The 57671-nt window shown below is 56.7% G+C and carries 47 protein-coding genes and 4 pseudogenes (2 of these 51 cut by a window edge); 21 read left to right on the forward strand and 30 right to left on the reverse strand.

From position 1 onward, the window contains the following. Positions 1–997, reverse strand: partial view of an insulinase family protein gene (locus G5195_RS04465; RefSeq protein ID WP_421235895.1) — the beginning only. It extends 1790 nt beyond the left edge of the window; the window shows 997 of its 2787 coding nt (coding positions 1–997); its start codon is at positions 995–997; its stop codon lies off the left edge, out of view. A gap of 162 nt (positions 998–1159) precedes the next feature. Between G5195_RS04465 and sixA the strand changes: the two genes are divergently transcribed. The 3 genes from sixA to G5195_RS04480 all read left to right on the forward strand — a co-directional run bounded on the left by sixA (position 1160) and on the right by G5195_RS04480 (position 3049). Then, on the forward strand, positions 1160–1627 hold the full coding sequence (sixA, locus tag G5195_RS04470; protein WP_021230584.1) for a phosphohistidine phosphatase SixA: 468 nt from the start codon (positions 1160–1162) through the stop codon (positions 1625–1627). 133 nt (positions 1628–1760) lie between these two features. Continuing rightward, positions 1761–1967, forward strand: a complete 207-nt coding sequence (locus G5195_RS04475; protein WP_005336998.1) for a DUF1107 domain-containing protein — start codon at positions 1761–1763, stop codon at positions 1965–1967. A gap of 164 nt (positions 1968–2131) precedes the next feature. Further along, entirely contained in the window at positions 2132–3049 is a 918-nt protein-coding gene (locus G5195_RS04480) for a DMT family transporter (protein ID WP_421235896.1), read from the forward strand. 104 nt (positions 3050–3153) lie between these two features. On the opposite strand, the gene G5195_RS04485 is transcribed toward G5195_RS04480, so the two are convergent. Further along, positions 3154–4770: a peptide ABC transporter substrate-binding protein gene (locus G5195_RS04485; protein WP_064336240.1), complete on the reverse strand. Its 1617-nt coding sequence runs from the start codon at positions 4768–4770 to the stop codon at positions 3154–3156. Between the two features lie 382 nt (positions 4771–5152). Between G5195_RS04485 and fbp the strand changes: the two genes are divergently transcribed. Continuing rightward, positions 5153–6187: a class 1 fructose-bisphosphatase gene (fbp, locus tag G5195_RS04490; protein ID WP_005336993.1), complete on the forward strand. Its 1035-nt coding sequence runs from the start codon at positions 5153–5155 to the stop codon at positions 6185–6187. Positions 6188–6426: 239 nt separating this feature from the next. On the opposite strand, the gene mfd is transcribed toward fbp, so the two are convergent. Together mfd and G5195_RS04500 are read right to left on the reverse strand one after the other, a co-directional pair. Then, on the reverse strand, positions 6427–9894 hold the full coding sequence (gene mfd, locus G5195_RS04495) for a transcription-repair coupling factor (RefSeq protein WP_421235901.1): 3468 nt from the start codon (positions 9892–9894) through the stop codon (positions 6427–6429). A 55-nt stretch (positions 9895–9949) separates the two neighbouring features. Then, entirely contained in the window at positions 9950–10525 is a 576-nt protein-coding gene (locus G5195_RS04500; protein WP_005351323.1) for a hypothetical protein, read from the reverse strand. A 76-nt stretch (positions 10526–10601) separates the two neighbouring features. Here G5195_RS04500 and G5195_RS04505 point away from each other — a divergent pair, with 76 nt between their 5' ends. The 3 genes from G5195_RS04505 (at position 10602) to lolE (ending at position 13874) form a co-directional block, all read left to right on the forward strand. After that, a complete protein-coding gene (locus G5195_RS04505) occupies positions 10602–11837 on the forward strand; it encodes a lipoprotein-releasing ABC transporter permease subunit (protein WP_421221558.1) in 1236 nt (411 codons plus the stop codon). 97 nt (positions 11838–11934) lie between these two features. Then, positions 11935–12633, forward strand: a complete 699-nt coding sequence (gene lolD, locus G5195_RS04510) for a lipoprotein-releasing ABC transporter ATP-binding protein LolD (protein ID WP_005336988.1) — start codon at positions 11935–11937, stop codon at positions 12631–12633. Continuing rightward, positions 12633–13874: a lipoprotein-releasing ABC transporter permease subunit LolE gene (lolE, locus tag G5195_RS04515; protein ID WP_279462530.1), complete on the forward strand. Its 1242-nt coding sequence runs from the start codon at positions 12633–12635 to the stop codon at positions 13872–13874. Before lolD ends, lolE begins: the two co-directional genes overlap by 1 nt. 87 nt (positions 13875–13961) lie before the next feature. Here the strand turns inward: lolE and yfbR are convergent, their stop codons facing one another. Further along, positions 13962–14552, reverse strand: coding sequence for a 5'-deoxynucleotidase (gene yfbR, locus G5195_RS04520; RefSeq protein WP_421221559.1), 591 nt, complete (start codon positions 14550–14552; stop codon positions 13962–13964). 92 nt (positions 14553–14644) lie between these two features. After that, positions 14645–15079 (reverse strand): YccF domain-containing protein, encoded by a 435-nt coding sequence (locus G5195_RS04525; RefSeq protein WP_005336982.1) that lies wholly within the window; start codon positions 15077–15079, stop codon positions 14645–14647. Positions 15080–15520: 441 nt separating this feature from the next. On the opposite strand from G5195_RS04525, the gene tig reads away from it, so the two are divergent. The 6 genes from tig to ppiD all read left to right on the forward strand — a co-directional run bounded on the left by tig (position 15521) and on the right by ppiD (position 23959). Next, the gene (tig, locus tag G5195_RS04530) at positions 15521–16831 is read left to right on the forward strand and encodes a trigger factor (RefSeq protein ID WP_005345092.1); all 1311 of its coding nucleotides are present in this window, start codon (positions 15521–15523) and stop codon (positions 16829–16831) included. Positions 16832–16917: 86 nt separating this feature from the next. Further along, positions 16918–17541 (forward strand): ATP-dependent Clp endopeptidase proteolytic subunit ClpP, encoded by a 624-nt coding sequence (clpP, locus tag G5195_RS04535; protein WP_005336979.1) that lies wholly within the window; start codon positions 16918–16920, stop codon positions 17539–17541. Between the two features lie 70 nt (positions 17542–17611). After that, positions 17612–18886 carry an ATP-dependent protease ATP-binding subunit ClpX gene (gene clpX / locus G5195_RS04540; protein ID WP_005336977.1) on the forward strand — a complete coding sequence of 425 codons (1275 nt, stop codon included), beginning with the start codon at positions 17612–17614 and terminating at the stop codon, positions 18884–18886. A 141-nt stretch (positions 18887–19027) separates the two neighbouring features. Next, entirely contained in the window at positions 19028–21382 is a 2355-nt protein-coding gene (lon, locus tag G5195_RS04545; protein WP_319920699.1) for an endopeptidase La, read from the forward strand. Between the two features lie 240 nt (positions 21383–21622). Further along, positions 21623–21895, forward strand: coding sequence for a nucleoid-associated protein HU-beta (gene hupB / locus G5195_RS04550; RefSeq protein WP_005315375.1), 273 nt, complete (start codon positions 21623–21625; stop codon positions 21893–21895). A 150-nt stretch (positions 21896–22045) separates the two neighbouring features. Beyond that, positions 22046–23959, forward strand: coding sequence for a peptidylprolyl isomerase (gene ppiD, locus G5195_RS04555; RefSeq protein ID WP_421221560.1), 1914 nt, complete (start codon positions 22046–22048; stop codon positions 23957–23959). Between the two features lie 271 nt (positions 23960–24230). Here the strand turns inward: ppiD and G5195_RS04560 are convergent, their stop codons facing one another. The 5 genes from G5195_RS04560 to G5195_RS04580 form a co-directional block, all read right to left on the reverse strand. Then, a complete protein-coding gene (locus tag G5195_RS04560) occupies positions 24231–25823 on the reverse strand; it encodes an ABC-F family ATPase (protein WP_040068106.1) in 1593 nt (530 codons plus the stop codon). A 167-nt stretch (positions 25824–25990) separates the two neighbouring features. Beyond that, complete coding sequence (locus tag G5195_RS04565) at positions 25991–27643, reverse strand: cation acetate symporter (protein WP_270906045.1); 1653 nt, start codon at positions 27641–27643, stop codon at positions 25991–25993. Then, positions 27640–27951, reverse strand: coding sequence for a DUF485 domain-containing protein (locus tag G5195_RS04570; protein ID WP_040068110.1), 312 nt, complete (start codon positions 27949–27951; stop codon positions 27640–27642). The genes G5195_RS04565 and G5195_RS04570 overlap by 4 nt, the downstream gene beginning before the upstream one ends. A gap of 105 nt (positions 27952–28056) precedes the next feature. Next, entirely contained in the window at positions 28057–28683 is a 627-nt protein-coding gene (locus tag G5195_RS04575) for a 3'-5' exonuclease (protein ID WP_268011762.1), read from the reverse strand. 2 nt (positions 28684–28685) lie between these two features. After that, positions 28686–30473 (reverse strand): putative nucleotidyltransferase substrate binding domain-containing protein, encoded by a 1788-nt coding sequence (locus tag G5195_RS04580; RefSeq protein WP_201974915.1) that lies wholly within the window; start codon positions 30471–30473, stop codon positions 28686–28688. Between the two features lie 168 nt (positions 30474–30641). Here G5195_RS04580 and G5195_RS04585 point away from each other — a divergent pair, with 168 nt between their 5' ends. The 3 genes and pseudogenes from G5195_RS04585 (at position 30642) to G5195_RS04595 (ending at position 32313) form a co-directional block, all read left to right on the forward strand. Then, positions 30642–31448: a crotonase/enoyl-CoA hydratase family protein gene (locus G5195_RS04585; RefSeq protein ID WP_421221561.1), complete on the forward strand. Its 807-nt coding sequence runs from the start codon at positions 30642–30644 to the stop codon at positions 31446–31448. Between the two features lie 18 nt (positions 31449–31466). After that, a pseudogene (locus tag G5195_RS04590) lies at positions 31467–31994 on the forward strand (phage portal protein); the annotation flags it as partial. Positions 31995–32052: 58 nt separating this feature from the next. Next, entirely contained in the window at positions 32053–32313 is a 261-nt protein-coding gene (locus tag G5195_RS04595) for an ogr/Delta-like zinc finger family protein (protein WP_421221562.1), read from the forward strand. Here G5195_RS04595 and G5195_RS04600 read toward each other — a convergent pair. From G5195_RS04600 to G5195_RS04625, 6 genes and pseudogenes are all read right to left on the reverse strand, one after another. Further along, on the reverse strand, positions 32290–32502 hold the full coding sequence (locus tag G5195_RS04600; RefSeq protein ID WP_323904823.1) for a hypothetical protein: 213 nt from the start codon (positions 32500–32502) through the stop codon (positions 32290–32292). The two genes, G5195_RS04595 and G5195_RS04600, sit on opposite strands and share 24 nt — an antisense overlap. Positions 32503–32506: 4 nt before the next feature. Then, positions 32507–34012, reverse strand: a pseudogene (locus tag G5195_RS04605) (HsdM family class I SAM-dependent methyltransferase); the annotation flags it as partial. A gap of 22 nt (positions 34013–34034) precedes the next feature. Beyond that, a complete protein-coding gene (locus G5195_RS04610; protein ID WP_421235897.1) occupies positions 34035–35108 on the reverse strand; it encodes an N-6 DNA methylase in 1074 nt (357 codons plus the stop codon). A gap of 401 nt (positions 35109–35509) precedes the next feature. After that, on the reverse strand, positions 35510–35680 hold the full coding sequence (locus tag G5195_RS04615) for a hypothetical protein (protein ID WP_323904799.1): 171 nt from the start codon (positions 35678–35680) through the stop codon (positions 35510–35512). Then, a pseudogene (locus G5195_RS04620) lies at positions 35677–36933 on the reverse strand (replication endonuclease); the annotation flags it as partial. The gene G5195_RS04615 and the pseudogene G5195_RS04620, both read right to left, overlap by 4 nt. A 288-nt stretch (positions 36934–37221) precedes the next feature. Then, positions 37222–38721 carry an alanine/glycine:cation symporter family protein gene (locus tag G5195_RS04625; RefSeq protein WP_100645999.1) on the reverse strand — a complete coding sequence of 500 codons (1500 nt, stop codon included), beginning with the start codon at positions 38719–38721 and terminating at the stop codon, positions 37222–37224. A 348-nt stretch (positions 38722–39069) separates the two neighbouring features. Here G5195_RS04625 and G5195_RS04630 point away from each other — a divergent pair, with 348 nt between their 5' ends. Together G5195_RS04630 and G5195_RS04635 are read left to right on the forward strand one after the other, a co-directional pair. Continuing rightward, positions 39070–39507: a GNAT family N-acetyltransferase gene (locus tag G5195_RS04630; protein ID WP_227340687.1), complete on the forward strand. Its 438-nt coding sequence runs from the start codon at positions 39070–39072 to the stop codon at positions 39505–39507. 76 nt (positions 39508–39583) lie between these two features. Then, a complete protein-coding gene (locus G5195_RS04635) occupies positions 39584–40348 on the forward strand; it encodes a zinc-dependent peptidase (RefSeq protein ID WP_227343061.1) in 765 nt (254 codons plus the stop codon). 510 nt (positions 40349–40858) lie between these two features. Here G5195_RS04635 and G5195_RS04640 read toward each other — a convergent pair. From G5195_RS04640 to G5195_RS04655, 4 genes and pseudogenes are all read right to left on the reverse strand, one after another. Then, positions 40859–41461, reverse strand: a complete 603-nt coding sequence (locus G5195_RS04640; RefSeq protein ID WP_421221564.1) for a type VI secretion system amidase effector protein Tae4 — start codon at positions 41459–41461, stop codon at positions 40859–40861. Then, positions 41454–41996: a type VI secretion system PAAR protein gene (locus G5195_RS04645; RefSeq protein ID WP_421221565.1), complete on the reverse strand. Its 543-nt coding sequence runs from the start codon at positions 41994–41996 to the stop codon at positions 41454–41456. The genes G5195_RS04640 and G5195_RS04645 overlap by 8 nt, the downstream gene beginning before the upstream one ends. A gap of 465 nt (positions 41997–42461) precedes the next feature. Then, positions 42462–43513, reverse strand: a pseudogene (locus G5195_RS04650) (IS3 family transposase). Positions 43514–43585: 72 nt separating this feature from the next. Continuing rightward, positions 43586–44305 carry a hypothetical protein gene (locus G5195_RS04655; RefSeq protein ID WP_421221654.1) on the reverse strand — a complete coding sequence of 240 codons (720 nt, stop codon included), beginning with the start codon at positions 44303–44305 and terminating at the stop codon, positions 43586–43588. Positions 44306–44600: 295 nt separating this feature from the next. On the opposite strand from G5195_RS04655, the gene G5195_RS04660 reads away from it, so the two are divergent. Further along, positions 44601–45152: a lipoprotein gene (locus G5195_RS04660; RefSeq protein ID WP_421221574.1), complete on the forward strand. Its 552-nt coding sequence runs from the start codon at positions 44601–44603 to the stop codon at positions 45150–45152. A 195-nt stretch (positions 45153–45347) separates the two neighbouring features. Further along, positions 45348–47345 carry a hypothetical protein gene (locus G5195_RS04665; protein ID WP_421235898.1) on the forward strand — a complete coding sequence of 666 codons (1998 nt, stop codon included), beginning with the start codon at positions 45348–45350 and terminating at the stop codon, positions 47343–47345. A gap of 84 nt (positions 47346–47429) precedes the next feature. On the opposite strand, the gene glgC is transcribed toward G5195_RS04665, so the two are convergent. Next, on the reverse strand, positions 47430–48704 hold the full coding sequence (glgC, locus tag G5195_RS04670) for a glucose-1-phosphate adenylyltransferase (protein ID WP_421221576.1): 1275 nt from the start codon (positions 48702–48704) through the stop codon (positions 47430–47432). A gap of 189 nt (positions 48705–48893) precedes the next feature. Between glgC and G5195_RS04675 the strand changes: the two genes are divergently transcribed. Beyond that, the gene (locus tag G5195_RS04675) at positions 48894–50534 is read left to right on the forward strand and encodes an EAL domain-containing protein (RefSeq protein WP_421209174.1); all 1641 of its coding nucleotides are present in this window, start codon (positions 48894–48896) and stop codon (positions 50532–50534) included. On the opposite strand, the gene G5195_RS04680 is transcribed toward G5195_RS04675, so the two are convergent. The 8 genes from G5195_RS04680 to purF form a co-directional block, all read right to left on the reverse strand. Continuing rightward, positions 50497–50991, reverse strand: coding sequence for a hypothetical protein (locus G5195_RS04680; protein WP_042055706.1), 495 nt, complete (start codon positions 50989–50991; stop codon positions 50497–50499). The genes G5195_RS04675 and G5195_RS04680 overlap by 38 nt on opposite strands. 175 nt (positions 50992–51166) lie before the next feature. After that, entirely contained in the window at positions 51167–51529 is a 363-nt protein-coding gene (locus tag G5195_RS04685; RefSeq protein ID WP_005337077.1) for a DUF2750 domain-containing protein, read from the reverse strand. A 180-nt stretch (positions 51530–51709) separates the two neighbouring features. After that, positions 51710–53014: an inosine/guanosine kinase gene (locus G5195_RS04690; protein ID WP_005337079.1), complete on the reverse strand. Its 1305-nt coding sequence runs from the start codon at positions 53012–53014 to the stop codon at positions 51710–51712. 186 nt (positions 53015–53200) lie between these two features. Beyond that, on the reverse strand, positions 53201–53593 hold the full coding sequence (locus G5195_RS04695; RefSeq protein ID WP_064336267.1) for an MAPEG family protein: 393 nt from the start codon (positions 53591–53593) through the stop codon (positions 53201–53203). A gap of 34 nt (positions 53594–53627) precedes the next feature. Continuing rightward, positions 53628–54602 carry a ferrochelatase gene (gene hemH, locus G5195_RS04700; protein ID WP_042080404.1) on the reverse strand — a complete coding sequence of 325 codons (975 nt, stop codon included), beginning with the start codon at positions 54600–54602 and terminating at the stop codon, positions 53628–53630. Between the two features lie 98 nt (positions 54603–54700). Continuing rightward, positions 54701–55345: an adenylate kinase gene (gene adk, locus G5195_RS04705; protein ID WP_005337083.1), complete on the reverse strand. Its 645-nt coding sequence runs from the start codon at positions 55343–55345 to the stop codon at positions 54701–54703. A 303-nt stretch (positions 55346–55648) separates the two neighbouring features. Next, a complete protein-coding gene (miaE, locus tag G5195_RS04710) occupies positions 55649–56407 on the reverse strand; it encodes a tRNA isopentenyl-2-thiomethyl-A-37 hydroxylase MiaE (protein WP_005346385.1) in 759 nt (252 codons plus the stop codon). A 205-nt stretch (positions 56408–56612) separates the two neighbouring features. Beyond that, positions 56613–57671, reverse strand: partial view of an amidophosphoribosyltransferase gene (gene purF / locus G5195_RS04715; RefSeq protein WP_158113146.1) — the 3' portion only. Its footprint extends 462 nt past the window's final position; the window shows 1059 of its 1521 coding nt (coding positions 463–1521); its start codon lies beyond the right edge, outside the window; it ends in the stop codon at positions 56613–56615.

The raw sequence follows: 57671 nt of genomic DNA on the forward strand, positions 1-57671 counted from the left end.
CATGCTCAAGGCCCAGAGGTGTGAGGCCGAAGTTGACGCCAAAATCCTTGAAGTTGGCGCCGCTTATGCCACCGCCCGCCGAGAGCTGATTGACCCAGCCTTTCGCCTTGAGCAGGGAGAGCAGGCTGCCATCCCCCTCGTAGCCAATCAGATGGCTCAGGAAGGTGAGGGGCTTTTTGTCGTAAAACTCGTCCACATTGGGCAGGGGGAAGCAGAGCGACAGCTTGCGGGTCTCCTTGACCGGATTGATGTGGATGCGCACGCCGAGATCGTCGAGCCGGTAGAGCGGCATGGTGAGAGTCGGGGTTCCCAAATTGCGATTCAAAATGGGAGCAAAGTAGCGACAGCACCACTGCAACTGGGTATCGATGGATTCCGGCGAGATCATCACCAGCGCCATGCGATCCGCGCTGTAGTGGCTTTCGTAAAAACGGATAAGGTCGGAGCGCAGATCCCGTCCCGGCAGATCGGCCAGGGTATCAAGGTTGCCCACCGAGAACTTGGCGAAGGGGTGCGCCGGGTTGACCGTCTCTTTATGCACCTGATAGCTGCGGCGCATGTCGTCCTGCAGCTTGAGGCGATACTCGGAGTCGACCGCATTGCGCTCCTTGTCCACCCACTCCGGATCAAAGGTGGGGCAGATAAAGAACTGGGAGAAGCGATCCAGCCCTGCTTCGAAGAAGCCGTTGTCGATCTCGAAGAAGAAGTTGGTGAATTCGGTGCCGGTCCAGGCGTTGTTGCTGCCGCCATGACGGCTCATAAATTGCTGGTACTCACCAGGCTTGGGGTAAGTGGCGGTGCCGAGAAACAGCATGTGTTCCAGAAAATGGGCCATCCCCTGCCGGTCGACAGGATCGTCAAAATGGCCGGTATTGACCGCCAGCGAGGCGGCCGATTTGTCGGTGTCGGGATCACAAATCAACAAGACCCTGAGCCGGTTGGCCAGCTCCAGAAAATGGTATTGCCGATGGTCATTGGGACTGGCATATGGGCTCATTGGCGTGTGACTCACGTTGGATTTATTTGAATTTAAACATGATTATCGACCCCGCTATCCCGTCAGGCAAACCCTTTTCTGAGAGGTAGCGCAATTGTTTCCACACCCGTAGCGGGGTAAGATCCCCCGGCTATCAAAACAGGCCCTTTGGGCGAGGTTGTAATGAAGATCTATATCATGCGTCATGGCCAGGCTGGCATGAATGCGAAAACAGATGAACAGCGTCCATTGACCGAGCAGGGTATTGAAGAGTCTATCCAGATGGCTCGCTGGCTGGCGCCTCAGCTGATTGGCCCGCTGGATCGGGTGATCCACAGCAACTATCTGCGGGCACGCCAGACCTGGCAAGCCATATGCAGTGAATTGCCTGACGCAGCAGCCGTTGAAGAGAGTGGCGACATTACCCCTTACGGTGATCCCGCTTTCGTGGCCAGCTACCTTACCACTTTGGCTGAACAACATGACCAGATCCTGATGGTCAGCCATCTGCCGCTAGTGGGTTATCTGGTGCAAAGCCTCTGTCCGGCCGCAGGAGCACCCATGTTTGCCACCTCGGGGATCGCCTGTATCGAGTGGCACGATGGCAAAGGAGCCTTGCTCTGGCTCGAAGGGCCGCATACAATAGGCTAAAAGTTAATAAAAAGTTATAGATTGAATTTTTTGGGAAGAGATGGGCGAGTTTTCCGGATTTTTATAAATATTTTACGGAATTAATTCGCAGAAGCTGCTGTCATACGGATACAACTGCAAGAGGTTGCAAACGATGAGAGTGTTCAAGAAGTACCTGCCACTGATGGTGGCAAAGCATGTCAAAACCTTCTTTAAAGGTCGGATTTACATTCATGGTCGGGGGCGGTTTGATTTCCAATCCGGTTTGTTGCTGATGCCGAATCCGGCGGATATTCCCCATCGCCAGACAGTCACCGAGGTCAACGAGCTGATCTCCAGACTGCACATGGATGCCGCGTGATGCGCTTCTGAACCTGTTTCTGCACTGATATGCCCGCACTTTTGCGGGCATATTTGTTTCTGGCTACTGGCGTTCACCATGTGGCTGTTCAGGCCCACACCTTTGTTTATCTTCCATCGCCCCCTATACTGGCCCGCTGTTGTCTCTTCGGTCTGGATCCTCTCATGCCCTTTGCCTTTCTGTTTCCTTTCTCCTGCATTGCCATCTGGGCTGGCAATGGCATCGTCAGCAAACTGGCGGTTGGTGTGTTGTCCCCGACAGCCTTGGCCTGGTCGCGCTGGGTGGTGGCTGCGCTGGTATTAAGCCCGTTTCTGGCCCGTCGAGTATGGCGTGCGCGTGCCCGCATTCGTGCCGGCCTTTGGCAGATCGCCATGCTGGCCTCGCTGGGCATGGTGCTCAACCAGACTTTTGGGTACTACGCGGCGCAAACGCTGGGGGCTACCGAGATGGGGTTGATGATGGGACTGACGCCGCTGCTGACCGTGCTGTTCAGTATCTGGCTGCTGCGCGAGCGGCCCACCTGGGGCGCCGTGCTGGGGGCGCTGCTCTCCATCTTTGGCTTGTCTATCTTGCTGGGGCAGGGGGATCCGACCCGACTGTTTACCCAGGGTATTCATATCGGCTCTGTCTACATGCAGCTCTCGGCGGGCACTTATGCCCTTTATAGCGTGCTGCTCAAGAAGTGGGATTTGGGGCTCGACAACTGGTCGCTGCTCTACGGTCAGGTGCTCTGCAGTGTGCTGATCCTGACCCCCTTCTTTCTGCTGGTGGATGGTCAGCTGCCAGAGGGGCGTGCGATCTGGCTGATCTTCTATGCGGTGATCCCCGCGTCGGCCCTCTGTCCCTGGCTCTGGATGCAGGGGATCACCCTGCTTGGTGCCAATCGTACCGCCATCTTTATGAATCTGCTGCCAGTGATGACGGCTGGCCTTGCCATCACCCTGCTGGGAGAGCGGCTGACCAGCTATCACCTGATCGGGGGCGGTCTGACTCTGCTGGGGGTTTTGCTGGCTCAGTTGCTGGTGCGTCCGGTGGTGATGGGTCGTCGCCGGGAGGTGTTGGCTCCTTGTCCCGAAGAGTAATCTTGCGTGAAAGCGTAGATGGGCCCAATGGCCCGCTTGGCCGCCAATGAAAAGCGCCTGCAGCAATGCAGGCGCTTTTTTATGGTCACATCTTGCCGAGCCGGTTACTGGGCAACCAGATAGAGCTCCTTGCTGTAGACCACATCCTGCGGGTTAAGGTGGGGATAGCCTTTCACGAAAGGTTTGAGCAACCTTGATTTGACCGAGAAATAGATGGGGGCGATGGGGGCATCCGCATCAATGAGAGCCTCTGCCTGCTGATACAGGGCATTGCGTTCAGCGGGATCCAGCGAGTCGTGGGCCTTGGCCAGCAGGGCGTCGTACTCCTTGTTGAACCACTTGCCGCTGTTGGCGCTGCTGCTGGAGGTCATGATGTCGAGAAAGGTGGAGGCGTCGTTATAATCCCCGTTCCAGCCATAGCGGCTAACCCCGAAATCCCCCTCGTTCAGCGCCGAGACCATGGTCTTCCACTCCATGTTGTTGAGGGTGGCAGTGACCCCTAGGTTGTGTTTCCACATGGAGGAGACGGCCAGCGCAATCTTTTTGTGGCTCTCGTTGGTGTTGTAGAGAATGTCCACTGTGAGTGGCTTGTCCGGGCCATAGCCAGCTTCGGCCAACAGGGCTTTGGCTTGCTTGATCCGCTCCTCTTTGCTCTGCAGCTGGCTGGCCGGTTTTTTCAATTCAAAACCGTCCACAATGGGGGGCGTGAAGCTATATGCGGCAATTTGTCCCTGTCCCAGGATCTTGTCGGTGATGGTCTCCCGGTCGATGGCGAGCGAAAGCGCCTTGCGTACTTTCGGGTCATCGAACGGTTTGCGCTGGGTATTGAAGACATAGTAATAGCTGGCCAGCGTGGGGACGCTGACCAGTTCTTCCGGGCTCTTGCTCTTGAGCTGCTTGTACTGCTCCAGCGGATAAGTGGTGTAGTGCAGTTCACCGGTGCGATAGCGGTTGTAGGCGGCGGTTTCCGAGACGATCTCCAGATAGATCACCTTGTTCAGGACGGTGTGCTGGTTGTTCCAGTAGTGGGTATTGCGCTCGGCGCTCAGCCGCTCGTTGGGGGTCCACTCCTTGAGTACAAAGGCGCCGTTGGAGACGATATTGCCCGGTTTGACCCAATCCTTGCCGAATTTTTCAATGGTGGCCTTGGGGGCCGGGAACGTGGTGTAGTGGGCCAGCGTTTTTAGGAAGAAGGGAACCGGATTTTTCAGGGTGACCTGCAGGGTGTGGTCATCGAGCGCCTTGATCCCGAGCTCTGACGGGCTCTTCTTGCCCTGTGTCACCTCGCTTGCATTGACCACTCCGGTCAACTCGATAAACCAGGCGTAGTTGGAGGCCGTCTTGGGATCGGCCGCCCGTTGCCAGCCGTAGACATAATCGGCGGCGGTGACCGGTTCACCGTTTGACCACTTGGCCTCGGGCCTCAGCTTGAAGGTGTAGACGGTACCTGTCTTGTCGACGTCGTAGCTGACGGCGCCTGCTGGTTTGATCTTGCCGGTATTATCCAGCTCATAGAGCCCTTCAAACAGATCGTTGACGATGGCACTACCGGCGGTCTCTTCTACCAGCTGGGGGTCGATGGTGGTGGGTTCGGTGCCGATATTGGTCACGTAGATTTGTTGGGCATCCGGCAGCAGCTTGGTACCGGCAGGCACCTGGGCAGCCCAGGCGGGAAGGGCAAACAGTCCGGCTACCATGCCGGCAATGAGAGTCTTGTTCATTGATAATCCTTGAGTTTTATTTGCTTCCAAAGCGAAATCAGTGTGCTGGATTGGCGATCGGATCTCAAGAGGTAATGGCTGAGGGAACGGCAGGCCCATCAGACTCCATTTTTAATGGCCAAAGGCCAGTCAGCTCATGGCTTGCCGCAGGTTATTGCCACGAATTAAGAGGCGAAAAGTTATCGATTGAAACCGAATAAAAAGCGCCTTTTACCATAACGTGAGGCGAAATAGCCTATTTAATAGGCCGCTTAATTCGCTGCAAAAACAAAAAACAGACGTTACATTAGGTTACAAATCAAGGCCGCCGGTGATCGGCATTTTTTTTGCCGATGCCTGCAAACGTTTTCAATGCCAACGGATGCGATCTAAAGGAACAAAAATGCGAAACATGATCACCATGGGTGAGTTCATCGTCAAAAAGCAGGCGGATTATCCTACCGCGACCGGCGAGCTGACCTCGTTGCTCAGCTCGATCCGCCTTGCTGCCAAGGTGGTGAACCGGGAGATCAACAAGGCGGGACTGGCGGATATCATCGGTTCCATGGGCGCTGAAAACGTACAGGGCGAGGTGCAGCAGAAGCTGGATGTTTATGCCAACGAACGCTTCAAGGCGGCGCTGGAAGCGCGCGGCGAGGTGTGCGGCATGGCTTCGGAAGAGGAAGAGGACTTCGTCGCCTTTGACTCGCCGCTCTCCAAAAACTCCAAGTATGTGGTGTTGATCGACCCGCTCGATGGCTCCTCCAATATCGACGTCAACGTCTCGGTAGGGACCATCTTCTCCATCTACCGCCGTTTGAGCCCGCAGGGTTCGCCGGTGACCCTGGAGGACTTCCTGCAACCGGGCAACCGTCAGGTCGCCGCCGGTTATGTGGTTTACGGCTCCTCCACCATGCTGGTCTACACCACCGGCTTTGGCGTCAACGGCTTTACCTACGACCCCTCCATTGGCTGCTTCTGCCTCTCCCACGAGAACATCCGCATTCCGGAAGAGGGCAAGATCTACTCCATCAACGAGGGTAACTACATCAAGTTCCCGGACGGGGTGAAGAAGTACCTCAAATATTGCCAGGAGCGCGACGAGGCGACCCACAGACCCTACACCTCCCGCTATATCGGCTCCCTGGTCTCTGATTTCCATCGCAACCTGCTCAAGGGCGGCATCTACATCTATCCGTCCGGCACCAACTCGCCGAATGGCAAGCTGCGGCTGCTCTATGAGTGCAACCCGATGGCGTTTCTGGTGGAGCAGGCCGGTGGCAAGGCCTCCGACGGCTTTGGCCGCATCATGGATATCCAGCCCACCGCGCTGCACCAGCGTACCCCTTACTTTGTTGGCTCGACCAAGATGGTGGAGCGGGCCGAAGCCTTTATGCGTGAATTCTCCGCCCATGAGGATCCAGCCAACCAGGGCTGATCGTCAGAGGTGTAGGTTGGTGCTGAGCGCAGCGAAGCCCAACATTTACCGATGCGATTCCCTCTCCCCCAGGGATAGGGCAGGGTGAGGGGAATGGTTTTCACTGCCCCCCTCATCCCCGACCCTTCTCCCACAAGGGGAGACGCTAGTCACCAGCCAACATAAACAAAACGGGAGCCAATCTGGCTCCCGTTTTAGTTGGCATTATCTCTCTGGCTCGCCGCCAGCGTTGCAGAGACTCACAGGCTGTTGTTGGCCAGATCAGCCAGCAAACCATCCACCAGTTTCAGGCGCATCGCACGATCCTGGGTCGGCACCTGGAAACGCAGCCGGGTCGGCCCGTCCATCTTGTAGACCCGTGGCTGGCTGGAGAGCAGTTTGACCAGATAGGCCGGATTGACCTTGGTCTCCTGAGTGAAATCGAGATAGCCGCCGCGCTCGCTCATCTCCACCCGGCGAATGCCAAGGGCGGTGGCACGCTGGCGGAAAGCGGCCAGCTCCAGCAGGGTTTTGGTCGCCTCCGGCAAGAGGCCAAAGCGGTCGATCAGCTCCACTTTCAGCTCTCGCAGCTCTTGCTCGTCCGCCGCACTGGCGATCCGCTTGTACATGGAGAGGCGCATATTGACGTCCGGAATATAGTCATCCGGCAACAGCGCAGGCAGGCGCAGCTCCACCTCGGTGTGCTGGCTCATCAGTTGCTCCAGCGACGGCTCCTTGCCATTTTTCAGCGCCTCGACCGCCTGCTCCAGCATCTCCATATAGAGGGTGAAGCCGACCGATTCAATCTGGCCGCTCTGATCGTCGCCGAGCAGTTCGCCCGCGCCACGGATCTCCAGATCGTGGGTCGCCAGCGCAAAACCGGCACCGAGATCTTCGAGCGAGGCGATCGCCTCCAGCCGCTTCGCCGCATCCTTGGTCATCAGCTTGGGATGGGGGGTGAGCAGGTAGGCATAGGCCTGATGGTGAGAGCGGCCAACCCGGCCCCGCAGCTGGTGCAGCTGGGCCAGACCGAGATGATCCGCCCGATCCATGATGATGGTGTTGGCGCTCGGTACGTCGATACCGGTCTCGATAATGGTGGTGCAGACCAGCAGGTTGAAGCGCTGGTGGTAGAAGTCGGACATGATCCGCTCAAGGTCACGCTCGCGCATCTGACCGTGGGCGATGCCGATGCGGGCCTCGGGTACCAGCTCCGCCAGATCGACGGCGCACTTTTCGATGCTCTCGACATCGTTGTGCAGGTAGTAGACCTGACCACCACGCTTCAATTCCCGCAGCACCGCCTCGCGTACCACCGCCGGTTCATGCTGACGCACGAAGGTCTTGATGGCGAGCCGCTTGGCGGGGGGGGTGGCGATGATGGAGAGATCCCGCATGCCCGACATCGCCATATTGAGGGTGCGCGGAATGGGGGTGGCGGTGAGGGTGAGGATATCCACATCGGCCCGCAGCGCCTTGATCTTCTCCTTCTGGCGCACCCCGAATCTGTGCTCCTCATCGACGATGAGCAGTCCCAGATCCTTGAAAGTGAGCTCGGATCCGAGCAGCTTGTGGGTGCCGATGATGATATCCACCTTGCCTTCGGCCAATTCCTTCATCACAGCGCTCTGCTCCTTGGCGGAGCGGAAGCGGCTCAGCACCTCGACCCGCACCGGCCAGTTGGCGAAGCGGTCGCGGAAGTTGTCGTAGTGCTGCTGGGCGAGCAGGGTGGTGGGCACCAGCACGGCAACCTGCTTGCCGCCGTGCACCGCCACAAATGCTGCCCGCATCGCCACTTCGGTCTTGCCGAAACCGACGTCGCCGCACACCAGTCGGTCCATGCTCTTGGCCTGACACATGTCCCCCAGCACCGCATTGATGGCGTTGAGCTGATCGTCGGTCTCCTCGAACGGGAAGCTGGCGGCAAACTGGCGATAGGCCTCTTTGTCGTGCTTGAATGCAAAACCGGCGCGAGCGGCGCGATGAGCGTAGACATCCAGCAATTCGGCTGCCACGTCGCGCACCTTCTCCGCCGCCTTGCGCCGCGCCTTGCTCCAGGCTTCACCGCCGAGCTTGTGGCTGGGCGGGTTATCAGAACCGGTGTAGCGGCTGATAAGGTGCAAACTGGTAACCGGCACGAACAGCTTGTCGCCGCCGGCATATTCGAGGGTCAAAAACTCGGTGGGCAGACCACCGGCGTCGATGGTTTCGAGCCCCAGATAGCGGCCGACCCCGTGATCCAGATGGACCACCGGCTGACCCTGGGTCAGCTCGCTGAGGTTTCTGATCACCGCATCGGAGCTTAAGTTCTTGCTCTTCTCTCGCGCCCGTTTGCTGCGCACCTTGCCGCCCAGCAGCTCGGTTTCGGTGATCAGGGCCAGTGGATCCTGACCTGCCTCCTGCCACAGGAAGCCACGCTCAAGCGGTGCAACCAGCAGGCCGTGGCGATCCGGACTCGCCATAAAGGCGTCGAGGGAGGGGAACTCTTTAGGTTGCAGCGAGATACGCGCCAGCAGATCGCCGAGCACCTCCCGCCGTCCTTCGGACTCCACCGCAAACAGGGTGCGCCCGGCAAAACCGTGCAGGAACTGGTCGAGCGCCAGCAGGGGTTGCTCTTTGCTGTGATCGAGTTGCAGGTCGGGCAGCGCGGAGATGGGCAGATCGTGCTGACCAGCATCGCCCGCAGTGGCGGCCTCTTGCAGCCGCACCGCGCCATATTGGCCCAGAGAGGCAAAGAGCTGCTCCACCGGCAGATAGAGCTGGGCCGGTGGCAGTAGTGGGCGAGTGTTGTCCCAGCGTCTGTCTTCATAGCGCTGGCCGATATCGTTCCAGAAACGCTGGGCGGCGGGGTAGATATCCCCCACAGTGAGCAGCAGGGTCTCTTCCGGCAGGTAGTCAAACAGGCTGGCGGTCTGGTTGAAGAAGAGCGGCAGATAATACTCGATGCCGGCGGGCCAGCGCCCCTTGCTCACCTCCTGATAGACTGAGCCCTCGGCCCGCGACAGCTCGAACTGTTCGCGGAACTGGCAGCGAAACAGCTCGATGGCCGCCTCGTCGGTAGGGTATTCCCGGGCGGGCAGCAGGCTGACCGTCTTGACCGGTTCGCTGGAACGCTGGGTTTCGGGATCGAACGGGCGGATGGAGTCCACTTCATCGTCGAAGAAGTCGATGCGATAGGGGCTGCTACTGCCCATGGGGAAGAGATCGAGCAGGGAGCCGCGAGCGGCAAACTCGCCATGCTCAAGCACCTGATCCACCGCCACGTAACCCGCCTCGGCCAGCCGCCCGCGCAGCTGTTGCAGGTTGAGGCGCTGACCGGCCTTCACCATCAGGCTGTATTTGTCGAGATAGATCCGGGGGGCGCAGCGCAACATCAGGGTGGAGATGGGGACAATCAATACCCCCTTGCTCATCTGCGGCAGCTTGTAGAGAGTCTCGAGCCGCTGGGAAATGATGTCCTGATGAGGAGAGAAGGTGTCGTAGGGCAGGGTCTCCCAATCGGGGAACAGTAATACGGGAGCGGACTGATCGGCCAGCTGCTTGTCTGTCAGCAAATACTGTAGCTCCTGCTCCAGGCGCAGGGCGCTCGGGGTATCTGCGGTGATAAGCAGTACCGGCCCCTTGGCTTCGCTGGTGAGACGGGCTGCAATCAGCGAGAGGCTGCTGCCGACCAGCTGGCCGAGCGTGATCTTTTGGCCCGCTTTGGCGGGCAAGGCGGGGAGTGTCATTGGCATGATTCGATTCTTTTAACGTTGACGTTATCTATCGCGACGTTCGCTCTGGTTAGCGCTGGCGTTCTTGGGCGCGCAGCTTGAGCTGCTTCGATTGCACGTGGAGGCTGGCTCGAACCAGCAGTTCACGGTCATCTTCGCGGATCCGCACATAGTCGAGCTGCACATGGGTGCCATGTTCACCGCCGTCGAGCTGTTTGACCTGGCCATAGCAGTAGATGGCGGCCGCCTCTTCCCGCAGGAAGATCTTGAGGCGGACGATCTGGTGCAGGTGCGGCGCATCCCCGTGATCATGATAGGGGTGCAGGTAGGTGAGCTGGCCAGCCCCGAAGCGCAGGGTGTGAAAGCGCTGCTCCGGATGGTCCTGCAGGGAGAGCACATAGCCCATGATCATGTCGATCTTGCGGGACTGCTGATTGACGATCTCGATCAGATCGTGCATCGACTCGTTCTGGTTGCGCAGCAGGCGAGTGGTCACCAGATCGATGGAGGTAATGGCCGAAGAGATCCGAAAGGGCTCCGGCAGCTCAGCGTCCAGCTCCTCCAGCGAGGGGAGGTGGAAGTCGGCCGGCATGGGGATCACATTGACCGGCGTGGCATGAGTGACGCTGAAGAACTGTTCCTGCATGGAGGCTATCCCTTGTTGTCATGGACGGTTTCCCTTTATTATCCGGTATCTTATTTTGTTGGCAACGTACATATCCTTGAAGACCGGACTTTTTCAGCCCCTTTCGCTGGCCATCGGCCTGCGTTATGCAGGCTCGAAGCGCAGCAATCGCTTCGTCTCATTTATCTCCCTGTTCTCTACCTTTGGCATCGCCATCGGGGTCGCCGCCCTGATGGTGGTCATTTCGGTGATGAACGGTTTCGAAGGGCAGCTCAAAGGGCGCATCCTCGGGGTGATCCCCCATGTGGTGGTGACCAATCAGGCTGGCCGCATTGATGCCGACCCGCAAGGCTTGCCGGATCTGGCCAAATTACCCCATGTGGTCGCCTCGGCCCCCATGCTCGACAGCGAAGGGATGCTGCAAAGCCCTGGCCAACTGACCGGGGTGAGCGTGCAGGGGATCGACCCTGCTAAGTGGCCCAAGGATGACATCCTCCATAGCCAGATGCTGGGGGGGCGCCTCGATACCCTGCAGCCCGGCCACTACCGCATCGTGCTGGGGCAGGGGGTGGCACGCCGTCTCAATGTCTCCATCGGCGATCAGGTTCGCCTGATCCTGACCGAGGGGACCCGCTTCACTCCGTTTGGCCGGGTACCGGCCCAGCGCCTCTTTACTGTCTCCGGCATCTTCGGGGTCGGTGCCGATGTGGATAACCAGATTGCGCTGATCGCCCTGGGGGATGCCCAGCGGCTGCTGCGCCTGCCGCCAGAAACCGTCGGTGGCATTCGCCTCTGGCTCGATGATCCCTTTGCCGCTGACGAGGTGATCAAGACGCCGTTGCCGGATAGCTTGCTATGGCAGGATTGGCGCCGCGAGCGGGGCGAGCTGTTCCAGGCGGTCGCCATGGAAAAACGGATGATGGGGCTGATGCTGGTGCTGATCATCGCCGTCGCCACCTTTAACATTCTCTCCGCGCTGGTGATGGTGGTGACGGACAAGGAGGGCGAAGTGGCCATCCTGCGCACCATGGGTATGAGTGAATCAGGTATCGTCAAAATCTTCATGGTACTTGGCGCCTCCAGCGGGGTGATTGGGGCTCTGTTTGGCGGACTGGCGGGCCTTGCGCTCTCCTTGGGTCTCAACCCCCTGCTCAATGCAGTGGGGCTCAACCTCTATATGGCGGCTGGCGGCAGTGGCTTGCCGGTGATTGTCGAGCCGGCTCAGGTCATCACCATTTTGCTGGGCGCCGTGCTGCTGAGCTTCAGTGCCACCCTCTATCCGGCGGCCCGCGCCGCACGGGTGAAACCGGCCGAGGCGCTGCGTTATGAGTAATGCCGTGAATAATACATCTTCTGTTGTTACCTCCGGTGCGAGTACCGGCGTTGTTACTGGTGCCTCAGTGGTCACTGGCGTAAGTGGAGCCCCTGTTATGAATGAAGCCGTATCCCGTGAACCTCTGCTGCGCTGCCAGGCGCTCAATCATGTCTATAAAGAGGGGGAGCTGGAGACTCAGGTGCTCAAGGGGATCGATCTCTGCGTCGCGCCCGGTGAAATGCTGGCGGTGGTGGGGAGCTCGGGCTCCGGCAAGACCACTCTGCTGCATCTGATGGGGGCGCTGGACAACCCCTCCAGCGGCGCCGTGCTGTTCAAGGGGGAGGATATCCACCATTGGGACAGCCGTACCCAAGCCCGTTTTCGCAACCGCGAGCTGGGCTTTGTCTACCAGTTCCACCACCTGCTCTCCGAGTTCAGTGCGCTGGAAAATGCGGCCATGCCGCTGCTGATCGCCGGTGAGTCGGTGGCGGTTGCCACCGAAAAGGCAACCAAGATGCTGGGGCGGGTGGGGCTTTCCCATCGCTTGAATCACCGTCCCTCCGAGCTTTCTGGTGGCGAACGTCAACGTGTGGCGATCGCCCGGGCGCTGGTCAACGAACCGAGTCTGGTATTGGCGGACGAACCCACCGGCAATCTGGATCACGCCAGTGCCACCGCGGTGTACGAATTGCTGTGTGAACTGAACCGTGAGCTGGGCACTGCGTTTGTGGTAGTGACTCACGACTTGAGCCTCGCGGCCAAGCTCCATCGTCGGGTGACCCTGGTGAGCGGCGTGATGGCGGAGGTTGCCTGATGTTCAAACCGCTGCCCCTCTTTCTGGGCCTGCGTTACAGCCGCTCCCGCCGTCGCAACGGGTTTATCGCCTTTATCTCTGCCTCTTCCCTGATCGGTATCGCCCTCGGGGTGATGGCGCTGATCCTGGGCCTCTCCGCCATGAACGGTTTCGAGCGGGAGCTTAAAGATCGGGTGCTCTCGGTCGTGCCACAAGGTGAGCTGGACGCCGTCGAGCGGCCGCTGCCGGATTGGCCACGTCTGCGCGACTACCTGCTGGCCCAGCCGGGCGTTGAGGCGGCAGCGCCGGTCATTCGCCTCAATGGCCTGCTGGAGCATGGCTCTGCCCTCAAGGGGGTGCAACTGCGCGCCGTACTGCCCGATCTGGAAGCCAATCTGTCGGATGCGGGCAAATACATGACGGGCCGTGGCTTGCGTGAACTGCAACCGGGTGAACGTGGGGTGATCTTGGGCAAGACCATCGCCGATAAGCTGGGCGTCAAGGTGGGGGACGCTGTCGCCCTGCTGCTGCCGCAAGGGGGCGATCAGGCGGGGATCAAGAATCCTCGGCGCGAAGCCCTGACCGTGGTGGGGCTGTTGGAGATCGGTGGTCAGCTCGACGGTCTGCTCGGCTTTATGCATCTGGCCGATGCGCAAGCGATCACCGGCATGGGCAGCGGCGTGGAGGGCTTCAGCCTGCGGGTGAGCGATGTGCTCAAGGCGCAATCCATCACCGTAGCCGCCGCGCAGCAGTTCCCTCATCACGTCTATATCCGCAGCTGGATGAACAGCCAGGGCTACCTCTATCAGGACATCCAGATGGTGCGTACCGTCATGTATGTGGTGATGCTGATGGTGGTGGCCGTCGCCTGTTTCAACATCGTCTCCACCTTGGTGATGGCGGTGAACGAGAAGCGCAGCGAAATCGCCATCCTGAAAACCATGGGGGCGAGCCCTGGCCAGATCCGGCTTACCTTCGTCATTCAGGGGATGGTCAACGGCGTGGCCGGTGCCCTGCTTGGCGCCCTGCTGGGTGGGCTGCTTTCGAGCAAGCTGACCCAGATCCTGGGTGTCATCGAGAAGCTTATTGGCCACCGCTTCCTCAATCCGGATATCTACTTTATCGACTTCTTGCCGACCGAGTTGCATATGCAGGATCTGCTTATCGTGACGGGTGCTGCCATCCTGATGAGCCTGGTGGCGACCCTCTATCCCGCCTGGCGGGCGAGCGGTCTGGTACCCTCCCGCGAGCTGGGTCACTGATGCGTTGCATCTAATGCGCAAGAAAGAACGAAGGGCCCGCCGGTGCAAACCGGCGGGCCCTTCTGTTTTCAGGTCATGTAGACTGGCTTAGTGAGCGTTAAGCTCATCGAGTGGCAGGGAGAAGCTGGCTACGAAGGTGTCGATAAAGTAGCGCATCTCCTCACTCATTCGGGCCTCCAGCATAGCTTCGAGGCGCTTGCGAGCCGGTTCGAACTCCCGGTTGCCCGCGTTGATCTCCTCCAGACACTTGGTATAGGCGCAGAGGGTGTCGGCATCCTTGACCAGCCTGGCCAGCTCGTCATCCTGGGCTGCCGAATCTAGCAGGGGGCGAAAGTCCTCCACCAGTTCCGGCGGCAGCATGCCAAGCAGACGCTGCTCAGCGGCCAGTTCTATCTTCTTGTACTCGCGGGCAATTTCGGGGTTGAAGTATTTGACCGGGGTAGGCAGATCGCCGGTCAGCACCTCACTGCTGTCGTGATAGAGGGCCATCACGGCGGCGCGGTCGGCATTCACGCTGCCGCCAAACAGCCGGTTTTTGATGATGCCGAGGGCATGGGCCACCATGGCGACCTGCAGGCTGTGCTCGGCGATGTTTTCCGGCTGGATGTTGCGCATCAGGGGCCAGCGATAGATGAGTTTCATGCGGGCGAGATTGGCGAAAAAGTGGCTGGGTAACATGATGGCCTCAACAAAAGAGAATAAAAAAGGGCAGACCCTAGTCTGCCCTTTTTTTCGTTGCAGGGCAGCGTCTGCCCGCGCATTTCCCGTGTTTAGCGGATATAGCGGCCCGATTCCGCCTCCTGGTTGGTCACAATCATCTGGCCGATGGGCGCCAGACTGATGAGTGCCAGCTTGAGGTGCTGGATACCGAACGGGATACCGATAATGGTCACGAAGCAGGCCAGCGCGGAAGCGATGTGGCCGATGGCGAGCCAGACGCCGATCAGTACGAACCAGAGGATATTGCCAATCAGCCCCAGAGTGCCGGTGCCGATATCGCTCTGGCCAGTCATGGTCTTGCGATTGACGGCCTGCTTGCCAAACGGGAAGAAGGTAAAGGTGCCGATCACGAAACAAGCACGTCCCCAGGGGATGCCGACCAGCGAGATAAAGCAGACAAGACCGGCCAGCCACCAGGCCAGGCCCATAAAGACACCTCCCAGTACAAACCAGAGCAGATTGAACAAGAAGCGGAAAAAGGCCATGTGAGTGACTCCAGATCATCAATTTGGTTGCCACCATAACGAGGGAGGGGTAGGGACGCAATGGTTGATTGGTCCAATCGCCATTTGGCTGGTCAAATTGAGTCGCCGCCCGCAACGGTGGGCTGTTTTTCGGCGAAAGATGGGTAATAAAGCGGCGTTCGGATGAAAAAAGGTGAGCAAACGCAAAATTATTGCCATCGGATAGTTGAAGTCGGGCACCTCTCTCCCCATATAAAGGGCAGTTTTGCACGAATTGTGCTTGCACACCGCTCAATGTGGGGGATGTGTGGCTCGACTCGACCAAAGTGCGCCGCTATAATGCCGCGTCATATTTTCTCATCACAAAGACATATCGTTGTCTTTATAAACAGGAAGACTCCGGGCTTTGCCCAGGGGCAATAAAGGGTCAGCACACAGTGCTGAGTTGAACGAGGTAGAAGAATGCAAGTTTCTGTAGAGACAACCCAGGGTCTGGAACGCCGTCTTACCATCACTGTACCGGCCGCTACCGTAGACGCCGCTGTGCGTAAAGAATTGAATGGCCTGGCCAAAACTCGTCGCATCGACGGTTTCCGTCCTGGCAAGGCTCCGGTTGCCATCATCAAGAAGATGTTCGGCGCCATGGCTCACGCCCGCGTTGCTGATGAAATGATGCAGAGCAACTTCATCAAAGCCATCATCGAAAACAAACTGAGCCCGGCCGGTGCCCCGACCATGGATCCGAAAGAGATCAAAGAAGGTCAGGATTTCGAATTCACCGCCACTTTCGAAGTGTATCCGGAGTTCGAAGTTGCAGGTCTCGAGACCATCAAGGTCGAGAAGCCGGTTGCGACCGTGAAGGACGAAGATCTGGCCAACATGATCGACACCCTGCGCAAGCAGCACGCTACCTGGGCTGATGCCGATGTTGCCGCTGCCAATGGCATGCGTGTGACCATGGACTTCGTCGGTTCCATCGACGGTGAAGAGTTCGACGGCGGCAAAGCTGAAGGCTTCAACCTGGTGCTGGGCGCTGGCCGCATGATCCCGGGCTTCGAAGACGCCATCCTGGGCAAGAAAGCGGGCGACGAGTTCACCATCGAAGTGACCTTCCCGGCTGATTACCACGCTGAAAACCTGAAAGGCAAAGAAGCCAAGTTCGCTTCCAAGCTGATCAAGGTTGAAGAGCAGATCCTGCCTGAGCTGACCGAAGAGTTCGTGAAGCGTTTCGGTATCGAAAGCGGTTCTGTTGAAGAGCTGAAAGCCGAAGTGCGCAAGAACATGGAGCGCGAACTGGCTCAAGCCCTGAAAAACAGCGTTAAAGAGCAGGTTCTGAACGGTCTGGTTGAAGCCAACCAAATCGACCTGCCGAAAGCTGCCGTTGCTCAAGAGATCGACGCACTGCGTCAGCAGGCGCTGCAGCGTTTCGGTGGCTTCCAGGGCGGCAACGCTCCCGAGCTGCCTGCTGAACTGTTCCAGGCTCAAGCCGAGCGTCGTGTACGCGTAGGCCTGCTGCTGGGTGACGTGATCCGCACCAACGAGATCAAGGCTGACGATGCTCGTGTAAACAGCATCATCGAGTCCATGGCGACTGCCTACGAAGATCCGAAGGAAGTGATCGAGTACTACCAGAAGAACGAACAGATGCTGAACGGCGTTCGTAACCTGGCAGTAGAAGATCAAGCCATCGACCTGATCCTGTCCAAAGCGCAAGTGACCGAAAAAGAAGTTGCCTTTGACGAAGTGATCAACAAGTCTGGCGCCGCTGCCTAAGAACATTTGACTTAAGGTCAAGACTGTTAAGTATAATGGCTCGTGTGATCTCCACTCGGGCCATTTTATTTTAGGGACAATGCCTTATGTACAAGAACTATAACGATATGACCGATTCTCCCAGCAATGCGCTGGTCCCCATCGTGGTCGAACAGACTGCCAAGGGTGAACGTTCCTACGATATTTACTCCCGTCTGCTGAAAGAGCGGGTGATCTTCCTGACTGGTCAGGTTGAAGATCACATGGCCAATCTGGTGGTGGCTCAGCTGCTGTTCCTCGAATCCGAGAATCCGGACAAGGACATCTATATCTACATCAACTCGCCGGGTGGTTCGGTGACTGCGGGCATGTCCATCTATGACACCATGCAGTTCATCAAGCCGGATGTCAGCACTGTGTGCATGGGGCAGGCTTGCTCCATGGGTGCCTTCCTGCTGGCCGGTGGCGCCAAGGGCAAGCGTTTCTGCCTGCCTAACGCCCGCGTGATGATCCACCAGCCGCTGGGTGGCTTCCAGGGGCAGGCATCTGATATCCAGATCCATGCCCAGGAGATCCTGAAGATTAAAAATACCCTGAACGAGCGCCTGGCGTTCCACACCGGTCAGGACATGGCTACCATCGAGCGTGACACCGATCGTGACAACTTCATGTCCGCCGAGCAGGCCGTGGCCTATGGTCTGGTAGACGGTGTCCTGAGCCAGCGTAGCTGAGCAGGGTGTCCCGGTCTGTTGTAAACTCAACAGGCCGATCCATCCTCTATTGATAAAACGAGGTTGCTGAATGACAGAGAAACGCAAGGGTGAGGGTGATAAGCTGCTCTACTGCTCTTTTTGCGGCAAAAGCCAGCATGAAGTGCGCAAGCTGATCGCTGGCCCTTCCGTCTACATATGTGATGAGTGCGTCGAGCTGTGCAACGACATCATCCGCGAAGAGATCCGTGAGATCTCTCCCAAGCGCGATGGTAACGAGCTGCCGACCCCTCATCAGATCCGCGCTCATCTCGATGACTATGTGATCGGGCAGGAGTACGCCAAGAAGGTGTTGGCTGTAGCCGTCTACAACCACTACAAGCGTCTGCGCAACAGCGGCGAAAACAGTGGTGTTGAGCTCGGCAAATCCAACATCCTGTTGATTGGCCCGACCGGTAGCGGTAAAACCCTGCTGGCCGAGACGCTTGCTCGTCTGCTGGATGTGCCGTTCACCATGGCCGATGCGACCACCCTGACCGAAGCCGGTTATGTGGGCGAGGACGTGGAGAACATCATCCAGAAGCTGCTGCAAAAGTGCGACTACGACGTAGAAAAGGCTCAGCGTGGCATCGTCTACATCGACGAGATCGACAAGATCTCCCGCAAGTCGGACAACCCCTCCATCACCCGCGATGTCTCCGGGGAAGGGGTACAGCAGGCACTGCTCAAGCTGATCGAAGGGACCATCGCTTCCGTGCCGCCGCAAGGTGGTCGCAAGCATCCGCAGCAGGAGTTCTTGCAGGTTGATACCTCCAAGATCCTCTTCATCTGTGGCGGTGCCTTTGCCGGTCTGGACAAGGTGATCGAGCAGCGTTCCGTGAAGGGAACCGGTATCGGTTTTGGCGCCGAGGTGAAATCCAAGGATGCCAAGGCCACCCTGAGCGAGACCTTCGCCAAGGTAGAGCCGGAAGATCTGATCAAGTATGGTCTCATCCCCGAGTTCATCGGCCGTCTGCCGGTGGTCGCGACCCTGACCGAGCTGGACGAATCCGCGCTTATCCAGATCCTGAAAGAGCCGAAAAACGCGCTGACCAAACAGTACGCGGCGTTGTTCGATCTGGAAGGGGTTGAGCTGGAGTTCCGTGACGATGCGCTCAACGCCATTGCCCGCAAGGCGATGGAGCGTAAAACCGGTGCTCGTGGTCTGCGTTCCATCGTGGAAGCCGTGCTGCTGGATACCATGTATGACCTGCCTTCTCTGGAAGGGGTCAGCAAGGTGGTGATCGACGAGACCGTGATCAAAGGGGACTCCGCGCCCTTGATGATTTACGAAAATCCCGAAACCCAGGCTGCTGCATCAGAGTAAATGTCTGATTTTTAATCAAATGGAAGGGGCTTTTTGCCCCTTTCATGCTTTTTACGGTTTCGGCGATTGAATCTCATCTCTGCGCCCCCATATACTCAGCCAAGCGCTTTGCCAACGGTATAACAAGCCGAGAGGACATATATGAACCTAGAGCGTTCAGAACGCATCGAGATTCCCGTCCTGCCTCTTCGTGACGTGGTGGTTTATCCCCACATGGTCATTCCACTCTTTGTGGGGCGGGAAAAATCCATTCGCTGTCTGGAAGCGGCCATGGAGCAGGACAAGAAAGTTCTGCTGGTGGCCCAGAAGGATGCGTCAACCGATGAGCCGACTGTGGAGGAGATCTTCACCGTCGGGACAGTGGCCAATATTCTGCAGATGCTCAAGCTGCCGGACGGCACCGTCAAGGTGCTGGTAGAGGGTGGGCAGCGTGCCCGCCTGGAGCGGATGATCGACGACAAGGATTTCTTTGTCTGCGAGGCCCAGTACATCCCCTCCCAAGCCATTGAGGAGAAGGATCAGGAAGTACTGGTTCGCTCCGCCATCGGCCAGTTTGAAGGCTATATCAAGCTCAACAAGAAGATCCCGCCCGAGGTACTGACCTCGATCTCGGCGATCGACGATGCTGCGCGTCTGGCTGACACCATGGCGGCCCACATGCCGCTCAAGCTGGAAGACAAGCAGAAGGTGCTGGAGATCGTCTCGGTTTCCGAGCGCATCGAATTCCTGATGGCGATGATGGAGTCGGAAATTGACCTGCTGCAGGTCGAGAAGCGCATCCGTACTCGCGTCAAGAAGCAGATGGAAAAGAGTCAGCGCGAGTATTACCTCAACGAGCAGATGAAGGCCATCCAGAAAGAGCTGGGTGAGCTGGAAGATAGCCCGGATGAGTTTGAAGCCCTCAATCGCAAGATTGAAGAGGCTGGCATGCCGGAAGATGCCCGTGAAAAGGCCCAGGCCGAGCTTGCCAAGCTGAAGATGATGTCTCCCATGTCCGCCGAGGCTACCGTGGTTCGCAGCTATGTGGACTGGATGGTGCAGGTGCCGTGGAAGGCGCGATCCAAGGTCAAGAAAGATCTTGGCAAGGCGCAAGAGGTGCTGGATGCCGATCACTATGGCCTCGAGAAGGTCAAGGATCGCATCCTCGAATATCTGGCGGTACAGGCACGGGTTAACAAGCTCAAGGGCCCTATCCTCTGTCTGGTTGGGCCTCCCGGTGTGGGCAAGACCTCGTTGGGCCAATCCATCGCCAAGGCGACAGGCCGCAAATATGTGCGGATGGCCTTGGGTGGGGTGCGTGACGAAGCGGAGATCCGTGGTCACCGCCGTACCTATATCGGTTCCATGCCCGGCAAACTCATCCAGAAGATGGCGAAAGTCGGTGTGAAGAATCCGCTGTTCCTGCTCGACGAGATCGACAAGATGAGCTCGGACATGCGCGGCGATCCCGCCTCTGCCTTGCTGGAAGTGCTTGATCCGGAACAGAACAACAGCTTCAACGATCACTATCTGGAAGTGGATTATGACCTGTCTGACGTCATGTTCGTGGCCACCTCCAACTCCATGAACATCCCGGGTCCGTTGCTGGATCGGATGGAGGTGATCCGTCTCTCCGGTTACACCGAAGATGAGAAGCTCAACATTGCCAAGCAGCATCTGGTTGCCAAGCAGATCCAGCGCAACGGTCTGAAAGAGTCCGAGATCACCATCGAGGATTCTGCCTTGGTCGGGGTGATCCGTTACTACACCCGCGAGGCGGGGGTTCGTGGTCTGGAGCGCGAGATCTCCAAGATTTGTCGCAAAGCGGTCAAGCGCATCCTGCTGGACAAGAGCATCAAGCATGTTCAGGTCAATCAGGCCAACCTCAAGGAGTTCCTCGGGGTACAGCGTTTCGATTACGGCAAAGCCACCGACCAGAACCAGATTGGTCAGGTATGTGGTCTGGCGTGGACCGAAGTGGGGGGCGATCTGCTTACCATCGAGACCACCAACATGCCGGGCAAAGGCAAGCTCACTTATACCGGTTCTCTCGGTGAAGTGATGCAGGAGTCCATTCAGGCGGCCATGACGGTGGTGCGTACCCGTGCCGAGAAGTTGCGGATCAATGCCGACTTCTACGAGAAGCGCGATATCCACGTGCACGTACCGGAAGGGGCCACCCCCAAAGATGGTCCGAGCGCCGGTATCGCCATGTGTACTGCCCTGGTCTCCAGCTTGACCGGTAATCCGGTTCGTGCTGATGTGGCGATGACAGGGGAGATCACCTTGCGCGGCGAAGTGCTGCCCATCGGCGGTCTCAAGGAGAAGTTGCTGGCAGCCCATCGTGGCGGCATCAAGCGAGTGCTTATTCCGAAAGAGAACGAGCGTGACCTTGAGGAGATCCCGGCAAACGTCAAACAAGACCTTGAAATTTATCCGGTTCGCTGGATTGACGAGGTGCTGGAATTGGCGTTGCAGGACAATCCGCAGGGGTTTGAGCGCGTTTCTGTCGTGTAAATGTTGATGCGCCGCAAATTTGGCGCATTCGACGGGTGGTTAAGGCTTGCATGCGCCCGATAACGGAAGTAGCCTTGACCACCGATCGGGTACTCGTGATGAGTCGCAATGCGTTGTGTGGCGCGGGTTTGCGCCAGATTGTCACTTGCAACTGATCAGGAGGCTTGCTATAAAACCTCCACTTGTTGTGGCCAGGGAAATCAGCGCCGCAGCGGTGTTCGATAAAAGGGGAATATAAGAGTGAATAAATCTCAACTGATTGACAAGATTGCAGACGGTGCCGATATCTCCAAAGCTGCCGCTGGCCGTGCGTTGGATGCCTTCATTGATGCTGTTGGTGAAGCGCTGAAAGAGGGTGACCAGGTTGCTCTGGTTGGTTTCGGTACTTTCGCTGTACGCGAGCGTGCTGCCCGTTCAGGCCGTAACCCGCAGACGGGCGCGACCATCGAAATCGCTGCTGGTAAAGTTCCTGCCTTCAAAGCCGGTAAGGCCCTGAAAGACGCTGTTAACTAAGTCGGTCGCTGATATCCGTCGGCTACCGTCCTTGGTCGCAGACCAGACAAGTTAGAGAGTCTTCTCTCATACTGATTGACCAAGGCGCATCGCAATCGGTGCGCCTTTTTATTGTTTACGCCCATCGAGTTCGGGAGCATAAGTACAAACATGATGTTGGATAAACTACGCGAAGGGGCGCAGGGCAAGGTAGCCAAGGTTATCTTGGGCCTGATCATCCTCTCCTTTGCCTTGGCTGGTGTAGGTAGTTACCTGAACGGCCCGGCCCGTACCGCCCCCGCCACTGTCAACGGCACAGAAATCAGTGCAACCGCACTGGAAAATGCCTACCGCAACGAGCGCGCCCGCATGGAATCCCAGATGGGAGAGGCATTCAGCCAGCTGGCAGCGAACCCCGATTACATGAAACAGTTCCGTCGCGGTGTGCTGGATAGGCTGATCGATCAGGCGCTGCTGGATAGCAAGGCCCGTGAACTGGGTCTGCGTATCAGTGACGAACAGATCAAGCAAGCCATCGTGGCCATGCCGGAGTTTGCCGAGAACGGCAAGTTCAACAATGACCGCTATCTGCAACTGATCCGTCGTGCCGGCATGACTCCCGAAATGTTCCGTGACTCCCTGCGTCAGGACATGGTGCGTCAACAGTTGATGAGCGCCCTGCTGGGCACCGAATTCTCCCTCAAGGGCGAAGCGGAGCAGCTCGACAAGCTCTATAACCAGACTCGCGATCTGCGTCTGGTACGTCTGGCTGCCGCCAACTACATGGCTGACGTTCAGGTCTCCGACAACGAGCTGGAGCAGTACTACAAGACCAATGGCGCCCGTTTCATGAACGACGAGCAAGTCAAGGTTGACTATCTGCTGCTGGACGCTGCCAACCTCGCCAAGGATATCAAGGTCACCGAGCAGGATGCCCAGGATTACTACGATCAGCACCAGGATCTGTTCCAGCGTGCCGAGCGTCGCCACGTGGCTCACATCCTGATCCCGTTTGGCAAGGATGAGAAAGCGGCCGAGCAGAAAGCAGAAGCCGTGCTGGCCAAAGCCAAGGCGGGTGATGATTTCGCTGCGCTGGCCAAGGCTGACTCTTCTGATACCTTCTCTGCCAAAAAAGGCGGTGAGCTGGACTGGTTCGAGAAAGGGGTGATGGATCCGGCCTTCGAGAAAGCCGCGTTCGCCCTGAACAAGGCTGGCGATCTCTCCGGCGTGGTGAAGAGCCCGTTCGGTTTCCACATCATCAAGCTGCTGGGGGTTGAAGCAGCCCAGACCAAGCCGTTTGCCGATGTGAAAGAAGAGACCATCACTCGTCTGCAAGCTGACAAGGCCAAGGAGAAATTCTTCGCCGAGCAGCAGAAGATGGCTGACAACAGCTTCGAAAACCCGGACTCGCTGGATCTGACCGCTGATGCCATGGGGATGAAGGTCCAATATTCCGATTTCTTCACCCAGGCGACTGCTCCGGCTCCGCTTAACGATCCCAAGGTGCTCTCCGTGGCGTTCTCCGAACAGCTGCGCGATGACAACACCAACTCCGACGTGATCGAGCTGGCTGACGGCAAGGCGCTGGTGCTGCACATCACTGGTCACAAGCCCAAAGCGGTCAAGCCGCTGGCCGAGGTGAAAGAGCAGGTGATTGCCGCCATCAAGCATGACAAGGCCAGCGAAGTGGCCCGTGGCAAGGCCCAGGGCCTGCTGGACAAGCTGAAGGTCGGTGAGAGCATCACCGCTGATCTGACTGCACTCGGTCTGAAAGTGGAGACCCACAAAGGGGTTGCCCGCTTCGATCGCGAGCTGGATCAGAACCTGATTGCCCAGGCGTTCACACTGCCCCATCCGATCGACGGCAAGCCGAGCGTGGCTCTGGTTGCCGAGACCAATGGTGACCGCGTTGTAGTTGCGCTGGACAAGGTCAACGTCCCTGCCGCCGCATCCGGTATGGCTGCCATGCTGCAAGCTCAGCTGGGTCAGGGCAAAGCTCAGGTGGATTACAAGTCGCTGATCGACGAGTTGCGCAAAGCAGCCAAGATCGAGTACTTCACCAGTGTGGAAGCGACCGTCGAGTAATCGGCACTGCGCAATCCATTGAAAACGGCTCCTTGATGGAGCCGTTTTTTTATCTGTGGGAAAAGAGGGGATACTCAAGCTCTGCTCTCTGCTCTCTGCTCTCTGCTCTCTGCTCTCTGCTCTCTGCTCTCTGCTCTCTGCTCTCTGCTCTCTGCTCTGTGGCGTGTAGTCACACCGCGGCTATACGCCATCTCAGTCGTCTAAATACGGGATATAAAAAAACCGGCACCTGAGAGCCGGTCTTTCATTGCGAACTTGTGCAGGAGCGGGGTTATACCACGCCCTGGGTGCGCAGGTAATCCTCGTAGGTGCCGCCGAAGTCGCGGATACCATCTTCAGTCAGTTCCAGGATACGGGTCGCCAGGGAGGAGACGAACTCGCGGTCGTGGGAGACGAAGATCAGGGTCCCTTGGTAGAGCTCCAGTGCCATGTTCAAGGATTCGATGGATTCCATGTCCAGGTGGTTAGTCGGCTCATCCATGATCAGGATATTGGGGCGCTGCATCATCAGCTTGCCGAACAGCATGCGACCCTGTTCACCACCGGAGAGCACCTTGACCGGCTTCTTGATGTCGTCCTGGGAGAAAAGCAGACGGCCCAGTATGGAGCGTACCGCCTGCTCGTCTTCGTTCTCCTGTTTCCACTGGGCCATCCAGTCGAACACGTTGAGATCAGTGTCGAAGTCTTCGGCGTGATCCTGAGCGTAGTAACCGATCTGGGCGTTCTCGGACCACTTGATGGTGCCGGTATCCGGAGCCAGTGCACCGACAAGGGTCTTGATGAGGGTAGACTTACCGATACCGTTGGTACCCAGAATGGCGACCTTTTCGCCCACTTCCATCATCATGTTGAGGCCCTTGAACAGGGGACCGTCGCCATACCCCTTGGATACACCTTCCACTTCCAGGATGTTGCGATAGAGCTTTTTGTCCTGCTCGAAGCGGATGAAGGGGTTCTGGCGGCTGGAGACCTTGACGTCCTCAATCTTGATCTTGTCGATCTGCTTGAGACGGGAGGTCGCCTGACGAGACTTGGAGGCGTTGGCGCTGAAACGGGAGACGAAGGATTGCAGATCGGCGATCTGGGCCTTCTTCTTGGCGTTGTCGGCCAGCAGACGCTCGCGCGCCTGGGTGGCGGCCAGCATGTAGTCGTCGTAGTTGCCCGGATAGACGCGCAGCTCGCCGTAGTCCAGATCCGCCATGTGGGTACAGACGGAGTTCAGGAAGTGACGGTCGTGAGAGATGATGATCATGGTGCTTTCACGTTCGTTGAGCACCTGCTCCAGCCAGCGAATGGTGTTGATATCCAGGTTGTTGGTCGGCTCGTCCAGCAGCAGGATGTCAGGGTTGGAGAAGAGGGCCTGTGCCAGCAGCACCCGCAGTTTCCAGCCAGGGGCCACTTCGCTCATCGGGCCGTTGTGCTGCTCGAGCGGAATGCCGACACCCAGCAGCAGCTCGCCTGCGCGTGCTTCGGCGGTGTAGCCGTCATATTCGGCGACCAGACCTTCCAGCTCGGCGGCCTTCATATAGTCTTCGTCGGTGGCTTCGAGGTTGGCGTAGATGGCATCGCGCTCGGCGATGGCTGCCCACAACTCGGTGTGGCCCATCATGACTACGTCCAGTACGCGCATATCTTCGTAGGCGAACTGATCCTGACGCAGCTTACCGATGCGCTCGTTGACGTCCAGGCTCACATTACCGCCAGTGGGCTCCAGATCACCACCGAGGATCTTCATAAAGGTGGACTTGCCACAGCCGTTGGCGCCGATAAGGCCATAGCGGTTGCCGCCGCCAAACTTGACGTTGATGTTCTCAAACAGCGGCTTGGCGCCGAACTGCATGGTGATATTGTTGCTGCTTAACAAGGTATGTGTCCCGATTGGTCTGTCAAATGGCGCGCATTATGGCACAGATCCCCCGAAAGTTTTAGCGAGAAGTGTGATCTTGATCGGGGCAAGCGGGGCATGCAGCCGATTGATGGGCAATAAAAAAAGCCGGCGCGAAGCCGGCTTGGAAGGATGAATTTGAACTGTTAGTGGGAGGTAGCGCCAGAGGCCCCCAGCCCGGTTTGGGAGCGAACGAACTGCGGCAGGAACTTGGCATGCTCGTCGGCGGCGTTCTGGGAGCTGTCGGTGATGGAGAAGAACCAGATCCCGATGAAGGCCAAACCCATGGAGAAGAGGGCCGGGTATTCGTAGGGGAAGATGGCCTGGGCATGGCCCAGCACTTTCACCCACACGGTCGGGCCCAGGACCATCAGGGTTACTGCGCTCGCCAGTCCCAGCCAGCCACCGTAGACGGCGCCACGGGTGGTCAGGCGTGACCAGAACATGGAGAGGAACAGCACCGGGAAGTTGCAGCTGGCGGCGATTGAGAAAGCCAGACCCACCATGAAGGCGATGTTCTGCTTCTCGAACAGGATCCCCAGACCAATGGCAACTACGCCCAGCACCAGAGTCGTCATCTTGGAGACACGCAGTTCATCGGTCTCGTTAGCCTTGCCCTTCTTCAACACGCTGGCATAGAGGTCATGGGAGACCGCAGAGGCACCGGCCAGGGTCAATCCGGCGACTACCGCCAGAATGGTGGCAAATGCCACGGCAGAGATGAAGCCGAGGAACAGACTTCCACCCACTGCATCAGCCAGGTGGACGGCTGCCATGTTGGTGCCGCCCAGCAGGGCGCCGGTGGCATCCTTGAAGGCCGGATTGGTGCTGACCAGCAGGATGGCGCCAAAACCGATGATGAAGGTGAGAATGTAGAAGTAACCGATAAAGCCAGTGGCGTAGAACACCGATTTACGCGCCTCTTTGGCATCGCTCACAGTGAAGAAGCGCATCAGGATGTGGGGCAGGCCGGCGGTACCGAACATCAATGCCAGACCGAGCGAGATGGCGGAGATGGGGTCGGAGACCAGCCCGCCCGGGCTCATGATGGCGGAGCCTTTCTCGTGCACTTTGACCGCTTCGCTAAACAGGGCGCCGATGTCGAAGTTGACTGACTTCATCACCATGATGGCCATAAAGCTAGCACCGGAGAGCAGCATCACTGCCTTGATGATCTGCACCCAGGTTGTGGCCAGCATGCCGCCAAACAGCACGTAGAGCACCATCAGGATACCGACCAGCACCACGGCCACATGGTATTGCAGGCCAAACAGCAGCTCGATCAGTTTGCCGGCACCGACCATCTGGGCGATCAGATAGAGGGCGACCACCACCAGCGAACCACAGGCGGAGAGGGTACGCACTTCAGTCTGCTTGAGACGATAGGAGGCGACATCGGCAAAGGTATATTTGCCGAGGTTGCGCAGCCGTTCGGCGATCAGGAACAGAATGATGGGCCAGCCCACCAGAAAACCTATGGAGTAAATCAGGCCATCGTAGCCGGAGGTGTAGACCAGCGCGGAGATCCCGAGGAAGGAGGCGGCGGACATATAGTCACCGGCGATGGCCAGACCGTTCTGGAAGCCGGTGATACGGCCACCGGCCGCATAGTAGTCGGAAGCCGAGCGGTTGCGCTTGGAGGCCCAGTAGGTGATGAACAGGGTAGCGGCCACAAACACCAGAAACATCACGATGGCGGCGACATTAAGGGGCTGACGCTCCACGGCGCCAGAGATTGCATCGGCCGCCAGCAGGGGAGAGGAGGCCAGTGAGGTCAACAGCAGCAACTTGCCTTTCATGATTGCACCCCTTTGAGGATCTTCTGGTTCAGTTCATCAAACTCGCCGTTGGCGCGAAAGACATAGACGCCGGTCAACACGAAGGAGGAGAGGATCAATCCTACCCCGACAGGAATGCCGCGAGTAATGGTCGACCCTTCGCTCAAGGGGGTGCCCAGCCAACCGGGGGCAAAGGCGATGAGCAGAATAAACGCCAGGTAGAGTCCCAGCATCAGAGCCGAGAGGGCCCAGGCAAAACGCTGGCGCTTGGCGACCAGCTCCTGGAAGTTGGGATCTTGCTGGATCCTCAGATAGCTTTGCTGTTCCATTGCAGTTCTCCATGACATGAGTGTCAGCGGTGGATGGGGTAACCCCGACGAGCAGGTAATCTGCTCATGTAAGCAAAATGTGAATTAAATGTTATTTCTCGACAATTAGACTTTGGGATAAGTGAGCGGCGAGCCGCAGGTCAGGCGCAGGTAGATGAGCGCGGCCGTGGTGGCATCGGCAAGGGCATCGTGGGCGGGCAGGGATGGCAGTTCAAGGTGGCTACAGATGGCACTCAAGTGGAGGTCAATGGCCGCATCGGGATAGCGGCGATAGAGGTGGTCGTGATAGAGCTGGCTCACCTCGATCCCTCGCTGGGGCAGGGTCAATCCCCACAATTTCTGGCAGGCGAGATTGAGAATGCGCAGGTCGTAGGCGATGTGATAGCCCACCAGTTCACGGGGGCCGATAAAGTGAAGCAGCAGGCGCAGCGCGGCTTCCAGCTCCATCCCCTGTTGCAGATCCTGATGGCGCAGACCGTGGATCACCACAGATTGGCTGGTCAGGCTGGCCGGTGGCTGTACCTTGATGGCTAGGGCCTCGCCGGTCAGCAGCCGGTTACCCTGAATGCGCACCGCCCCGATGGAGACGATCTCGGCCTGCTCGGGATCGAGACTGGTGGTCTCGAAATCGAGGGCGATCCGTTCATCTTCCGGTGGGGTGGCAAAGAGCGGCGCGAACTCGCCCGTGCGGAACGTGCGGCCATACCAGTAGCGTCGAACGCGGCTCAACATGGCTATTGTCTCAGACGAAAGTGCAATGTGAGCCACTGCTGGAACTTCTTCACCTGATGTAGCGCCTGGCGCAGCAGATCCCGCTCACTGTGGCTAAGCTCGCTTGTCTGCACCCGACTATTGCCCCCCTTGAGCTGGCTGCGCAGCCTCAGCCGGATAAAGAGCCGAAACGCCTCTGCCAGATTGCTGCCATAGTCGGTACTGAGCCGCTCGGCGGCCACCAGCGCATCGATGCGTCCCAGGGTCGAGGTCTCCAGAATGCCTGCCTCAATGGCCAGCATGCGGATACCGTGCACCAGCGGGAACAAGCCGCCCCGCTTCAGATCCAGCCCTTCCGGTGGCTGCTCCAGCCGGCCAAACAGGGTGAGGGGGGCATGAAAGGCCACTGCCGGTCGCACCATCTCCGCCAGCAGGTCCCGTCTGTCCGCCAACTGCTCGCGCAGCGCTCTGGCAACCGGCAGATGGAGCTGTCGATCCCCCGCGATGGGGTGAGCATCGGCCAGGGTGGCGAGCCAGAGTAGCTCATCCTCTTTTGCCGTGGTGCAGGCGCTGGCAATGGCGCTTTGCCACTCGCTGCCTGTTTTTACCCAGGCCGGATTGTTCACCATCACCTGCCCGGGGCACAGCGGGTAGCCGAGGCGCTCCAGCAGGGCGCTGAATTCGGCCAGATCGGCTGCCTGGGTGGGCCATGCCAGCCCCTCTGGCAGGATCAGGGCGTTGTCCTGATCGGTTTTGAGGATCTGTTCGCCGCGCCCCTCCGAGCCCAGCATCAGCAGGCAGACCTTATCCTGCACCTCGGGGGGGATCACCAGCGCAAAGGCTTTGGCGATCAGCTGTTCGTTGATGGTGGCGATGAGCTTCATCAAAAAGGCGGTGTGGATCCCCTGTGCAAACAGCGAGCGGGTCAATTGCTGCTGCTCGCGGGCCACCGCCTCCAGTGCCGGCAGGCTGTCGGCGCGGGCAATGCGCAGGGTCAGTACGTGGGAGTGGGTCGAGAAGAGCCCCAGCACCTGAGTCAGTTGCAAGATGCCCGCCACTTCGTTGCCACGCCACACCACCAGTCGCTTGATGCGATGGCGGGTCATCAGCAGCAGGGCATCAAACAGATAGCTCTCCAGCGGCAGACCAATCAGCGGCGTGGGGGTCAGCACCGAGAGGGGGGCCGTCAGCGGCAATCCCTTGAGGGTCAGGGCGTGGAGCAAGGTCTTGCGGGTTGCCAGCGTGAGGGAGCCGTCGTGGGCCGGGTAGAGCAGGCAATCGGTCCCCTTGCTCACCATGGCTTCGGTCGCCGCGAGCAGTGACAGCTTGCTGTCGACGATAAGCGGTGCCTGCAGGTGGCCGGGTTCGATGCGGGTCAGGATAAATTCAGCCAGATTCTTCTGACCCAGTTGTTCGCGTTGCTCCTGCTGGCGCTGGCGCTCGGCCAGATTGGCGGTGAAGTAGCTGGCAAACTGCGGATCCTGCTCACAGAGCGCCAGAAAGGTGTGGCGAGGAATGAGTTGGCAGAGGCTATCTTCCAGTGCGGTGAAGCGGTGGCGGCAGCGACCATCAAACTGGGCGCGCACATCGAACAGGTCATCAACCCCGTAATCACCAAACTGGTGGTGAGGGGCCGACTCTTCCACCGCCCCCTTGATGATGAGATAGAGGCCGGGAGGCTCGTCCCCCTCCTTGAGCAGCAGATCCCCGGCCCGAAAATAGCAGAGCGAGAGGTGACGGGAGAGCCGCTCGCGCGCCTCCTCGCCCAGTCGGTCGAACGGTGGTCTGGCAAAATTGAACAGGGTTGACATGACAGCGTCCTCTGCTGGCTTGCGGCACTCATGCAGCTCCCAGTGTGACAAAGGGAGGGGGAGGCGACCAGCCGACTTTAGTCTCAGCTGTACCGGATGATAACACTCTGATAACGTAGTGGTATGACCAGTGAGTCAGTTTCAGGGATCAAGGAGAGGACAAGGGAGATGGAAAAACCAAGGATCAAGTGCGAGATCCACGACGGGATTGCCGAAGTGATGCTGACGCGGGGGGATAAACTCAATGCGCTGGACCGCGCCATGTTCAGCGCCATCGATGAGACGCTGACGCAACTCGCCCGGCACAAGGGGCTGCGGGCGGTGATCCTGCACGGCGAGGGGCGGGCCTTCTGCGCTGGGCTGGATGTGAAATCCATGCTGAGACAGCCGGTGGCGGCGCTCGATATTCTCAAGCGTGAAGCGGACGAGGCGACCAATCTGGCCCAGCGGGTTGCCTATGGTTGGCACCAGCTGCCGGTGCCGGTGATTGCGGTGACCCAGGGAGTCTGTTTTGGCGGTGGCTTGCAGATTGCGCTCGGCGCCGATTTTCGCTTCAGCACCCCCGATTGCCGCTTCTCGGTGATGGAGATCAAGTGGGGCATCATTCCCGACATGAGCGGCAGCGTCACCATGCGCAACCTGATGGGGCTGGATACCGCTATGGAGCTTGCCATGAGCGGGCGCGAGCTGGATGCCGTCGAGGCCAAATCCCTCGGGATGGTGAGCCGGGTCTGCGCCGATCCGCTGGTGGAGGCGCGGGAGTTTGCCCGCACCCTCACCACCAAGTCGCCCGATGCCCTGGCGGGGATCAAGCAGCTCTACAGCCAGGCCTGGGCCCGCAGCGATGAGGCGATGCTGAAGGAAGAGACTCGCTTGCAAAAGCAGATCCTGGGACGACCCAATCAGTGGCGTGCCACCCTTAACAGCCTGTTTCGCTGGCGGCTGCCCTTCGGACCGCGCCGCAATCCGCTCTGACTGCGAGCTGCACGAGCGATCTACGGTATGCCCGACTACTTGGGTGGCCTGCAGTCGGCACTGCTTAATCAGGATGCCACCTTGTTTCGGCGTAAATACTTCCTCAACGGCGCCCACATGGGCTTCATCTTCTACGCCACCGACCCGAACATGGACGACGACACCGAGGAGGAGATGAAGGAGATGATCGCCAGTAGCAAGGGGGTGGGGAACTTCCGCTCCATGTTCGTGAACATCCCGGACGGCAAGCCCGATGGCATCAAGCTTATTCCGGTGGGGGATATCGCCACCAAGGACGAGTTCGCGGCCATCAAGGGGATCACCGCTCAGGATGTACTGACCAGCCACCGCTTTCCGGCGGCGCTGGCCGGCATCATTCCGACCAATGGCGGGGGAGGGCTCGGGGATCCCGAGAAGTACGATGCCACCTATGCCCGCAACGAGGTGCTGCCGCTGTGCGAGTTTATCCAGGATGCCATCAACAGCGCGGGACTCCCTCGCTCCCTGCGGGTCGATTTTCGGGAGAATATCGGTTCAACTGTGTAAACAAACAGTGTTTGCCATGGCAAGATAGGCCGTTGATTTCGATAGAAAAGGGGGCGTAATGCGGGTTTATTGCAAAGTGTGTGGCCAGCGGGGCCGCATTACCAAGACCAACCGACTGAGCGATGATGTCTCGGAGCTCTACTGCCAGTGCACCGATGCAGAGTGTGGCCACAGCTGGGTGGCCACACTCTCGTTTAGTCATACTTTGAGCCCATCTTCCCGTACCGCCAGTCAGCTGGTGCTAAATCTTGTTAGCGCACTGAGTCCAGAAGGAAGACAGGTTGTGCTGAAAGGATTAGGAGAAGGAGTTTTCTATTAAACCACTATATTCCTCAAGTTTTTTTATTCTAGACAGACCTTCTAGTTGTTTTTTTACTTGAAGAGATATTTTCCGCCGCCCACTTTGCCAGTCTTTCACAGCTTGGTAGGTAACGCCAAGAGATTCAGCTAGCTCGGTAGGAGAAAGCATCAGATATTCTCTGGTTTTAATAAACTCATCAGGAGTCATATGCCTACTCAAAATCCAGCGGCTCCAACCCAAATATTGGCGAATTGATTATTGGAGTCCTATCTCTTACTGTCCCAATACTTTCCCATAGAGAGAAAATTTTTGAATATGCATCAAGCCACTCATTGACAGTTTTGTTTACAGTGTCAATCTCTTGTTTAGATTCGTTGCGAATTATAACATTTGATATATGTTCATTTGTTAGCTTGCCGTAACTTGTTCCTCCTGACTCAGTCCAAAATTGGATGCGGCTTTCCTCAGATCTAAGTTTTTGGAATACCCACCCTAAAGGAAACTGCTCTTTTAACTGTTCCTTTATTCTAACTACAGCGATGCCATCGGGTGTTCCAATAATATTTGGGCCATCATCAAGACATATGCCTATATTTCTCCTCTCAGGACGAACTAGTCCAATAATTATATCGTGTTTTCGTATCCTGAAAGCATTCTTGGATTTTTTCTCCATGACTTCCCAGCCCTTTTGTGGAAATTGAGGGCTAACTATGCCTTCGATTGCGCGAATATCAGTCCCTTCAACTAATCTAAATTCCTCACTGACATATTCAGATAGGTCTATTGTATCAGTGACAATTTCAGCAATGTCACCTAGGCGGACAGGATTTCCGCTAGATACAATCTTCTTATTTATTAGAGCCTTGGGAGTTAATCTTCTTGGCTTTAAATCTAAACTCGGATGGTTAATTACATCTGAAATTTTCGCACCTTGCCAGCTAGAATCAACTATAGGCTGTAAATCAACCTTCTGATCCCACTTAAACTTATTTGTAAACTTGGTAAAACGCTCTCGAATGCCCTCAAAATCTGAGTCAATAACTGGCTTGTTATCATAATCTCTTAATTCCAGTCCTGTGTCAGAATCTCGCTTCACTATATTAGTGAAGCCTTTACCAAGCTTGTAGCCTACTTTCTTTACTATTTCACTATGAATTGGATAATCCATTTCCATTGCCATTTTAAGCTCTTGTGGAGTGAGTTTTTGGGCAACTAATATATTGGATCTTAAGTCCGCATCTGATTTAGTAAATATTCTTCTTGGTAATTCTACAAGAGATATAATTCTAAGGTTATCAAGTAACCATTTCCTAACATATCCATAAGAGGAAGTGCATAGATAACCTTCAGGTAAAATAATTGCTAATCTACCGCCATATGGTAGCATTTTAACACAGCGCTCAATAAACAGTATTCCTAGTTGTTGTGAATCTCTAACATCCTCTGTTTTTATCCAGGAGCCATCATCAAGCTTGCTCCAAATATGGCCAAGATCATAGTTTAAAAGAGTAGAGGTTCTTTTTTCTACGCTTTGAGCTCCGAATGGAGGGTTACAAAGAGCTACATCAATTTGGTTCTTCCATAGTTCATGATGCTCTATAGTATCTATATTTTTTAAATTGCTTTGCCCATCCTTGTGTAAAATCATATTAATGATTGCAAGGTCATATGCCTTAGGATCAACATCAGCACCATAAATTCGTTGAACTATATCATCATCTCCTTGACTTGTGCGGTATTCAAGGGCTGATGATTAAAAAATCAGCAGTTCCCATGGCAGGATCACAAATTGAATCATTTGGTCCAATGTTTGCCATGTGAACCATTGTTTTTATTAGGCTTTGTGGCGTGAAAAACTGATCTAAGTTTTTCTTAAAAACAGATGGAACAAAGGACATAAAAACTTGTTGCATAGCTTCGCTGGATGCATCTGTGAATCTAATTCCTTGAATTAACTTAATGCACTCTCTAAGTGTCCTTTCCTCTAGCTCTGATACTTTAAATGGATGAAAAAGAGTTTTTGCTTTACTATATCTTCTAGCTGATGCTTGATAAATTTTTTCTATGCGGTCATTAAATCCAGAATCTGAACCTTTTAATACTTGAAGTGACAACTCTTGCTTCGGTGATGATTTTGCTTCTCTCTCATCACAATATCTTGCAAGTATAAGCTTTACAGTCTCTTTATAACGAAGTTGCTCATCATTAACACCATGTGAGCGCATTATATTTGCTACTTTAAGTAGTATTGAAACAAGATTTTCAGCAGGACTTAAATTATTCCATGTGATTGGTTTTACTTTATATTTTTGATTGAAGCTAGGGAGGTTCTCCAGAGAGTCCTCTGATATATCTATGTACTTTTCACCATTTTTTTCTTTCAACTCTTTAACTAAAAGAGTTCTTGATATGTCATCCCAATAAACACCAATAACATCCATGTTAGGCAACTGCATCATTGCTGGCTTGAGTTGATGGTTTACGCCACTATTTTTCTTGGATGATTCCCTTTTGATTTCAGCGACAAGAATTATTTTTTTTAACTTCTGCTCCATAGAGTCTGCGGATATATTTCCTACGGGGCAATTATAAACAATAACATCAGCGCGAAGTTTATTACGCCCTGATTCCCCAAGGTTTTTAATGACAACAGTTTCAACTTCAATATGCTTTTTATCATATCCTCTATTCAGCAAGAATTTGATAAAATCAATCCTATGGGCTTCTTCTGATATTGTAAGGCCATCTTTTGCAAGTTTGGCAATAGAAAGTGGGCCTCTTAATGGACATGTAAGTAATGTGGTCTCTTGCATATTAAATAACCATAGAGTGAATGCAGAACGAAGATGGTAGCCTTGCTACCGTTTCAAGTAAAGAGATATGGCTTTTGGGTAGGGCGCTGGGTCTTTTTTGTTCGTTTTTCTTATGTATCTTTGTTTAGTTGTTAGTTAGGATTTGGAATTTGTCCGGGGTGAACATGTAATTTAATTTTTTACTGCTCCCAGATTGGTTCTGTCCATGATACTGCTCGGCGAATCCATAGGGGGCTACCTGTGTTGGTGCATCGAATGGTGCCGTTCTGGTCTATGGTCCCAGGTGGGGGGGCTGTCTACAATATGACGGCAGCCAACTGGGCGGCAATTTGCTTTGTACATCTGTAAGGTGGGAATGTTCACACTGGTCTGATACGGGGTCGTCTCCTCGGAGACGATAACTACCTTTGCCAGCTGCGCAGGATAGCGCAGACCACGGACTGCTGTTTTCCCTTGAGCATCCCCACCCACTGGCTGATCTCGTTGGCTGGCCAGCGCTGCTGGAGAATGCAAGTCACCCGATTATCCAGGCGGCGGTACTCTTTGCGGCTGACGGGCTGTTTGTTGTTCATACCCACTCCTCGCTGTAGTCGTCCTGTTCCTGCATCCATTCCGGCACGTCCAGCCCCTCCAATACCCGCCACATCTCTGACTGATAGGGCTGCGGCAGCATATCGATCCAGCGATGCGTCTCGGCGTGGCCTTGTGCTTGGTACACGTTGCCACACAGCTCGACCAACATCGGCCAGTCCTCATTCCCCTCTGGTACCGCGTATTCATCCAGCTGGCTCTGTTCTGCGGGCGGCTGGCCATCGAGTCCCCAATCCGGCTCGCTTGGTATCGCTCGGCTCGACTGCACCTGCCTGTTCTCCAGCCAGAGGGTGAAACCGTCCGCGCTGACACTGGCTCCAGCCCGTAATCTGTCAATGGAGAAGGGTGATAAGCCCCACTGTTCCCTCATGATCTGGTCTGCGAAGGCATCAGGATCCGGTAGCGTACAGTTATTGTCAGAGCTCCAAGGTGCCGGGCTGTCGCCCGTCTTAACCCCAACCCCCCTCGCTGCTGCCTCGGCGGCTTTCCTGGCTTCATGTGTACCGGCAGGCACAATTTCCCACCCTTGCAGGCGGGTCTTGATGCCAAGGCGAGCGGAGGTGATGCCCATCCGGCGCTTGATATCTTCGCCATAGCAGTTGGCCTGCTCCTCGATAAGGTGGGCCAGCTTGATGGGGTGTTCGGCGCGGGTCGCCAGTGCACCGCCCATGGCGTGCAGGTAGCAGCGAAAGATGCCGTTATCTGCGGCAAAGCGGGCGGCCTCAAAGCGTGGGTCTTGTCGCGCTGGCTTGGGTGGGCCAACCAGTTCGGCATGCTTCTTGGCGTTGCTGATGCGGCGCAGCTCGCGCCATACCCCGACCGGGGCGCCCCCGATCTGCTGAAAGGTGCGAATGCCCCACCAACTGGCCCAGGCGACGGCATGCAGGGCGCCCTCATCGGCGGCGGTGCCAGCCTCTTCGTCATCGTCCAGGTAGGCGCCGTCGATGTTCTTGGCAATGTATTTGGCGATATAGCCTGCGGCATCCCCCTTGGCCGGATCAATCTCTTTCCAGTCAAAGCGGGGTGTGAAGTCGGTAAAGGGTGGGGCGCCCTTGATATCCCGTACCAGCTCTTCGTGATCATCGGTCAGGGCATAGCGTTGCAGGATGCCGATCACCCGGTTGCGATCTTCCGGGCGCATAAATAGCAGCAGGTGCCAGTGCGGGGTACCGTCGTGGTGAGCCTCGCACACGCGAAATCCATAAACGGGGGCGTTCCACCGTTTGAGGGCGGCCACTTGATATTTCATCAGAAGATGACATATGCCCACTTTGCACCGGATTATCTGAATGATGCAGTCCGCTTCAACCCGTTGGAAAATCATCTTCAACCAGCTTGATCTTCCCCGGGAATGGGCAGAGAAAAGTGTCCACATTTTGCCAATTTTGGTGTCTTTTCACGTCCCAAAGTGTCCCCTTATGTGGCGCCCAACTCCTTGATTTGAATGCAAATTATTGAAATTAAAGAAATAAAAATGGCAGCCGAGGCTGCCATTTTTATCGAACGGTTATTTCGTGTCGGTTCAGGAGATCTTGCGATCCTGATCCGGCTCGAACTGATGGCCCGATTTCTCCCGCTCCAGGTTCTCTTCGGAGCGTTTGCCCACCCAGTAATCGGCGTTCTTGATGCCGAGCTTCTCCGGGTGGAATACGGGGTCAATACCTTGTGCTTGCTGCGCTTCATAATCCTTCAGACAGGTGAAGGCGGTCTTTTGCAGCAGCAGGATGGCGATGATGTTGAGCCATGCCATCAGGCCGACTCCGATATCACCCATGCCCCACGCCAGATCCGCCGTCTTGACGGTGCCGTAGACAGTGGCAGCCATCAGCGCAATCTTCAGCAAGAAGGTGAGCCAGGGGCGATTAATCTTGCGGTTGATGTAGGCGATGTTGGTTTCGGCGATGTAGTAGTAGGCAACGATGGTGGTGAACGCGAAGAAGAACAGCGCGATGGCCACGAAAATGCTGCCAAAGCCCGGCATCATGCTCTCCATGGCGGTCTGTACATAGCCCGGACCTGCTGCGATACCGGCAATACCCGTGTAGATAGCAGCGCCGTCCGGCCCTTGTACGTTATAGAGGCCGGTGATCAGCAGCATAAAGCCGGTAGCGGAGCAGACGAACAGGGTGTCGATATAGACGGAGAACGCCTGCACCAGACCCTGCTTGGCCGGGTGACTCACTGCCGCCGCAGAGGAGGCGTGCGGTCCGGTACCCTGACCCGCTTCGTTGGAGTAGACCCCGCGCTTCACGCCCCACATGATGGCCAGACCCAGAATGGCACCGAAACCGGCATCCAGACCGAAGGCGCTCTTCCAGATCAGCAGGATCACGCCCGGCAGTTGGCCGATATTGAGGGCGATGATGACGCAAGCCACGATGATGTAGCCCAGCGCCATAAAGGGCACTACGGTACTGGCGAAGTTGGCGATACGCTTGACGCCACCGAAGATAATAAAGCCGAGCAGCAGCGCCAGACCGGCGGCAGTGACGTTCGGATCGATATTAAAGGCGGTCTGCAGGCTGGAGCCGATGGAGTTGGCCTGCACCCCCGGCAGCAGCACGCCGCAGGCGAAGACGGTGGCGATGGCGAAGGTCCAGGCGTACCACTTCATGCCAAGCCCTTTCTCGATATAGAAGGCCGGGCCGCCGCGGTATTCACCGTTGATCTTCTCTTTGTAAACCTGGCCCAGGGTGGACTCCACGAAAGCAGAGCTGGCGCCGAGGAAGGCGACCATCCACATCCAGAACAGGGCGCCCGGGCCACCGAAGGTGATGGCGGTGGCCACACCTGCGATGTTACCGGTACCCACGCGACCTGCCAGGGTCATGGCCAGCGCCTGGAAGGAGGAGACACCGGCATCGGTGCTCTTGCCATCAAACATCAGGCGCACCATCTCTTTCATATGACGCAGTTGCAAAAAACGGGTGCGCAGGGAGAAGTAAAGACCGACCCCCAGACACAGGTAGATGAGCGCAGGGCTCCAGATTACACCATTGATGGCATTGACGATTTCATTCATGTACAACAACTCCTTTGTTGTGTTTGTGGCGCTGTCTTGGCGAGATCTTGGCCTCGCTCTCTGTCACTGTTTTCGGCCCTGTCTGTTAACAATCCAGTTAACAAATGAGCGCGAGGTTGAGGGGTTAAGCAGAGCGCAAACAGGCGCCATGCATGGCTTGTAACATATCGAGTTGTATCGGTGCTTCCCAGCGAAAAATGTTGCCTTGTTGCAAATTTGTGAATTGACAAGGGTGGGGGGATAATGGCAGGCAGCGTTTTCTATGAGTAAAGATGAGATCCTCCTTGTTGATCTGCGCCAGACAATGTGACGGGCGTAACACAATGGAAAGCAAACATGAGGCCAACAATGAAAAATGATCCTGAGACGTTGACGATCCGTCCCCCTGAGGCCGACGACGGGAGCGCCATCGCCCACCTGTTCACCCAATTGGGGTATCCTGCCGAAGGCGCTGACGTCACGGCGCGCCTGTTGGCGCAGGATCCCACGAGCGTTGTGCTGCTGGCATCTCTGGCCAACAAGGTGGTCGGCGTGCTGGTGTGGCACAAGCTGGCACCGCTGCATGTTGCACCAGCTTGGGGCCTGATCTCGGCGCTGGTTGTCGATGAAGGGGCAAGAGGGGCGGGAGTGGGCGCAGCCTTGCTCAAGGGAGCCGAAGCGATGGCGCGGGCCGCAGGTTGCGCCCAGCTGGAGCTATCCAGCAGCCTCAAGCGCGAGGCGGCCCACCGTTTCTATCTGGCGCAGGATTATCAGGAGCGGCCGAAACGGTTCGTTAAACTGTTGTGACCTGTTGTTTGCATCAAAAGAAGGAGTAGGCGTGCTGGGATGGTTCAAATGGCTGGGTGGTCGCCCGCAAACGTCCATGAGTGAGGATGAGTTGGCACTGTGGCGTCAGGCGCTGGCGGCTGTGCCCATCTTGCAAGGGCTCAGCGACACCGAGCAGACGACGCTCATTGGCTTGGGGCAACAGCTGCTCAAGCGCAAGACCCTGACCCTGATCGGGGTCGAGCTCAGCCGCCGTCAACAGGCGGTGCTGGCGCTGCAGGCGGCGTTGCCCATTCTTCATCTCGGCCTTGACTGGTATCGCGGCTTTCACGAAATCATCATCATTCCCGAACCCGTCACCCGGCGCCAGGAGGTGCAGGATGAGTTCGGGCTGGTGAGCGAGTTTGAAGAGGAGAACGCAGGCGAATCCTGGCCGCAAGGGCCGCTGGTGCTGGCCTGGAGCGAACTGCAGCAGGATGGCGACTGGGACGGCTTTAATCTGGTGATCCACGAGCTGGCCCACAAGCTCGACATGCTGGGTGGTGAGGCGGACGGTGCGCCGCCGTTGCCGGGGCAGATGAGCAGCCAGCTGTGGCAACAGGCCTTTCAGACCGCCTTCGATGCGCTCTGCCAGCAGCTCGACCGGGACGAAGTGACCGATATCGATCCCTATGCTGCTGAACATCCCGCCGAGTTTTTTGCCGTCAGCTGCGAGTGTTTCTTTACCGATCCGCTGCGGTTGCAGCAGGTCTATCCGGCGGTATACCGGCAACTGAGCCAGTTCTTTAGCCAGGATCCCGCGCAGCGTTTCCCCGTGACCCGCTTGCTGGCGGGGGAGGTGGACGCCAAGTCACTGAGCTGATAACCGATCTGTTGAACGGTTATTCGAGATAGCAAAAAGGCACCCGAGGGTGCGTTTAAAAAAACGATGTAAGCATATGAAACAAAAGGATTTGTTTCACTCGATGTCCACACGTCGACCACATTGAGAAAAAATCAAAACCCCGCATGTCGGGGTTTTGCTATCTGTGGCTTTCAACTGCCGCGCTTCGCTTGTCACCCTGCACGAAGAGTAAAACGCAACACACTGTCTTACTCTTCGTGCAGGGCATATTCATAAAAACGGCATGTTATAGCTTCAATTTATTATTTTTTCGTCTGTAAAAATAAGACACAAGCAATAGAGACAAAACAAAACACAAGGGGGTTATCAGATAAAGTATGAAATCAAAATAGTATGCAGCATATGTTTCACCAACATAGTGACCCTTTAATATATATTCTTCATATAGACTAAACATTGGTTTGGTGATTGTTACAATCGATAGAAACAATAAAGCTAAAAAAGTGAGGGTAACTACGATAATACGCTTCATTCTGACATGTCCCAAAAAAGAACTTTTGATGCACGTTTCAGATTAGACATTGATAAATATTGTTCTGAAACATCAGGGAATGTTAGTCTCATTTGTGAAGCAAAAAAACCTAAGCTTGCCAGCCGGTTATTTTTCCAAAGGTCAATATGGTCTCCTGTTCGACCACTTTCCCCGGGGCGTTGCCAATAATTTTGAAAGAAAACGATACCTTGTTTTCCTGATATTTTCTCTTCAAAATCAGCACCAGACATTACAGTCGCAACTGGGCAACCTGCAAAGGGCCTTTTTGCAAGATAATCTGCAAGCTCTTGAGCTCTAATGGCATGAATTCCTTTACCTTCGGGGCTAGGTGTTGGGCAACGCCAACAGCGAGTCCCTCTGAATGACTTCATTAATACACCATTATCGTATAATGCTTGGCTAACATTGATGGCACAATGATCGCTGAATATATCATTGCCTGTACTAGGGTCTTTATGTGTTACGCGACTTGTTGGATAAGCATCCCATAACTTATCAAAGCTTATTACAATATGCTCAATTGTTTTTATTGAGCCTGTTTTATCATTGGTTCTTATTTTAAATGCAGTGTTAGGCACTTATCATTCCCTCAATTAAGGCCAATGCTTCATCTCCCCAATAGATAGCAAACTCACCTTCTTTTTGTGTCTTAATTCTTTTCGTTAGTCCCGCACTATCTGTTCGGCCAGAGATAACCTCACCAGCATCATTTATCGCATAATATGGATAATCTGATACTGGTTTACCGGCTGCCATCAGTTGAATTTGTTCATCAAATGACAATGGGGGGATAAATCCAACGGAGCTTTGACTGTTTGCGGAAACTGACATGTTCCCAACAATAACGGAGCTGTCGCCAATGATAACACCACCGCAGTCAATGGCTGCTCCGGTCATAGCGATGGGCTTACCATTAATCAGTATGTTAGATATCCCTGAATCAATCGCGCGTGGATGAGGCGGATTGTTTGGCTTGTCGTGAGGCTCTAAAGGGTCGCCGACACGCGCTACGGGCATTCCATCTATCATTACATCTGGTGAGCCTGCAGTGATTTTTGTCGGCTTAAAGCCATCATGGTCAGTACCGATGTTTCCTACTATCGCTGCCTTCATGAGAAGCTCCATTTGAGATTTAATCCGTGATGGTATCTCCATCTTGCAACGCGTTCAAATGTTCATTTTTTCAGTTTTTCATTATGTGAAAAATATCATAACTATATGAATTTAATAGATTTTACTGCGATTCTTCCGATGTGGGAGTCAATGCCAAGATAGCATGAATGCTCACGGAAAATTGATTTTTCCCTTTTATAACAGTTGGTTATGTTTTCTTTCGTTCACAAAGATACGTTTCAAAAATGCGATTTGCTGCAAAAAATTTCATGCCTTTCAGTTTGTCTTGGACAACAGAATCCCAGATACCACGCGCCTTGAGAGGGGGGGGATTGCCGGAATCTGTTTTTGCAAAAAATTTATCTCATGGAGCGCGCAGGCGGGAGCGGATGAGCGCGGATTTCGTGACGTAGTCTTATCCGTGGTCCTTTCTTTAAGCCCTGTATGGCAGTAGGTATGTAGTGGTCAACTAAATCCGGACACTTGGTTAGGCCGATCTTCGGCTTTTGCTGGCGGTATCCCATTATTGTGGTGATGTGGACGCCGCCAGTTGTAGTAATCCATCAGGTAATAACTGATATCCCGCTTTGCCTCCCGCACGCTCATGTATCCCATAGCCGGGAGCCACTCTGACTTCAGGCTTCTGAACAATCGCTCCATCGGGGCGTTATCCCAGCAGTTACCACGACGACTCATGCTCTGGGTCATGCGATAGCGCCACAGTCGTTGCCGAAATGCCCGGCTGCCATATTGGCTGCCCTGGTCAGAGTGAAATAGCACACCGGATGGGCAACCCCGCTGCTGATACGCCATCTCAAGTGCTTTGATGGCCAGCTCTGCATCAGGCTTCTCAGATATCGCCCACCCCACAACCCGCCGGGTATGCAGGTCAAGCACCGCTGCCAGGTAATGCCAACGACCACCTGCCCAGACGTAGGTGATATCGCCACACCACACCTGATTAGGTTGCCGGACATCAAATTCTCGGGCCAGCAGATTGGGGATATCCGGTCGTTCAGACTGTGCCACCTTATAGCGGTGTGCGCCCGGCTGTTTGGATACCAGCCCGGCTTCCTTCATCAGGTTACGTACTTTGAATCGGCCAATCTGATACCCCAACTCTCGCATCATCGACATCAAGGCGCGGCTGCCCGCTGAGTTCCGGCTTTCTTTGAACAACCTGCGCAACTCAGAGCGCTGCTGCATACGCTCACGGTTAATCGTCCGCCTGCGAGTCAGATAGTCGTAAAAGCAGGAGGTGGGAACATCGAAAGCGCAGCAGACCAGAGTGATGGGGCTTCCAGCTCCTGGATTTTCTGCAGCTCCGGAGTCAGCGCTTTGCTGATTGGGGTAGTGCCAATTCGTTAGGATTGAAGCTGCTGAACCCAACGACGCAGTACGGTTTCACCGACATCCAGTGAACAGCTGGCTTCGGGGACAGAATATCCCTGGTCGAGCACCAGGGATGCGGCTTCGAGTTTGAATTCGGCAGTAAATGAGCGACGTAATCTTGTCATTGAACACCTCAGGTCATGGTGGCGACTGTACCACCTAAAATGGTGTCCGGGATGATTAGACCACTACATTGCTTATTGGCGGGTGACCCGGATCTGCAGGGTCTGGCGCTCGCTCTGGCTGCCTCGTCCGCCCTGTAGCTGGGTGCCGAGCCTGCTCCCCTGATCTGCCGAGCTGGTTGAGAGCTCCCCCACTGTCAGCCACTGGCCCGGGGCTCCACTGACCTCGGTGGCACTCTGCCCGCGATTGATGGTGCCCTGATCCAGCCTCGCCTGTTCGCTGCTCAGCGCAATCTGCACCCGATCGCCAATCAAGGTGGCCGTGGCATAGAGGCCGTTCACCAGCGGCATCATCCCCACCACGGCGCCCTCGTTCCACTGATAGAAGGTGACCGGCTGATAGGAGCCCATCTGCAGCAACACGGGACGACCCGACAGCCCGCGCACCTGCCAGCTGTCGTTCTGGCTGCGCTGGTACTGCTGGGCGTTGCCATCGACCAGCCATTGCCGCTTGGCCTCGTCACGACTTACTGAACCGCCCAGTTGTTCACTGCTGGAAAGCCCATCCACCCGCCACTCGATAAGCAGGCTTTGCGGTGGCTGGTTGATCTGCGCCAGCGTGGCTTCGGCCTCCTGCAGCTGGGCTGGCGTCCCGCTCAGCACCAGCTGATTACCCATGGCGCTGACCCCAAGCTGGGGATAGATCTCCTTGAGGGTCTGCACCGCCGCCTGCGCCTCGAAGACCGGGATCACTTTCACCTCGGCCCACAGCGATGGGCTCCAGAGTCCCATCATGCAGCCAAGCCACAGCAGCGCCCTGCGGCCAATCTTGCCCATCCGAACCATTACGCTCTCCTCGTTCTCTGTGCTCTTCTCGCTTTCTGTTCTCTTTCTCCCTGCTTAAGGTGTAGACCCCACCCGAAGCAACAGCTCAGCCCTATTTCGTTCACCCGTCGATGATGAACCCGGCGGTTGCCAAAAAACAATCGGGAATGCAGCAAGTCCGTGATTTCCCACGGTATGAGGCTCTCATTCCACGCCCGTTATCGCGTAAGATAGCGCCATCATAGTTGCCCAAGCGGAATCCATCATGTTGAAACAGTTGTTGTTACTCCCCCTTGCCCTGCTGCTGGGGGCCTGCTCCCTGACCCAGTACAATGTCAGCGAGGCCGAAATCAACCAGTACCTCAAAGATCAGGTCTCTTTTGAAAAGCAGCTGGGGATCCCCGGCATCATGTCGAGCAAGATCCGCCTGGACGAGATGCAGAGCCGTATCGGCCGCAAACAAGCAGATCGCATCGAGCTGGACGCCGCTGGCGACCTGCAGGTGAGCAGCCCCCTTGGCAGCCAGCAGATGAAGATCCGCTTTGCTTTGAGCGCACGCCCGGACTATGTGGCCGATCAGGGTGCCATCTATCTGCGCGATCTTGAGCTGCTCTCGGTCAAGACCGAGCCGGCCGATATCGGGGCCGCCCTCACCCCGCTGCTACCCACCTTCAATCAGTCGCTCTCCCTGTTCCTGTCGCAGACCCCGGTCTACCGCCTCGACAGCAGCCGCAAGAACGAAGCCAGGCTCAAGGAGAAGGTCGAAGCCCTCAAGGTAGAGCCAGGCCGTCTGGTCATCCCGTTCAAGCTGCTCTGATCGCCGCCGCACCGGCACTTTCATCGCAATAAACAGATAACCGTCCTCTTCGACAGCGCACATCCGGTTCAACGTGCAGCCGAATGGGGCGGTTTTTTACTTCTCAAGTCCCCGCCAACACAGCATAATGCAGACCATTCTCATTTAGATTCGTCATGAGAAGCGTCAATAATAAAACCAATGGTGAGAAGGGACATGAGAAAAACCGTACTGGTTCAGGCGATCGCCTGCGCACTGATCAGCGGCGCAGCACACGCTGCCGTCAAACTCGAAGACAAGACATTCAATACCGCCGCCAACATGCTGGCCTATACCGAATTCGAGCTCTCCGGTGAGCCGCTTGCCGAAGCGCTGGGGCTGGATCTGGATGTGCTGGATGCCAACCGTGCCGATGAGCCGACCCCGTTCGACTTCGCCGCCGGCATCGAATCCTACGAATACTCCGAAGAGGCGATGTACGCCCTCAACTACCAATCCGGCATGGGCCCTCATCTGGTGAACGGGCCGCAAAACCTGGCCCGTGGCGGCACCATGGCCTCTCTGGGGCAACGGGTGTTGGCCATGGCCGATGCCGTTGGCTTCCCGGCTGATGAAGTGCCGCAGGGCATGTATCCCCTCTCCCTGCCCTACGCCTCCGCCAATCCGGAGTTTGCCCAGGCCGTCAACGCCACCCCTGTCAATGGCGATCAGATCACCATCAAGACCGCCAAAGGGACCGAGAAAACCGTCAAGACCCAGGTGCCCGCCTACTTCCGCGACTACAGCACCCTGCGCTGGAGCGGCAGCGACAACCTGCTGGTGCCCGCAGCGGTGGGCGGTATCCTGCTCAAAGAGGTGATGTGGTCCCAGGACTTCCTCGGCGGCATGCACGTGGCCGAGACCGATGAAGAGGTAGAAGCCGCCTCCGCCACCATGGATCAGGATGGCAAGCACAAGCTGGGCGTCTCTGCCGCCGATGGCTTCAACGGCATGATGCTGACCGAGCAGTCCATCGACAAGCTGGCCATCATGCAGAACCAGCTTGGCTTCGATGGCAAGCAACTGGGCGCCAAAATCACCCCGCAGTACGATCCGGCCAAGGGCGTTGTCTACTTCCCCCATCAGGTGAAAGTGACCGAAACCAGCAACAACGATGCCGGTGCCATCGGCAAGCTGGAGGTGGTGGATGGTTCCGCCCAGCTGCGCGATGCCTGGATGATGCTGTGGCCGCTCTCCGAGTTCTATGCCTTCAGCGATCAGCGCAGCGCCAACACCAACCAGAACCCGGCCTTCCACGCCGTGTTTGACGGTGCGCCGTTTGCCGCCGCACCGGCTGCCAACAAGACCAATGACCTGGGGAAAGCGGTCGCGGGCAGCGATGCCTTCTCGCTGGCGATCAATCTCTCCAACCTCACCTTCAAGAACCTGGCAGCCCTGCACTTTGATACCAAGGCTGGCACCCTGGTCGACAGCTGGCAGGCAGGCAAACAGGGCAAACACGTCACCACCTTTGACGCCGCTTACGCACTGGTCGCCCTGCAGATCTTCCAGCGCGCTCAGGATGCGCTGCCGGTCGGTTACGCCGCCGGTGACAATGGCGAGCTGAACCTCAAGACCAAGCAGGGTCAAGAGGCGCTCGACTTGATCCGCAAGCAGGCCGATTTCATCCTTGCCAACCTCAAGGGCAAAAATGGTCTGGTGCATGACGGCATCACCCTGGGTGGCAAGCTCGATGCCGGCCACTCCATCGATGCGCAGTTCGCCGCCATCCGTGGTCTGACGGCTGCGTTCCTCGCAACCTCCGATGCCAAGTACCGCACTGCCGCCCGCGAGCTGTTTATCGCTACCGACAAAGCCTACTTCAATGCCAAAGCGGGCACCTGGCTGGCGGGTAAACAGGGTGAATACACCCCCTGGACCCAGGCTGCCATCTCCGGCGCCCTGCGCTCTGCCATGCTGAACCTGCGCAACGAAGGGGCCGAGAAGGCGCCCGAGCTGGAGCTGGCCAAGCTGACCGGTCAGTACGTCAGCTGGTTCCGTGGCACCGTCAACGGTGGCATGCAGATGGCCGAGTGGATCGGTGACTCCGGCGAGAACATCATCGAAGGTGCCGGCAGCGACACCGATGAAGATGGTGTACCGCAAGTGACCGCCGCAGGTGGCAAGCACGGCACAGCCATGGTGATGGCCGCCAAAGCGGTGGTTAGCGAATAATCCTCGCCATTCACCAGCATGAAAAAGGGAGCAAGTTTGGCTCCCTTTGCATTACAGCGTCTGACACAGTTTCAAGGGCCTTCCTCAAACCAGCTTGTCCAGCATCTCCTTGGTCACCAGCACAATTCCCTGCTCGGAGCGGTAGAAGCGGCGGCTATCCTCATCGGCGTTTTCACCCACCACCAACCCATCTGGCAGCACACATCCCTTGTCCACCACCACCCGGCGCAGACGGCAACCGGCGCCGATCTCGACCCCGGGGAAGATGATGGCCTGATCCAGGGTACAGAAAGAGTGCACCCGCACATTGGTAAAGAGCACCGAGTTGAGCACGAACGACCCGCTGACAATGGTCCCGCCCGCAAACATGGAGTTGATGGTCATGCCGTGCTGGCCATTGCGGTCCTGCACAAACTTGGCCGGAGGCGTCAGGGTCTGGCTGGTCCAGATAGGCCAGTTCTGATCGTAGATATCGAGCTCGGGCACCACGGAAGCGAGATCCATGTTCGCTTCCCAGAACGAGTCCAGCGTACCCACGTCACGCCAGTAGGGCTTTTGCCCCTCGCGCGCGCCGACACAGGACATGTTGAAGGGGTGAGCAAATGCCAGCCCCTCCTCCACGATGCGGGGAATCACATCCATCCCGAAGTCGTGTTTGGAGTCCTGATTGTGAATGTCCTCCTCCAGCAGTTGGTAGAGGTACTCCGCCTCGAAGATATAGATCCCCATGGAGGCCAGCGAGCGATCTTCGCAACCCGGCATGGCGGGCGGATTGGCCGGTTTTTCGACGAAGGCGCGGATCTTGCGCTGCTCGTCAATATCCATGATGCCGAAAGCAGAGGCCTCGGCCCGCGGCACTTCGATGCAGGCTACCGTCACCTTGGCGCCAAGGCGCACATGGTCGAGCAGCATGGCGGCGTAATCCATCTTGTAGATGTGATCCCCTGCCAGCACCACCAGGTATTTGGGGCCATAGTCACGGATGATATCGACGTTCTGATAGATGGCATCGGCGGTACCGCGATACCAGTGCACCTCGTCCACCCGTTGCTGGGCAGGGAGCAGGTCGATGAATTCGTTCATCTGGTAACGCAGGAAGGACCAGCCCGATTGCAGGTGACGCAGCAGGCTGTGAGATTTGTATTGGGTGACTACACCAACCCGGCGGATCCCCGAGTTGATACAGTTGGAGAGCACAAAGTCGATGATCCGGAATTTGCCACCGAAATGGACGGCAGGCTTGGCTCGGTTGTCAGTCAACTGCTTTAGGCGACTGCCACGTCCACCTGCCAGCACCAGTGCCATACTCTGGTTCAACAATTGTCGTGCTTTGGCACTATTTTCTGGCTCTAACAACATGATTTACCTCTGCCTTGTTTGATCTGTTTTCAACTCATCTTCGCCTGTTTCGGTACCTGTGAAAGTGGTTTCACTCACATTTAACCGATTTCAATTGACCCTTTTCACCGAGTTGCGAGGAATAGCATGCTTTGCACCGCAAGCTTGGTTAAAATTCCCTCATAAAGCAGCCACTTCAAGGATAAAAAGATGGTTCACAAGCTTGGACGCCCCCTCTTCATGATCGCCACCATAGTGACCATACCCCTGCTGCTCCTGCAAGCAGTTTGGTTGGCCCTTCAGAGCACACCGCTCACTCTGACAGTTATTCTGGCCACCACACTGCTCGGCATGATCCTGTTGTTAATGCTGGCCATGCGCACCATGGACGGCATGGTCCAGCATCAGGAGCTCACCTGGGTCAAGGCCATCAGGAGCCGGGATCCCTCACTGCTTGATGAGCCCGCCTCCCGGGAAGTGCTGCAACAGCTGCTGGAGCAGTTCGAGAGTGCCGAACAGAGTGCCCATCGTCAGCTGACCGAACTGAGCAATCTGGCCACCACCGACGAGCTGACTCAACTACTCAACCGCCACGCCTTTCGCCGCGACATGACCGAGTTGCTGCAGCGGGATCAGGACACCCAGACCGCAAGTCTGGTGCTGATCCGCGCCACCGAGCTTGGCAAGATCAACGCCCAGCGCGGCTTCCAGTCTGGTGATGCCTACATCAAGGACATGGCGGCCCTTATCAAGCGGGTGGTGAGCCGCTTCCCGGGCAATCAGGTCTATCGCATTTCGGGGGCTGATTTCGCCGTGCTGGTGCAACCGGTGGCCAATATTCCCCCCCATCTGCTGGGACAGGATTTGAAAGTGGCTTTCGATCACTATCAGGCTCAACACGAGCTGGAGAGCACAGGTTACTCGGGGTTGACCAAGCTCAGCAGCGGCCAGAAAATCGAAGCCGTGCTGGCCAGGGCGGATTTGGCGCTGGCACGCGCCCAGACCGAAACCATCAATGGCTGGGCCATCCAGCAGGATGACAACGTCTCCGATCTGCAGGGACAGCATCACTGGCGCGAGGTGCTGACTGAAGTGCTGGCACAGGAGCGACTCAGCTTCACCTATCAGCCAATCCAGCCCCTGCACCGCAGCATGCTGGCCTACAACGAAATCTACACCCGTTTCAGCGGCAGCGATGGTACCGCCCTGCCCACCGACACCCTGTTTGCCATGGCCCAGCGGCTCGATATGGTGATGCGGCTGGAGCAACTGGTGATTGTTCATATAATGCGTCAATACCGGGCTTTTGGTGCCAATCAGAGTCGCTGGGGAGTCAATCTCTCCCCCAACCTGCTGCAAAACAGCGCCTTCCTGATCTGGCTTGACCGCCAGTTGCTCAAAGATCCCAATACCAGCGCCAATCTGGTGTTCGAGCTGGATGAAGAGCATCTGGAACGCAATCTGACCGGTGCCAAGCGGGTATTTGAACTGCTGCGCCGCAACGGCAGCCGCTCGGCGATCGCCAATTTCGGCAAGGGGATCGGCTCCTTTACCCTGTTTCGCGAGCTCAAGCCCGACTACATCAAGCTGGATCCTGCCCTTATTACCGGGCTGGAGCAGGATCAGACCAACCAGCAGTTTGTGCGGATGATCGTCGATGTATCACATCGGATGGGATGTCAGGTGATTGCTGAGGGGGTAGAACAGCTTGGCCAGAAACAGCTGCTGCAGGGGATGTATGTGGATGGCTTGCAGGGCTATCTGATCGCCCGGCCGCAACCGCTGCGACCGGATATCAGCCAGCTGGGGCTCTTTACTGAGGATGCTTCAGCTTCAACAGGGTCAGAATGATGTCATTGAGCTGGCGATAGCGCTCCAGCTCTTTCTGATCGTAACGGGTCGCCAGCGTGGTGGGGTTGTGGCGATTTTTGAGGTAACGGTTGATTTGCAGGCGATTGAACCCCGCCACCTGATAGACCTGGCCAAGCAGGGTATTGAGCTCATCGTGCTCCAGACCGGCTCTGGCCAGATAGTCCCCATCGGCGGGACTCTCGGTCTGGTGGCTCCACTTGCCAATGCGACCACTCTCCTGCAGATAGCTGAGCCACTGCTCGATATAGAGCGGTTTGCACCCCGCCAACAGGTTGAAAAAGCCCACCGCATCGCAACGACAACCGCTCAGGAGCACGACCGCCAGCTGATCATCATCGCACTGGAAGGTCACTGGTCCGGCTTGCGCCCAATCCAGCGCCTGCACCCGAATGCTGGCCTTCTCACCCGCAGCTCCCGTTACGTCGAATACAAACATGGCGCTCCTCCCTTGGCAAAAGGTTGATGATGGACCATCCCCCTGACAGGTGCAAAGGCAAATCGGCTTTTAACTCATCAATCGGGCCATTCGACCATAAAAAAGACCGGCACCTTCGCGGATGCCGGTCTTTGTCCCGATGGCCTGTGCGTTCATGCCATCAATGGAGGCGCTTTCAGGCGTCCAGTTCAACCAGTGCCTTGGCCAGCTCGATGGGTTCGAGCTCCTGACCTTCCAGATCGGCGTTCCAGTTCGGGCCAACCAGTACATCATCTTCATCCAGATCGTTGATCCAGATATCGAGAAACTCTTCCAGATCGATTACTTCCGGCTCGTAATCGGCCCACTCGTCAACACAGTGCAGACGAGCGTCCTCTTCGGCAGACCAGAGCGGCATCACGTCGGCATCTTCAAATTCGGCGGAGCGACAGACGACCCAGTCTTCCCCATAGCGCAGACCCCACACCTGACCCGACTCGCGGACTTGTTCGATAAACAGTTGGAAATTGGCGTCAAGGTTGTCGTTAAGCATGCTCATGGGGTTCTCTCTTTCTTTCGGGTGCTGCGGCATTGTCGGGCGACAATACGATGGCCAAATGGTGTCGCAAAAGTGACATGGACTCAAGCATATTGGGGTTATTCCGGGAAAAAAGCCGGGATAACTCCCATTTGCCTGCAAAAACGCCTCCCGATGGAGGCGTCTTGCAGATTCAGGAGATCAACGCTCCCAGTAAACCTCTTCCAGGCTGTCCTCTTTCTCCGGCAAACCGCGGGAGAGACGGGGGCTGCTCTGGGCCAACACCTCGTAGCTGACGCGGTTGGCGTATTTGCACACCTGGGCCAGTGAGGAGTAAGTCAGGAACTCGGAGATGTGCTTGGCGGAGTTGGGCACATTCATCCGGTGATAAGAGTTGGCCACCATGTCGTGCAGCACAGCGGAAAGTGCGCCATCCCCTGCCCCGTTGGTGTTCTTGATCTTCTCCGGGCCACCCATGTACGGGGAGATGTGGGAGTAGATGCGGGCCGGTTTACGGCACTTGGCGCGGGCCATCGGGCGGCTGAACTCATACATGTTGAACTCGGGGATAACGCCCGGCAACAGGGTATGAGTGGTCTCGCGCTTGTAGTCCTCGTCGGTATAACTCGCCATGTAGAGGCCGATGGGGCCAGCAGTACAGAGCACCATATCGGCCCAATCCAGCGCCTTGTCGGCCGCACCGAGCGGATCTGCGATGCCGGTCAGGGCTTCACCTTCGTCTTCGTTCATCGCCAGCACAGTGACGTTTTCGGCAATGAAGTCTCGCCACCACTGGGGGTTTTCGTCGATGACGAAACGGGTGCCCAGGGTCAGCACCACGGGAATACCGGCCTCGCGGGCATAACGCACCGCGGTCATGGCCGCCTCTTTCATCGGATCACCATCGTCACCACGTACCAGATAGGCGGTGATCACCAGGGCAGACGCCCCTTTGATCACATCCTCCGGAATGTGCTGCACATCCAGCTGGTTCATCTTGCCGGCGTTGATACCGAAGCTGCGCTCGCCGCACTCGGTGATGAAGGTGAAGCAACGACCGATGGGGCCATCAACCGGCTGCAGATAGTCCAGATTGACGCGGGAAGAGGTGTTGCACAGATAACGGTAGGCGTAGCAGCCGATGCGAATATCCTGACTCATCACACCCAGCAGGATGGAGTGGGAATCGGCCAGTACCGAGTAGTTGTGTACCGTGTTGCCGATGGTGCCACCGGCAAACTCGCTCACTACCATGTTGTTGGCCTTGAGCTCGTCATAAATCCGTTCGGCCACGTCGTCGTTGATGACGACGGAGTGCCCCTTGCTCAGACCATAACGGGTCAGAAAGTCTTCATCCACATGGGCTTCAATATCAACCAGGGTCTGATCAATCCCGACCACGTAGGCTTTGCCCAGCTCGGTTAACAGGGGATTTTGCGGAACCAGGGGATCGCGTCTGTCGACAGGGAAGTAGTGTTTGGACTTGCGCTGACCGGGAAATTTCATGGCAATGTTCTGTGCTCTGGGGGAAAGAGGGGCGGGATTTTAACACAATCCGCCGCCCCGAAAAGTCGCCCTGTTTAAATAATGGAGTCAGTATAGACAAGGCTTGCAAGGAAAAACGTTTGCCTTTTCACCATAAAAAAACCACCCCGTCCGAGGTGGTTCCCTAGCATAAAAAAGCGCCTGTTTTCAGGCGGCCGCCATCCCCTGCAACAGGGCCAGCAGCGAGAAGAGGCCGAGGGCTAGCCAGAACAGCAAGGTGCCCAGAAAACGGGGCACATTGGGGGCTTTGGGGATCTGGATGCCAATGGCATGCAGGATGCGGCCGACCAACAGCATGGCGCCACCGGCATGCAGCCAAAGCGCACCGGCACCGGATAGCTCGCACAGCGCCATCAGCAGCAGGGTCAGCGGCACATACTCGGCAAAATTACCGTGGGCCCGGATCGCCGCCAGCAGCTCGGGGGCCTCCCCCTGCCCTATCATCACCCCGAACTGGGCGCGGCGTTTGACCACCCAGAAGGAGAGCCCCAGAAACAGCAGCCCAAGCAGGCCTGCGTAGATCAGCGTGATATGTACCATGACTCGACTCCTTGTTTGACTGACTGCCGGTCACTCATGCCAATTCGCGGCAGATGAGCGAGACCATCATCCTGATGTGGGCCTGATCGCTGTTGAGGGCCGGAATATATTCAAACCGCTCGCCACCGGCCTCCATGAAGATCTCCCGATTCTGTACCTGAATTTCCTCGAGGGTTTCGAGGCAGTCGGCGGCAAAGGCAGGACAAATCACATCGAGCCGCTTGATACCCGCAGCTGGCATACCGGCGATGGTCACGTCTGTGTAGGGCTTGAGCCACTCCTCCTTGCCAAAGCGGGACTGGAAACTGGCCGTCCACTGCCCGGCCTCCAGCCCGAGCGCCTCGGCCAGCAAGCTGGCGGTATGGCGACACTGGTGACCATAGGGGTCCCCTTCGTTCTCGTAGCGCTCGGGAATGCCGTGGAACGACATCAGCAGGTGATCACCCTGACCGTGCTGCTCCCAGTGACGGCGCACGCTCATGGCCAGCGCCTGAATGTATTCGGGGTGGGCGTGATAATCACGAATGAGCCGTACCACCGGCAGATTGCGTTCTCTCTTCATCGCCTTGCCCCAGGCATCGAAGACCGAGGCGGTGGTACTGACCGAATATTGCGGATAGAGCGGCAACAGGATCACCCGGTTGACCCCTTTGGCCTTGAGCGCCTGCCAGCCATCATTCACTGACGGGGAACCATAGGTCATCGCCAGCTCCACCGGCACATCGACGCCCTCCCGCTTGAGCTCCTGCTCCAGCGCAGCACGCTGCTGCTTGCTTATCACCATCAGCGGCGAGCCCTGCTCGGTCCACACCTGCTGATAGAGCTTGGCCACTTTGGGCGAGCGCGTCGGCAAGATGATGAAGTGGAGCAGCGGACACCAGAGGTAACGGGGCAGGTCCACCACACGGGGATCGTGCAGGAACTGGCTGAGGAACGCTTTGACGGCAGCGGTGGTCGGTGCGGCTGGGGTACCCAGATTGACCAGCAATATTCCGGTTTTCGTGGTCACGTTGGCTTCCTGTCTATCTGTCATTATGCAAAAAGGGCCCGACAGGGCCCTTCTCTTTATTTATCTGATGGCACGGGAAACAGTGCCGGCAGCAAAGATCAGCCCAGAATGGTGGCAAGCTGCTTGCTGACCAGATCAACCGGCTGGGTGCCGTCGATCTTGACGTAACGGGTGTGGCCCGCTTCCGCCTCTTTGCCGTAGAAACCGATCAGCGGCGCGGTCTGCTGATGATATACATCCAGACGCTTGCGTACTGTGGTCTCTTCGTCGTCGGCGCGGATCACCAGATCTTCACCGGTCACGTCATCCTTGCCTTCCACTTTCGGCGGGTTGAACACCACGTGGTAGGTACGGCCGGAGCCGGAGTGAACGCGACGGCCGCTCATGCGCTTGACGATCTCTTCGTCCGGCACATCGAACTCCAGCACGAAATCAACCACGACACCGGCGTCCTTCATGGCTTGCGCCTGGGGAATGGTGCGCGGGAAACCGTCCAACAGGAAGCCTTTGGCGCAGTCCGGCTGAGCGATGCGCTCTTTCACCAGACCGATGATGATGTCGTCAGAGACCAGCTGACCTGCGTCCATCACAGCTTTGGCTTTCAGACCGAGCTCGGTGCCCGCTTTGATCGCCGCACGCAGCATGTCGCCGGTGGAGATCTGGGGAATACCGTGTTTTTCCATGATGAACTGAGCCTGGGTACCTTTGCCGGCGCCCGGAGCCCCCAACAGAACAATGCGCATACACGCTCCTATTGATTGGTTATTCAAATCTTGCGAAGGCAAAAAAGTACACGGTTTCGCCCATTTCTACAAGGGTGAGCCACCTGAATGAGCACTTTATCACCACAATAACCGGCTGATCGAACAGGATTTCATCGCAAGGGGAAGACGCAAAAATAGCCAGGGATTCAGCATAGAGCGCCAAAAGCAGGAAGGAGGTACGACAGAAAAAAAGATCCCGGCTCAGGGCCGGGAATTGCGCTCAAAAGTAACTACTTGTCGCTCGTAGTAGGAACAGGGCAATAGTAGTTTGCCCCCTGTGCGTCAACAACTGTCAGATGTGACAGGCAGGCCGCTATGAAACCGGAACTGCGGATCCGGCGAGCAGATTAGCTCGGCTTCCAACTTGCCAAAGAAGGCCACCCGCTCGCTGATATCCTCCCCTGCGTACTGTTCGGCCAGGCTCAGGTAATCCTGATAGTGGCGCGCTTCGGAGCGCAGCAAAGAGACATAGAAGCGGCTCAGCTCTTCGTCCAGATGGGGCGCCAGCTTGGCAAAACGCTCGCAGGAGCGGGCCTCGATATAGGCGCCGATGATCATCTTGTCGACTATGGTGGCCGGCTCATGGGTGCGCACATGCTGCATCAACTGGCGGGCATAGCGGGAGGCCGTCACCGGCCCGTATTCGATGCCGCGGGCCTGCATGATCTCCAGCACCTGCTCGAAGTGATGCAGTTCCTCCTGAATGAGACGCACCATGGGAAACAGCAGCGGATTGCGCTCCAGCTCGGCAAAGACGGTGCGATCAGACTCCCCCATGCTGCGTTTGCCTAGGATCTCGGCCTTCTCCGGAATGGCGTCCAGCTCGCGATAGAACTCCAGCTTGGGCAGCAGATGACGCTTGCCCTTGGGCAGGCAGTAGCGGCGCACCAGACTGTGTGCAGTGAGTGCAGCCTTGGTCTCGCAGTTGGCGTGATCGATGAGCAGGGTTGGCAAACGGGCAGGATCCCGCGCCATCTCCACCCACTCGTCAGGGGTTTCGCACTGCAAGAACTGGCGCACGGGGGCTAGCAGATCATCCATCTGAACTCTCGTCTCTTAAAAGCGTATCGATCATATATGTTGCCGCCTATGCTAGCGGATCCCGCTGGCCATGCCCATATCCGGCAAGATAAACGGATGTTTTTCAAACAGATACCCCCTACCCCTTCTGCCGGTGTGAGGCAAAAACGACAATGGGGGCCACTGGCCCCCATCTCGCTATCTCATCCGGCAAAACCGCAAACGTTTAACTGCCTTCGTTAAAAATTTCCAGATTGCTGGTGCCTTCCTGCCACTCACGCACCGCTTTGGTGTCATCGTTGCGCAGGGCGTTGAGGTGATCCAGATAGGACTGGTCCACGTCGGAGGTGACGTAGTGGCCATTGAAGACCGAGGTCTCGAAGTGACGCAGATCCGGGTTGATCTCCCGCACAGCCGATTCCAGATCTTCCAGATCCTGGAAAATCAGACCGTCAGCGCCAATCAGCTTGCACACCTCTTCCACTTCACGGCCGTGGGCGATCAGCTCGTTGGCGGTGGGCATATCGATGCCATAGACGTTGGGGAAGCGAATTTCCGGCGCCGCCGAGGCGAAGTAGACCTTGGCTGCCCCTGCTTCACGGGCCATCTGGATGATCTGCTCGGACGTGGTACCACGCACGATGGAATCATCCACCAGCAACACCTTCTTGCCCTTGAATTCGGAGCTGATGGCGTTGAGTTTGCGACGCACCGACTTCTTGCGCTGGGTCTGGCCCGGCATGATGAAGGTACGGCCGATGTAGCGGTTCTTCACGAAGCCCTGACGGTATGGCAGATCCAGGGTGTGAGCGATCTCCAGCGCCACGTCACAGGAGGTCTCGGGGATGGGGATAACCACATCGACGTCGAGATCCTCCCACTCACGGGCAATCTTCTGACCCAGCTTGCGACCCATGTTGAGGCGGGCGGCGTAGACCGAGACCTTGTCGATGCACGAATCGGGACGAGCGAAGTAGACATATTCGAAGATGCAGGAGCTCATCTGCGGGTTCTCCGCACACTGCTCGGAGAAGAGCTGGCCCTGCTCGGTGATGTAGATGGCTTCACCCGGCGCAATATCCCGCACCGTCTCGAAACCGATGGCGTCGAGCGCCACGCTCTCGGAGGCGAGCATGTACTCCACCTGGCCCTGCTCGTCCTGACGACGACCGAGGATCAGCGGGCGAATGCCGTTGGGATCACGAAAACCGATGAGACCATGGCCAATCACCAGCGAGACCACCGCATATGCACCGCGGATCTGCTGATGGGTTCTGCGCACCGC

Origin of the sequence: Aeromonas sp. 601039 (assembly GCF_049174415.1) — a bacterium.
Lineage (GTDB): Bacteria > Pseudomonadota > Gammaproteobacteria > Enterobacterales > Aeromonadaceae > Aeromonas > Aeromonas veronii_A.

Bases quoted from the DNA above. Each gene is read 5' to 3' on its own strand.
- G5195_RS04675 (WP_421209174.1), top strand. From the start codon at position 48,894: ATGGTTCACAAGCTTGGACGCCCCCTCTTCATGATCGCCACCATAGTG.
- lon (WP_319920699.1), top strand. From the start codon at position 19,028: ATGAACCTAGAGCGTTCAGAACGCATCGAGATTCCCGTCCTGCCTCTT.
- G5195_RS04500 (WP_005351323.1), bottom strand. From the start codon at position 10,525: ATGCAGGAACAGTTCTTCAGCGTCACTCATGCCACGCCGGTCAATGTG.
- G5195_RS04665 (WP_421235898.1), top strand. From the start codon at position 45,348: ATGAGAAAAACCGTACTGGTTCAGGCGATCGCCTGCGCACTGATCAGC.
- adk (WP_005337083.1), bottom strand. From the start codon at position 55,345: ATGCGCATTGTTCTGTTGGGGGCTCCGGGCGCCGGCAAAGGTACCCAG.
- lolE (WP_279462530.1), top strand. From the start codon at position 12,633: ATGTTCAAACCGCTGCCCCTCTTTCTGGGCCTGCGTTACAGCCGCTCC.
- G5195_RS04585 (WP_421221561.1), top strand. From the start codon at position 30,642: ATGGAAAAACCAAGGATCAAGTGCGAGATCCACGACGGGATTGCCGAA.
- G5195_RS04525 (WP_005336982.1), bottom strand. From the start codon at position 15,079: ATGGCCTTTTTCCGCTTCTTGTTCAATCTGCTCTGGTTTGTACTGGGA.
- G5195_RS04615 (WP_323904799.1), bottom strand. From the start codon at position 35,680: ATGAACAACAAACAGCCCGTCAGCCGCAAAGAGTACCGCCGCCTGGAT.
- clpX (WP_005336977.1), top strand. From the start codon at position 17,612: ATGACAGAGAAACGCAAGGGTGAGGGTGATAAGCTGCTCTACTGCTCT.
- G5195_RS04680 (WP_042055706.1), bottom strand. From the start codon at position 50,991: ATGTTTGTATTCGACGTAACGGGAGCTGCGGGTGAGAAGGCCAGCATT.
- G5195_RS04610 (WP_421235897.1), bottom strand. From the start codon at position 35,108: ATGCAAGAGACCACATTACTTACATGTCCATTAAGAGGCCCACTTTCT.
- G5195_RS04565 (WP_270906045.1), bottom strand. From the start codon at position 27,643: ATGAAAGGCAAGTTGCTGCTGTTGACCTCACTGGCCTCCTCTCCCCTG.
- G5195_RS04630 (WP_227340687.1), top strand. From the start codon at position 39,070: ATGAAAAATGATCCTGAGACGTTGACGATCCGTCCCCCTGAGGCCGAC.
- G5195_RS04685 (WP_005337077.1), bottom strand. From the start codon at position 51,529: ATGAGCATGCTTAACGACAACCTTGACGCCAATTTCCAACTGTTTATC.
- clpP (WP_005336979.1), top strand. From the start codon at position 16,918: ATGTACAAGAACTATAACGATATGACCGATTCTCCCAGCAATGCGCTG.
- G5195_RS04660 (WP_421221574.1), top strand. From the start codon at position 44,601: ATGTTGAAACAGTTGTTGTTACTCCCCCTTGCCCTGCTGCTGGGGGCC.
- glgC (WP_421221576.1), bottom strand. From the start codon at position 48,704: ATGTTGTTAGAGCCAGAAAATAGTGCCAAAGCACGACAATTGTTGAAC.
- yfbR (WP_421221559.1), bottom strand. From the start codon at position 14,552: ATGTTACCCAGCCACTTTTTCGCCAATCTCGCCCGCATGAAACTCATC.
- miaE (WP_005346385.1), bottom strand. From the start codon at position 56,407: ATGGATGATCTGCTAGCCCCCGTGCGCCAGTTCTTGCAGTGCGAAACC.
- ppiD (WP_421221560.1), top strand. From the start codon at position 22,046: ATGATGTTGGATAAACTACGCGAAGGGGCGCAGGGCAAGGTAGCCAAG.
- G5195_RS04645 (WP_421221565.1), bottom strand. From the start codon at position 41,996: ATGAAGGCAGCGATAGTAGGAAACATCGGTACTGACCATGATGGCTTT.
- fbp (WP_005336993.1), top strand. From the start codon at position 5,153: ATGCGAAACATGATCACCATGGGTGAGTTCATCGTCAAAAAGCAGGCG.
- G5195_RS04475 (WP_005336998.1), top strand. From the start codon at position 1,761: ATGAGAGTGTTCAAGAAGTACCTGCCACTGATGGTGGCAAAGCATGTC.
- G5195_RS04600 (WP_323904823.1), bottom strand. From the start codon at position 32,502: ATGACTCCTGATGAGTTTATTAAAACCAGAGAATATCTGATGCTTTCT.
- tig (WP_005345092.1), top strand. From the start codon at position 15,521: ATGCAAGTTTCTGTAGAGACAACCCAGGGTCTGGAACGCCGTCTTACC.
- G5195_RS04625 (WP_100645999.1), bottom strand. From the start codon at position 38,721: ATGAATGAAATCGTCAATGCCATCAATGGTGTAATCTGGAGCCCTGCG.
- G5195_RS04635 (WP_227343061.1), top strand. From the start codon at position 39,584: ATGAGTGAGGATGAGTTGGCACTGTGGCGTCAGGCGCTGGCGGCTGTG.
- G5195_RS04595 (WP_421221562.1), top strand. From the start codon at position 32,053: ATGCGGGTTTATTGCAAAGTGTGTGGCCAGCGGGGCCGCATTACCAAG.
- sixA (WP_021230584.1), top strand. From the start codon at position 1,160: ATGAAGATCTATATCATGCGTCATGGCCAGGCTGGCATGAATGCGAAA.
- G5195_RS04570 (WP_040068110.1), bottom strand. From the start codon at position 27,951: ATGGAACAGCAAAGCTATCTGAGGATCCAGCAAGATCCCAACTTCCAG.
- G5195_RS04575 (WP_268011762.1), bottom strand. From the start codon at position 28,683: ATGTTGAGCCGCGTTCGACGCTACTGGTATGGCCGCACGTTCCGCACG.
- G5195_RS04655 (WP_421221654.1), bottom strand. From the start codon at position 44,305: ATGATGGGACTCTGGAGCCCATCGCTGTGGGCCGAGGTGAAAGTGATC.
- G5195_RS04580 (WP_201974915.1), bottom strand. From the start codon at position 30,473: ATGTCAACCCTGTTCAATTTTGCCAGACCACCGTTCGACCGACTGGGC.
- G5195_RS04485 (WP_064336240.1), bottom strand. From the start codon at position 4,770: ATGAACAAGACTCTCATTGCCGGCATGGTAGCCGGACTGTTTGCCCTT.
- G5195_RS04480 (WP_421235896.1), top strand. From the start codon at position 2,132: ATGCCCTTTGCCTTTCTGTTTCCTTTCTCCTGCATTGCCATCTGGGCT.
- lolD (WP_005336988.1), top strand. From the start codon at position 11,935: ATGAATGAAGCCGTATCCCGTGAACCTCTGCTGCGCTGCCAGGCGCTC.
- G5195_RS04690 (WP_005337079.1), bottom strand. From the start codon at position 53,014: ATGAAATTTCCCGGTCAGCGCAAGTCCAAACACTACTTCCCTGTCGAC.
- G5195_RS04695 (WP_064336267.1), bottom strand. From the start codon at position 53,593: ATGGTACATATCACGCTGATCTACGCAGGCCTGCTTGGGCTGCTGTTT.
- mfd (WP_421235901.1), bottom strand. From the start codon at position 9,894: ATGACACTCCCCGCCTTGCCCGCCAAAGCGGGCCAAAAGATCACGCTC.